The sequence below is a fragment of the Streptomyces sp. NPDC058240 genome (assembly GCF_042882135.1).
GTDB lineage: Bacteria > Actinomycetota > Actinomycetes > Streptomycetales > Streptomycetaceae > Streptomyces.
This window is the reverse complement of record NZ_JBHVWT010000005.1, coordinates 1-55,872: the sequence shown is the minus strand read 5'-3', so window position 1 is coordinate 55,872 and position 55,872 is coordinate 1. Positions and strand designations below refer to the sequence as shown.

Annotated in this window: 55 protein-coding genes and 1 pseudogene (1 of these 56 only partly in view); 30 read left to right on the top strand and 26 right to left on the bottom strand. The window is 70.5% G+C overall.

Features of this window, described 5'->3' with window-relative positions; translation table 11 throughout:
* The 3 genes from ACFVX4_RS12220 to hemL all read right to left on the bottom strand — a co-directional run.
* On the bottom strand, nt 1-1,123 hold the 5' portion of the coding sequence (locus ACFVX4_RS12220; RefSeq protein ID WP_389975015.1) for a hypothetical protein. Its footprint begins 128 nt before the window's first position; 1,123 of the gene's 1,251 nt are visible here — the first part of the coding sequence; it begins with the start codon at nt 1,121-1,123; its stop codon lies beyond the left edge, outside the window.
* Between the two features lie 333 nt (nt 1,124-1,456).
* Nucleotides 1,457-2,173, bottom strand: a complete 717-nt coding sequence (locus tag ACFVX4_RS12215; protein ID WP_389975012.1) for a histidine phosphatase family protein — start codon at nt 2,171-2,173, stop codon at nt 1,457-1,459.
* Nucleotides 2,170-3,486, bottom strand: a complete 1,317-nt coding sequence (gene hemL, locus ACFVX4_RS12210; RefSeq protein ID WP_389975009.1) for a glutamate-1-semialdehyde 2,1-aminomutase — start codon at nt 3,484-3,486, stop codon at nt 2,170-2,172. The genes ACFVX4_RS12215 and hemL overlap by 4 nt, the downstream gene beginning before the upstream one ends.
* Before the next feature lie 118 nt (nt 3,487-3,604).
* Between hemL and ACFVX4_RS12205 the strand changes: the two genes are divergently transcribed.
* Complete coding sequence (locus ACFVX4_RS12205; RefSeq protein ID WP_389975006.1) at nt 3,605-3,778, top strand: hypothetical protein; 174 nt, start codon at nt 3,605-3,607, stop codon at nt 3,776-3,778.
* Nucleotides 3,769-4,206, top strand: a complete 438-nt coding sequence (locus tag ACFVX4_RS12200) for a hypothetical protein (protein WP_385328827.1) — start codon at nt 3,769-3,771, stop codon at nt 4,204-4,206. Before ACFVX4_RS12205 ends, ACFVX4_RS12200 begins: the two co-directional genes overlap by 10 nt.
* Nucleotides 4,207-4,325: 119 nt before the next feature.
* Here the strand turns inward: ACFVX4_RS12200 and ACFVX4_RS12195 are convergent, their stop codons facing one another.
* The gene (locus ACFVX4_RS12195; protein WP_389975003.1) at nt 4,326-4,883 is read right to left on the bottom strand and encodes an NAD(P)H-dependent oxidoreductase; all 558 of its coding nucleotides are present in this window, start codon (nt 4,881-4,883) and stop codon (nt 4,326-4,328) included.
* 122 nt (nt 4,884-5,005) lie between these two features.
* Here ACFVX4_RS12195 and ACFVX4_RS12190 point away from each other — a divergent pair, with 122 nt between their 5' ends.
* The 4 genes from ACFVX4_RS12190 to ACFVX4_RS12175 all read left to right on the top strand — a co-directional run bounded on the left by ACFVX4_RS12190 (nt 5,006) and on the right by ACFVX4_RS12175 (nt 9,058).
* A complete protein-coding gene (locus tag ACFVX4_RS12190; protein WP_389975000.1) occupies nt 5,006-5,659 on the top strand; it encodes a TetR/AcrR family transcriptional regulator in 654 nt (217 codons plus the stop codon).
* Nucleotides 5,660-5,855: 196 nt separating this feature from the next.
* Nucleotides 5,856-6,857, top strand: a complete 1,002-nt coding sequence (locus ACFVX4_RS12185; protein WP_389974997.1) for an Acg family FMN-binding oxidoreductase — start codon at nt 5,856-5,858, stop codon at nt 6,855-6,857.
* A gap of 71 nt (nt 6,858-6,928) precedes the next feature.
* Nucleotides 6,929-7,813 carry a universal stress protein gene (locus ACFVX4_RS12180; protein WP_389974994.1) on the top strand — a complete coding sequence of 295 codons (885 nt, stop codon included), beginning with the start codon at nt 6,929-6,931 and terminating at the stop codon, nt 7,811-7,813.
* 90 nt (nt 7,814-7,903) lie between these two features.
* Nucleotides 7,904-9,058 carry a hypothetical protein gene (locus tag ACFVX4_RS12175; RefSeq protein ID WP_389974991.1) on the top strand — a complete coding sequence of 385 codons (1,155 nt, stop codon included), beginning with the start codon at nt 7,904-7,906 and terminating at the stop codon, nt 9,056-9,058.
* Nucleotides 9,059-9,536: 478 nt separating this feature from the next.
* Here ACFVX4_RS12175 and ACFVX4_RS12170 read toward each other — a convergent pair whose 3' ends face one another.
* The gene (locus ACFVX4_RS12170; RefSeq protein WP_389974988.1) at nt 9,537-10,109 is read right to left on the bottom strand and encodes a TIGR03086 family metal-binding protein; all 573 of its coding nucleotides are present in this window, start codon (nt 10,107-10,109) and stop codon (nt 9,537-9,539) included.
* Nucleotides 10,110-10,198: 89 nt separating this feature from the next.
* Here ACFVX4_RS12170 and ACFVX4_RS12165 point away from each other — a divergent pair, with 89 nt between their 5' ends.
* From ACFVX4_RS12165 to ACFVX4_RS12150, 4 genes are all read left to right on the top strand, one after another.
* Entirely contained in the window at nt 10,199-10,999 is an 801-nt protein-coding gene (locus tag ACFVX4_RS12165; RefSeq protein WP_389974985.1) for a DUF6597 domain-containing transcriptional factor, read from the top strand.
* A 36-nt stretch (nt 11,000-11,035) separates the two neighbouring features.
* A complete protein-coding gene (locus ACFVX4_RS12160) occupies nt 11,036-11,590 on the top strand; it encodes a GNAT family N-acetyltransferase (protein WP_389974982.1) in 555 nt (184 codons plus the stop codon).
* Nucleotides 11,591-11,762: 172 nt separating this feature from the next.
* On the top strand, nt 11,763-12,617 hold the full coding sequence (locus tag ACFVX4_RS12155) for an NAD(P)H-binding protein (protein WP_389974979.1): 855 nt from the start codon (nt 11,763-11,765) through the stop codon (nt 12,615-12,617).
* An 86-nt stretch (nt 12,618-12,703) separates the two neighbouring features.
* On the top strand, nt 12,704-13,447 hold the full coding sequence (locus ACFVX4_RS12150) for a Mut7-C RNAse domain-containing protein (protein WP_389974976.1): 744 nt from the start codon (nt 12,704-12,706) through the stop codon (nt 13,445-13,447).
* 117 nt (nt 13,448-13,564) lie between these two features.
* On the opposite strand, the pseudogene ACFVX4_RS12145 reads toward ACFVX4_RS12150, so the two are convergent.
* A pseudogene (locus ACFVX4_RS12145) lies at nt 13,565-14,038 on the bottom strand (MarR family winged helix-turn-helix transcriptional regulator); the annotation flags it as partial.
* A gap of 56 nt (nt 14,039-14,094) precedes the next feature.
* Complete coding sequence (locus ACFVX4_RS12140; RefSeq protein ID WP_389974973.1) at nt 14,095-14,667, bottom strand: TetR family transcriptional regulator; 573 nt, start codon at nt 14,665-14,667, stop codon at nt 14,095-14,097.
* A gap of 132 nt (nt 14,668-14,799) precedes the next feature.
* Between ACFVX4_RS12140 and ACFVX4_RS12135 the strand changes: the two genes are divergently transcribed.
* A complete protein-coding gene (locus ACFVX4_RS12135) occupies nt 14,800-16,266 on the top strand; it encodes an FAD-dependent monooxygenase (RefSeq protein WP_389974970.1) in 1,467 nt (488 codons plus the stop codon).
* 88 nt (nt 16,267-16,354) lie between these two features.
* Here the strand turns inward: ACFVX4_RS12135 and ACFVX4_RS12130 are convergent, their stop codons facing one another.
* On the bottom strand, nt 16,355-16,738 hold the full coding sequence (locus tag ACFVX4_RS12130; RefSeq protein ID WP_389974967.1) for a hypothetical protein: 384 nt from the start codon (nt 16,736-16,738) through the stop codon (nt 16,355-16,357).
* Between the two features lie 250 nt (nt 16,739-16,988).
* On the opposite strand from ACFVX4_RS12130, the gene ACFVX4_RS12125 reads away from it, so the two are divergent.
* Both ACFVX4_RS12125 and ACFVX4_RS12120 read left to right on the top strand, forming a co-directional pair.
* Entirely contained in the window at nt 16,989-17,324 is a 336-nt protein-coding gene (locus tag ACFVX4_RS12125) for a YnfA family protein (RefSeq protein WP_389974964.1), read from the top strand.
* Between the two features lie 54 nt (nt 17,325-17,378).
* On the top strand, nt 17,379-18,137 hold the full coding sequence (locus tag ACFVX4_RS12120; protein WP_389974961.1) for an SDR family NAD(P)-dependent oxidoreductase: 759 nt from the start codon (nt 17,379-17,381) through the stop codon (nt 18,135-18,137).
* A gap of 103 nt (nt 18,138-18,240) precedes the next feature.
* Here the strand turns inward: ACFVX4_RS12120 and ACFVX4_RS12115 are convergent, their stop codons facing one another.
* On the bottom strand, nt 18,241-19,434 hold the full coding sequence (locus tag ACFVX4_RS12115) for an RtcB family protein (protein ID WP_389974958.1): 1,194 nt from the start codon (nt 19,432-19,434) through the stop codon (nt 18,241-18,243).
* A gap of 170 nt (nt 19,435-19,604) precedes the next feature.
* Between ACFVX4_RS12115 and ACFVX4_RS12110 the strand changes: the two genes are divergently transcribed.
* The 3 genes from ACFVX4_RS12110 to ACFVX4_RS12100 all read left to right on the top strand — a co-directional run bounded on the left by ACFVX4_RS12110 (nt 19,605) and on the right by ACFVX4_RS12100 (nt 23,208).
* Nucleotides 19,605-20,513 carry a DUF3558 domain-containing protein gene (locus tag ACFVX4_RS12110; RefSeq protein WP_389974955.1) on the top strand — a complete coding sequence of 303 codons (909 nt, stop codon included), beginning with the start codon at nt 19,605-19,607 and terminating at the stop codon, nt 20,511-20,513.
* A gap of 200 nt (nt 20,514-20,713) precedes the next feature.
* On the top strand, nt 20,714-21,595 hold the full coding sequence (locus ACFVX4_RS12105; protein WP_389974953.1) for a DUF3558 family protein: 882 nt from the start codon (nt 20,714-20,716) through the stop codon (nt 21,593-21,595).
* 194 nt (nt 21,596-21,789) lie between these two features.
* Nucleotides 21,790-23,208: a DUF2637 domain-containing protein gene (locus tag ACFVX4_RS12100; RefSeq protein WP_389974950.1), complete on the top strand. Its 1,419-nt coding sequence runs from the start codon at nt 21,790-21,792 to the stop codon at nt 23,206-23,208.
* A 108-nt stretch (nt 23,209-23,316) separates the two neighbouring features.
* On the opposite strand, the gene lysS is transcribed toward ACFVX4_RS12100, so the two are convergent.
* A complete protein-coding gene (lysS, locus tag ACFVX4_RS12095) occupies nt 23,317-25,080 on the bottom strand; it encodes a lysine--tRNA ligase (RefSeq protein ID WP_389974948.1) in 1,764 nt (587 codons plus the stop codon).
* A gap of 157 nt (nt 25,081-25,237) precedes the next feature.
* Here lysS and argS point away from each other — a divergent pair, with 157 nt between their 5' ends.
* Entirely contained in the window at nt 25,238-27,010 is a 1,773-nt protein-coding gene (gene argS, locus ACFVX4_RS12090) for an arginine--tRNA ligase (protein WP_389975771.1), read from the top strand.
* A gap of 57 nt (nt 27,011-27,067) precedes the next feature.
* On the opposite strand, the gene ACFVX4_RS12085 is transcribed toward argS, so the two are convergent.
* A complete protein-coding gene (locus ACFVX4_RS12085; protein ID WP_389974945.1) occupies nt 27,068-28,528 on the bottom strand; it encodes a helix-turn-helix domain-containing protein in 1,461 nt (486 codons plus the stop codon).
* Nucleotides 28,529-28,840: 312 nt separating this feature from the next.
* Here ACFVX4_RS12085 and ACFVX4_RS12080 point away from each other — a divergent pair, with 312 nt between their 5' ends.
* From ACFVX4_RS12080 to ACFVX4_RS12035, 10 genes are all read left to right on the top strand, one after another.
* Nucleotides 28,841-29,572, top strand: a complete 732-nt coding sequence (locus ACFVX4_RS12080) for a DUF4232 domain-containing protein (RefSeq protein ID WP_389974942.1) — start codon at nt 28,841-28,843, stop codon at nt 29,570-29,572.
* 241 nt (nt 29,573-29,813) lie between these two features.
* Nucleotides 29,814-30,248 carry a hypothetical protein gene (locus ACFVX4_RS12075; RefSeq protein ID WP_389974939.1) on the top strand — a complete coding sequence of 145 codons (435 nt, stop codon included), beginning with the start codon at nt 29,814-29,816 and terminating at the stop codon, nt 30,246-30,248.
* 16 nt (nt 30,249-30,264) lie between these two features.
* On the top strand, nt 30,265-30,903 hold the full coding sequence (locus ACFVX4_RS12070) for a LysE family translocator (protein ID WP_389974936.1): 639 nt from the start codon (nt 30,265-30,267) through the stop codon (nt 30,901-30,903).
* 47 nt (nt 30,904-30,950) lie between these two features.
* Nucleotides 30,951-31,748, top strand: coding sequence for a HEAT repeat domain-containing protein (locus tag ACFVX4_RS12065; protein WP_389974933.1), 798 nt, complete (start codon nt 30,951-30,953; stop codon nt 31,746-31,748).
* Nucleotides 31,749-31,880: 132 nt separating this feature from the next.
* Nucleotides 31,881-32,666, top strand: coding sequence for a Scr1 family TA system antitoxin-like transcriptional regulator (locus tag ACFVX4_RS12060; protein WP_389974930.1), 786 nt, complete (start codon nt 31,881-31,883; stop codon nt 32,664-32,666).
* Nucleotides 32,663-32,914, top strand: a complete 252-nt coding sequence (locus ACFVX4_RS12055; RefSeq protein WP_389974927.1) for a DUF397 domain-containing protein — start codon at nt 32,663-32,665, stop codon at nt 32,912-32,914. Before ACFVX4_RS12060 ends, ACFVX4_RS12055 begins: the two co-directional genes overlap by 4 nt.
* A gap of 23 nt (nt 32,915-32,937) precedes the next feature.
* Nucleotides 32,938-33,600, top strand: a complete 663-nt coding sequence (locus tag ACFVX4_RS12050; RefSeq protein ID WP_389974924.1) for a 1,4-alpha-glucan branching protein — start codon at nt 32,938-32,940, stop codon at nt 33,598-33,600.
* Between the two features lie 57 nt (nt 33,601-33,657).
* Nucleotides 33,658-34,449: a DUF4253 domain-containing protein gene (locus ACFVX4_RS12045; protein ID WP_389974921.1), complete on the top strand. Its 792-nt coding sequence runs from the start codon at nt 33,658-33,660 to the stop codon at nt 34,447-34,449.
* A gap of 48 nt (nt 34,450-34,497) precedes the next feature.
* Nucleotides 34,498-34,842 (top strand): hypothetical protein, encoded by a 345-nt coding sequence (locus ACFVX4_RS12040; protein ID WP_389974918.1) that lies wholly within the window; start codon nt 34,498-34,500, stop codon nt 34,840-34,842.
* Between the two features lie 55 nt (nt 34,843-34,897).
* Nucleotides 34,898-35,428: a HEAT repeat domain-containing protein gene (locus ACFVX4_RS12035; RefSeq protein WP_389974915.1), complete on the top strand. Its 531-nt coding sequence runs from the start codon at nt 34,898-34,900 to the stop codon at nt 35,426-35,428.
* A gap of 31 nt (nt 35,429-35,459) precedes the next feature.
* Here ACFVX4_RS12035 and ACFVX4_RS12030 read toward each other — a convergent pair whose 3' ends face one another.
* From ACFVX4_RS12030 to ACFVX4_RS12000, 7 genes are all read right to left on the bottom strand, one after another.
* Nucleotides 35,460-38,309, bottom strand: coding sequence for a right-handed parallel beta-helix repeat-containing protein (locus ACFVX4_RS12030; protein ID WP_389974912.1), 2,850 nt, complete (start codon nt 38,307-38,309; stop codon nt 35,460-35,462).
* Between the two features lie 220 nt (nt 38,310-38,529).
* On the bottom strand, nt 38,530-39,525 hold the full coding sequence (gene hemB / locus ACFVX4_RS12025) for a porphobilinogen synthase (protein WP_389974909.1): 996 nt from the start codon (nt 39,523-39,525) through the stop codon (nt 38,530-38,532).
* Nucleotides 39,526-39,661: 136 nt separating this feature from the next.
* Nucleotides 39,662-41,332 (bottom strand): uroporphyrinogen-III synthase, encoded by a 1,671-nt coding sequence (locus ACFVX4_RS12020; protein ID WP_389974906.1) that lies wholly within the window; start codon nt 41,330-41,332, stop codon nt 39,662-39,664.
* On the bottom strand, nt 41,329-42,315 hold the full coding sequence (gene hemC, locus ACFVX4_RS12015) for a hydroxymethylbilane synthase (RefSeq protein ID WP_266417849.1): 987 nt from the start codon (nt 42,313-42,315) through the stop codon (nt 41,329-41,331). The genes ACFVX4_RS12020 and hemC overlap by 4 nt, the downstream gene beginning before the upstream one ends.
* A complete protein-coding gene (locus ACFVX4_RS12010; protein WP_389974903.1) occupies nt 42,312-43,808 on the bottom strand; it encodes a glutamyl-tRNA reductase in 1,497 nt (498 codons plus the stop codon). The genes hemC and ACFVX4_RS12010 overlap by 4 nt, the downstream gene beginning before the upstream one ends.
* Nucleotides 43,805-44,572, bottom strand: coding sequence for a redox-sensing transcriptional repressor Rex (locus ACFVX4_RS12005; RefSeq protein ID WP_266417845.1), 768 nt, complete (start codon nt 44,570-44,572; stop codon nt 43,805-43,807). The genes ACFVX4_RS12010 and ACFVX4_RS12005 overlap by 4 nt, the downstream gene beginning before the upstream one ends.
* 272 nt (nt 44,573-44,844) lie before the next feature.
* Nucleotides 44,845-45,120: a glutaredoxin family protein gene (locus tag ACFVX4_RS12000; protein ID WP_389974900.1), complete on the bottom strand. Its 276-nt coding sequence runs from the start codon at nt 45,118-45,120 to the stop codon at nt 44,845-44,847.
* Between the two features lie 147 nt (nt 45,121-45,267).
* Between ACFVX4_RS12000 and ACFVX4_RS11995 the strand changes: the two genes are divergently transcribed.
* From ACFVX4_RS11995 to ACFVX4_RS11985, 3 genes are all read left to right on the top strand, one after another.
* On the top strand, nt 45,268-46,221 hold the full coding sequence (locus ACFVX4_RS11995; protein ID WP_389974897.1) for an HAD family hydrolase: 954 nt from the start codon (nt 45,268-45,270) through the stop codon (nt 46,219-46,221).
* Between the two features lie 375 nt (nt 46,222-46,596).
* On the top strand, nt 46,597-47,373 hold the full coding sequence (locus ACFVX4_RS11990) for an ECF subfamily RNA polymerase sigma factor, BldN family (RefSeq protein ID WP_389974894.1): 777 nt from the start codon (nt 46,597-46,599) through the stop codon (nt 47,371-47,373).
* 225 nt (nt 47,374-47,598) lie between these two features.
* The gene (locus ACFVX4_RS11985) at nt 47,599-48,789 is read left to right on the top strand and encodes a DUF5667 domain-containing protein (RefSeq protein ID WP_389974891.1); all 1,191 of its coding nucleotides are present in this window, start codon (nt 47,599-47,601) and stop codon (nt 48,787-48,789) included.
* A gap of 65 nt (nt 48,790-48,854) precedes the next feature.
* On the opposite strand, the gene ACFVX4_RS11980 is transcribed toward ACFVX4_RS11985, so the two are convergent.
* The 8 genes from ACFVX4_RS11980 to ACFVX4_RS11945 all read right to left on the bottom strand — a co-directional run bounded on the left by ACFVX4_RS11980 (nt 48,855) and on the right by ACFVX4_RS11945 (nt 55,756).
* Entirely contained in the window at nt 48,855-49,922 is a 1,068-nt protein-coding gene (locus tag ACFVX4_RS11980; RefSeq protein ID WP_389974888.1) for a lysophospholipid acyltransferase family protein, read from the bottom strand.
* 15 nt (nt 49,923-49,937) lie between these two features.
* Nucleotides 49,938-51,029, bottom strand: a complete 1,092-nt coding sequence (locus ACFVX4_RS11975; RefSeq protein ID WP_389974885.1) for an NAD-dependent epimerase/dehydratase family protein — start codon at nt 51,027-51,029, stop codon at nt 49,938-49,940.
* A 202-nt stretch (nt 51,030-51,231) separates the two neighbouring features.
* Nucleotides 51,232-51,330: a 30S ribosomal protein bS22 gene (locus ACFVX4_RS11970; RefSeq protein ID WP_003948845.1), complete on the bottom strand. Its 99-nt coding sequence runs from the start codon at nt 51,328-51,330 to the stop codon at nt 51,232-51,234.
* Between the two features lie 110 nt (nt 51,331-51,440).
* A complete protein-coding gene (locus ACFVX4_RS11965) occupies nt 51,441-51,653 on the bottom strand; it encodes a helix-turn-helix domain-containing protein (RefSeq protein ID WP_014046653.1) in 213 nt (70 codons plus the stop codon).
* 128 nt (nt 51,654-51,781) lie between these two features.
* Nucleotides 51,782-52,597, bottom strand: a complete 816-nt coding sequence (locus tag ACFVX4_RS11960) for a phosphatase (RefSeq protein WP_389974882.1) — start codon at nt 52,595-52,597, stop codon at nt 51,782-51,784.
* A 122-nt stretch (nt 52,598-52,719) separates the two neighbouring features.
* Complete coding sequence (locus ACFVX4_RS11955) at nt 52,720-53,892, bottom strand: acetoin utilization protein AcuC (protein ID WP_389974879.1); 1,173 nt, start codon at nt 53,890-53,892, stop codon at nt 52,720-52,722.
* Complete coding sequence (locus tag ACFVX4_RS11950; RefSeq protein ID WP_389974876.1) at nt 53,861-55,069, bottom strand: MFS transporter; 1,209 nt, start codon at nt 55,067-55,069, stop codon at nt 53,861-53,863. Before ACFVX4_RS11950 ends, ACFVX4_RS11955 begins: the two co-directional genes overlap by 32 nt.
* A 42-nt stretch (nt 55,070-55,111) precedes the next feature.
* Nucleotides 55,112-55,756 (bottom strand): HAD family hydrolase, encoded by a 645-nt coding sequence (locus ACFVX4_RS11945; protein WP_385338271.1) that lies wholly within the window; start codon nt 55,754-55,756, stop codon nt 55,112-55,114.
* Nucleotides 55,757-55,872: the final 116 nt, after the last annotated feature.

Below are 55,872 nucleotides of genomic sequence, written 5' to 3'. Positions count from 1 at the left end.
GGCGCACATCCGGCTTCCCCGCGATTTTCTTGATCACCGCCTCGACGGCGTCCATGTAGATGCCGCCGTTCCACTCCTCGAAGTGGTTTCCGATGTAGAAAGGCGCGCGATTCGTCGAGTACGCGCGGTTGAAACCGGCGAGGTACGACTGGGTGGCCTGCTCACGCCATCCGGGATAACGCGAGGGCATGCCCTTGGTCGAATTCAGCGACTGGTTGGCGAGGATGTTGTAGTCCATCGAGAGGACTTCGAAGCTGTGCCCCGGGAACGGCATGGCCTGGAGGGGCAGGTCCCAGACACCCTCCTGCTTCTTGGGCCAGACCTGGGTACCACCGGGTGAGCTGGCGTCGTAGCGCCAGCCGAGCTTGCTCGCCATGGGCAGCAGATTCTCCTGGCCGAGCAGACAGGGGGCGCGACCGCCGATCAGTTCCTTGCGGTAGTCGAAAGGCAGCGGATCGAGGTCGGTCCAGCCGGTGTTCGTGCGCCATTCGGTGACGAAGGAGACCGCCTGATCGATTTCGCTCCGCCACTGGGCGGACGACCAGTTCGCGACCGATCCGGAACCGCTGCAGAAATGCCCGTTGAAGTGGGTCCCGATCTCATGCCCGTCGAGCCATGCCTGACGGACGTTCTTCAGCGTCTCCTTGATGTGACCGTCGGTGAGATAACCGATGTCGGAAGCGCCGATCGGGTTGTTGGGCGGCCGGTACATGGACTTCTTCGACTCGGGCAGCAGATAGATCCCGGACAGGAAGAAGGTCATCGCCGCGTCATGATCCTTGGCGAGTTCCAAAAAGCGCGGGAAGAGTCCGTTGCCGACCTCGCCCGCCCCGTCCCAGGAGAAGATCACGAACTGCGGCGGCGTCTGCCCGGGTTCGAGCGGGACCGGCTTGGCGGGCTGGTGCGGCTGCTTCCCGGTGTCCGCGGTGGAACCGTCACCGATCTTCCGGACGTCCTTCTTCGCGGACCCGGTCCCGCGAGTGCTTCCGTCGGACCCCTTCTCCCCCGTGGTCCCCGACCGACCCGAATCGGAGGAGCCGAAGGCGCCGCAGCCCGCCACCCCGACGGTGGCGGCGGCTCCAAGCCCGGCTCCGAGCAGACCCCTTCGGCTGATGTCGCGCATGACTACCCCATCTGCGGTCGTTTTACCTTAATTCCATACAAACTGGCGAAGGCTTAGATGATGGAATCAACACCGGGGTTCCGCGATTTAGCACATGATTCTTTGCGCGACCAGACCCCAGCCATGACCGAACGCATGACCTAGCAGGTGGCGCGGGGTGGGAGCAGAGCTTCAACCACCACCGAAGACAGCAATCGCCGGACGGGCGAAAAATCAAGCCCGTCCGGCGATTGAGGACAAAAAACTCAGCTGAGAACAGACCGGCACCCGACGACCGGCAACCCTGGCGAACCGGCCTCGTGGGCACCCCCGCCCCGCCGGCCCCCGGGCCGGCTACGCGCCGAACGCCTTCGACTTCCCCTTCACCGGCTTCGCACCGGCCCGCAGATGCGCCGGAACCAGGTCCCGCGCCGGTTCCGTGTATCCGACCGACACGATCTTGTCGCCCTGGTACGTGAAGCTGGTCAGCGACGCCAGCGTGCACTGCCGCTTGCGCGGGTCGTGCCACAGCCGCCGCCGCTCCACGAAGCTCCGCACGATCCAGATCGGCAGCTGGTGGCTGACGCAGACCGCCTCGTGACCGCGCGCCGCGTCCCGAGCGGCGTCCAGCGCGCCGATCATCCGTACGACCTGTTCGATGTACGGCTCGCCCCACGACGGCCGGAAGGGATTCGTCAGGTGCTTCCAGTTGTCCGGCTTGCGCAGCGCGCCGTCGCCGACGCCGAAGGTCTTGCCCTCGAAGACGTTGGCCGCCTCGATGAGCCGCCCGTCGGTGGCCAGGTCCAGGCCGTGCGTCTTGGCGATCGGCGTGGCCGTCTCCTGGGCGCGCTCCAGCGGGGAGGCGACGACATGGGTGATGTCGCGGCCCACGAGGTGCTCGGCGACCCGGTCGGCCATCTGCCGGCCGAGCTCGGAGAGGTGATAGCCGGGGCGGCGCCCGTAGAGCACGCCCTCCGGGTTGTGCACCTCTCCGTGCCGCATCAGATGGACGACGGTGATGTCCTTGCCCTCGCGGCTTCCGTCGTCCGTGCGGCTTCCGTTCTCGCTCATGCGGTGGCCTCCGAAGCGGCGCGGGCGGCGGCGGGCAGGGCGGCGGCGATGCGCTCGACGGCCTGCGTGTCGTGGGCCGTGGAGACGAACCAGGACTCGAAGGCCGACGGCGGCAGGTAGACGCCCTGCGACAGCAGCGAGTGGAAGAAGGCGGTGAAGCGGAAAGCTTCCTGCTGCTTGGCGTCCTCGTAGTTCCGCACCGGGCGGTCGGTGAAGAAGACGGAGAACATGTTGCTCGCCGCCTGCACCGTGTGCGCCACACCCTCCTTGGCCAGCGCCTCGCCGACCAGGCCGCGGATCTCCGCGGAGACCGCGTCCACCTTGGCGTACGCCGCGTCGTCGAGCAGCCGCAGCTGGGCGAGGCCGGCGGCGGTGGCGATCGGGTTCCCGGAGAGCGTGCCCGCCTGGTAGACGGGGCCGGCCGGGGCGAGGTGCGCCATCACGTCCGCGCGCCCGCCGAAGGCCGCGGCCGGGAAGCCGCCGCCCATGACCTTGCCGAAGGTCATCAGGTCGGGCCGCACCCCGTCGACGCCGAACCAGCCGGCCTTCGAGGTACGGAACCCGGTCATGACCTCGTCGGAGATGTAGAGCGCACCGTTGGCGGCGCAGAGCTCCTTGAGCCCGGCGTTGAAACCGTCCAGCGGCGGTACGACGCCCATGTTGCCCGGCGACGCCTCGGTGATCACACAGGCGATCTCGCCGGGGCGCGCGGCGAACGCCTCGCGGACGGCGTCCAGGTCGTTGTACGGCAGCACGATCGTGTCGCCGGCCTGCGCGCCGGTGACCCCGGGGGTGTCCGGAAGACCGAAGGTCGCGACCCCGGACCCGGCGGCGGCGAGCAGCGCGTCGACGTGGCCGTGGTAGCAGCCGGCGAACTTCACCACCTTGGCCCGGCCGGTGAACCCGCGGGCGAGCCGGATCGCGGACATGGTCGCCTCGGTGCCGGACGACACCAGCCGCACCTGCTCCACGGGCTCGACCCGGGCCACGATCTCCTCGGCGAGCGCGACCTCGCCCTCGCCGGGCGTACCGAACGAGGTGCCGCGGGCGACAGCCTCCTGGACTGCGGCGATGACCTCCGGGTGGGAGTGGCCGAGGATCATCGGCCCCCACGAGCACACGAGGTCGACATACTCACGGCCGTCGGCGTCGGTGAGGTACGGACCGTTGCCGGACACCATGAAGCGGGGCGTACCGCCCACGGCTCGGAAGGCACGGACGGGAGAGTTCACGCCGCCGGGCGTCACGAGGGACGCGCGGTCGAAAAGCGTCTGCGAAACTGGGGCGTCATAGGGAAAGCTCACACAAGCCATGGTGTCAGAGCCACGGACAGTCTTGCGGACAGGTGTTTCACCGCACGCCCGTGGGGGAGGTCACTGACACGATGATCGGGTTGCGCGGCGGGGGCTGTGTCTCCTAAGTAGTAGTCGGGTGGATGAGATATGCATCGCGGTGGCGGAGTGGGCGAAGGGACCGACGACCTGGGGCCCGAGCCTGCCCGGCGGGGTCGGCACCGGCGTGAGGCGGAACGCGAGCAAGGCATACGGGCCGGTGGTCCGCAGGGTGGCGAAGCCGGAAGCAGGAGTGGTGGCCGGGTGGGGGTGACCTACAAGTACTTCGGTGCCCCCGACGGGGCCACCGCGGCACGCGTGCCCATTTCGATGCGCCCCGAGGAGCTCGGCGGCGACGAGCTGGGCATGGGCGGCATGTTCACCAAGATCAAGCCGGAGACGGTGGCGGCGATGGTCCTCACCGGAATACAGGGCATACCCCTGCACGCGGTCCCCCCGCTCGAACTGGTCGTGCTGCACCCCGATTACGCGGTGGTCAAGCTTCCGATGACGGTCGTCGACCCGCTGCGCGGCGTCGGCGAGGAGTCGGTGGGCGCCGCGGCGTTCATCTGGTCCACGGTCCCCGACCGCGGCGGCCCGCGCGACGCGTTCAACGTCTATCAACTCCTGCACGAGTGGCAGGACTTCTCGCACCGGCTGCACGACGCGGGGCACCAGGCGTACTGCCTGGTGTGGCCCTGACCGGGGCCCGTTCGGCACGGTGCTGCGGCGGGGCCTCCCCGGGCGTCCCGGGACGCCCGGTGCATGACGACGGCGGCGGCCGGGCATCCTCGCCCGCGCCGCCGCCGCATACGTAGAGGTCAGGCAGCCACCGAAACGGCCGAGCTCACCTTGGCGATGACCTCGGTGAGCGCGGTGACGACCTCGGCGTCGTCGGCGGGGTGGGTGTCGGCGAAGCGCGTCACGGAGCCGGGGATGGACAGCTTGACGTCCTCCAGGACCACGGCGCCCGCGACCCCGACGGACTTGCGGGCGTCGTCCTGCGCCCAGACGCCGCCGTACTGACCGAAGGCGGTGCCGACCACGGCGACCGGCTTGCCGGAGATGGCGCCCGCACCGTACGGGCGGGACAGCCAGTCGATGGCGTTCTTCAGGACGGCCGGCATGGTGCCGTTGTACTCGGGCGAGAACAGCAGGAAGGCGTCGGCCCCGGCCGCCGCCTCACGGAGCCGGGCGGCGGCCGCCGGGACGCTTCCCTCGACGTCGGTGTCCTCGTTGTAGAAGGGCACGTCGGCCAGGCCCTCGAACAGCTCGATCTCGGCGCCCGCAGGGGCGTGCTTGGCGGCGGCCTCGGCGAGCTGACGGTTGTGCGAGCCGGCGCGAAGGCTGCCGACGAGCGCGAGGATGCGTACAGACATGGGGAACTCCCGGGAGGCGGAGAGGCAGTTGCGTCCAATCAAGCGGACCATGGTCCGTTTAAAGTTGTACCAGCTAAACGGACCACGGTCCACTTATTCTTCCCGGACGCTACGCTGTCACCATGACCGGCCCCGTTACCCCTCCGCCGAGGCTGCCCGAACCAGGAGAAGCGCGGACGAATCTCCCGCTCGCCCCGACCGATGAACCCCCGCAACTGCGGGCGGACGCAGCGCGCAACCGCACGCTCCTGCTGGACGCCGCTTCCCGGCTCCTGGCCGGGTGCGGAGCGGCCGACCTGACCATGGAGTCAGTGGCCGCCGCCGCGGGGGTGGGCAAGGGGACCGTCTTCCGGCGCTTCGGCGACCGGGCCGGGCTCCTGCTCGCACTCCTGGACCACCGGGAGAAGCAGCTCCAGGCCGCCTTCCTCTCCGGTCCGCCGCCGCTGGGCCCCGACGCCTCCGCGGCGGAGCGGCTGCACGCCTTCGGGCCCGCCGTCCTGCGCCACGAACGCGATCACCACCCGCTGATCCTGGCCAGCCGGACCGACCCGCTGCGCAACTACGCCGTCCCGGCGCTCCATCTGCGCATCAACCACATCGCGATGCTGCTGCGGCAGGCGAGCGTACCCGGCGATCCGGAACTGCTCGCACACACCCTGCTCGGCTCCATCGACACCGCCCTCGTCCACCACCTCACCGTCGAGCGCGGTATGCCGCTGGAACGCCTGGAGGAGGCCTGGCACCACCTGGTCTCCCGGCTCGGCGCGACCGCGTAGCCATCCCGCCCCCTCCGGGATCCCCCAGCGGGATCCCTCGGCCGGAGCCCTAGGCGGGAGCCCTCGGCGGGAGCCCTCGGCGGGAGCCCGAAGAATCACGGGAAACATGGGCTTCGGGACCAAAGCCCCATATCGCCGTGGCGGCACTTGATACATGCTGGAGAGACATCGACAGTTCCCGACCCCCGGGGGTCCGATGTCCACCCAGACGCTCACCGACGCGGTGGTGACCGACCTCGTCGCCGATGCCACCGCCGCACCGTCCATGCACAACGCCCAGCCCTGGCTCTTCCGCTACGGGCACCGCAGCCGCACCCTCGCCCTCCTCGCCGACTTCGAGCGCCGGATGCCGGAGGCCGACCCCTCGACCCGCGCCCTTCACGTGGGCTGCGGCGCGGCCCTGCTGAACCTGCGGGTGTCCGCCGCCCACCACGGCCTGGACGCGGCCACCACCTTGCTGCCCGAACCGTCGGATCCGGTCCTCCTGGCCTCCGTACGCCTGGACGACCGCCCCGAGGCCCCCCGCGGGCAGACCGACGAAGCGCTCCGCGCTCTCCATCCCGCTATCGCGGACCGGCACACCAGCCGCTACCCGTTCGACGAGCAGGCGATCCCCGACGACGTCCGCGCACGCCTCGTCCGCGCGGCCCGTGCCGAGGGCGCGGACCTCGTGTTCCTGACCGAGCCCCACCTGGAGACCGTGCTCGATCTGATCCGGGACGCCGAGGGATACGACCGCGGAGACCCGGCGCGGGAGGCCGAGCAGGAGCACTGGACCCGGTACACGAAGACCGAAGCGCCGGTCGACGGAATCCCCGACTACGCCTTCGGCCCCCGCGACGCCACCGAGAGAGCGACCAATCGCGATTTCGCCGGCACCGCCGCCCTCGCCGGCCGGGCCCGCGTCCTGTTCGAGCACCAGCCGCAGCTGGCCCTGCTGAGCACCGAGGGCGACCGCCCGGCGGACTGGCTGCGCGCCGGTCAGGCGCTGGAGCGCGTCCTGCTCACCGCGACGCTGGACGCGGTGTCCACCTCGTTCGCGACCCAGCCCCTCGAATGGCCGGACCTGCGCTGGATCCTGCGCGACCCGGTCCACGGCACGGGGAACCCCCAGATGATCATCCGCCTGGGATACGGGCCCACCGGGCCGCGCACGCCGCGCCGCCCCTTGGACCGGGTGCTGACGATCGAACCGTAGAAACGCCGGGGCGAAGCGCCGGAACCAGACGCGGGTCCGGCCGAATCCGAGCAGAGAAGGCGGTGGGAGCGATGCGGCTCCCCGTAGTCGTCGGAGTGGACGGGTCGGAGGGCAGTCTGCGTGCCCTGGACTGGGCCGCGGCGGAAGCGGCCCGCTCCCGGCTCCCCCTGCGCATCGTGCACGCGTCGCTGTGGGAGCACTACGAGGGTCTGCGGCCGACCGCCGACAGCGGGCAACCTCCCGAACAGATCCTCGCCGAGCATCTCGTCGCCTCGGCCCGGGACCGCGTGCGAGACCTCAGCCCCGGGGTGAGCGTGGTGGCCGATATGCAGCCCGAGGACCCGGTGGCCGCACTCGTCCGGGAGAGCCACGAGGCGGCGCTCGTCGTCCTGGGGTCCCGGGGCCGGGGCCGGATCGCCGGAATGCTCCTGGGGTCCGTCGGCCTCGCGCTCGCCGGCCGGTCCCACTGCCCGGTCGTGGTGATCCCGGCGACGCCGCCGCTCGCCCCGGCGGAACCCGGCCGCGTGGTCGTCGGGATCAGCGACGCCACCAACCCGTCGGCGGCTGCCGTCTTCGCGCTGGCCCAGGCCGCTTCGCGCCACGGCGAACTGGTCGCCGTACGGGCCTGGCGCCGCCCCGCGCACGAGTTCCTGAGCCGTACGCCCCTCCCGGGCTCCCCCGCTCCGGCACACCGCCGACAGGCCGAGGAACACCTCGAAGAGGTCCTGGGCGCGCTGGCCGGACGGGACGATTCCGGAACCGTCGTCCACCGGTCGGTGACGCAGGGACCGGCGCACCAGGTACTGATCGAAGCCGCCGAGGGCGCGGAACTGCTGGTCGTCGGCGCCCGGCGGAGCAGCGGATGGTACGGACTCCAACTGGGCCCGGTCGACCACGCGGTGCTGCATTACGCGCCCTGCCCGGTCGCCGTCGTCCCGGATACGTACCAGGGCTGATACGCGTCGGTCCACGGCCTTACGGTTCTCCTCGTACCGATGTACTCACGTTCGAGTCGATGTACTCACGCACGAGGGGGAGGCCGCCCCATGGCCGATGCCGCCGCACACCTTGTCACCACGCTCGCCGCACCGCTGGACCGTGCACAGGACGCGGCGGACGCCCCGCGCCTCCTGCGGTGGCCCGCGCGGCGGCCGGGCACCCGGCCCGCTCCCGGTGACGGGGGGCCAACAGAGGGCACGCGTCTGCTCGTCCAGCGCGGTGACACCGAGCTGGTCGCCGTCGCCCCCGACTCCCCGGGCGCGGCGGTCCGCTTCCCCGCTCCCTGGCCCCGCCGCTTCGGCACCAGCACGGTGGCGCCGAACGGTGAGCTCGCGGTGTTCGCCGGGGTGCACGCGGTGCGCGCGGTGGACCCGACGGGGGCGGTGCGCTGGGAGGTCGGACACGGCTGCTGGGAGGGCAGTTGCCGCACCCTCCACACCGCGTACGAGGAGTACGCGACCGACCACCGGCATCGGTACGCGGACAGCGGCTCGGCCGTGTTCTCCGCGGACGGGACGCTCGTGTGGGCCCATGTCCGCGGCCCTGTCGCCGCCTCCGGACCCGATCCGGAGGCGCTGGACGAGTGGCTGGTCATCGATGCCGCCGACGGACGGGTGCTCGGCCGGGCGGACGCGGAGACGGCGGCGGTCGGCTCGGATCACGTCCCGCACCCGGACCCCACCCGGATGGGACTGTGTGTCGGTGAGGGGCAGGACGGGGTGCCGATGCTGTGGGGCAGATGGGACGGCGAGAAGCTCTCCGTCGAGCAGTTCTGCGACGACGAGCGGATCCTGGCGGACGTGAGCCCGTCGGGCGACCGCTTCCTGACGGTGACTCATTACGAGGAGACGCTCGGCGTGCACCGGGTCGACGACGGTTCCGTACTGTCCGAACTGGACACCGAACACACTGTCCCCCGCCACCCCGAGGCCGATCCCGACGACCAGGACGCCGACGAGACGCTCTGGGACTACGAGTGCGGCTTCCTCGACGAGGAGACCGTGGTCGCCGGTACGTCGGAGAGGGATGGGGAGTACGGGGAGGAGCGCCACTGGCTGGTGAGCGCGACCGGGGACCGGATGCGGTTGACCGCGCGGATCACATACCCGTTCCCGATATCCGGCGCGCCCACGGCCCTCGGTGACGGCACCTGGTACACGGTGTCGGAGGCGGGCGACGCACTGCATGTGTGGAGCCGATAGACCGGCGGGCACGGGCCGGGGTGGGGGCCGGGGCACGGGCCCCGGGCGGGGCCGGGGCGGGGCACGGGCCCGGGGCGTCGGCCCCGGACCGGCCCCCATCCACCGGTCGCCGGTCGCCAATCACCCGCATCCGGCCCTTCATTCATTGGCCGAAGAGCGATCTCCAGCCGATCCGTCGAACGTGCCGATGCAGAAGACACCTGCCTTTGTCCCGCGTGTGCGTGGAGGCCTGCCGTGGGCGACATCCTGCTGACCCTGTCCATCCCCGTGCTGACCTTCGCCTGCGGCATCTACGCGGCGTGCGAGAGCTGGCGGCGGCGCCCGGCGCCGCCGTCCCCGTGTCCACGCCGGGCGGCCCGGCTGGCCGAGCGCGCGATGCTGGTGGATGCCGAGGACGTCGTGGACGGCGCGTGCACGAGGCTGGACGGCCTCTACGACGTCCCGGGGGCACCGGACGCCCGCCCTCCGGCCACCACTGTCAGGCGCCGGGCGGCCGCCAGCCGGGATCGCGGCCGGTCAGCGCCAGCACCTGCTCGAAGGGGCCGGCCCCGTCCGGCACGGGGTGGGGCTCGCCGAACACCTTCGCCTCCCGGGCCATCGGAGCCATCGCGGCCAGCCCGGGACCGATCTCGTCCAGCACCGACGCGTCCGGGGCGAACTCCTGGCCGGTGGCCCGCGCCAGGTCCCAGGCATGGACGGTCAGATCGCCCAGCACCATGTTTCCGACGGTCCTGGCCGGGAGCCCCATGGCCCCCGCGGTCCCCTCGTCCGCGCCGGGCACGGCCCAGGCCGCCACCAGCCTGGCCGCCTCCTCACCGAAACGGGCCCGCCAGTTCCCGGTGACGACGTCCGGCGCCGCACCGAACTCGACATCCTCCCTGGCCGCCAGGGCCTGGAAGTTGACGATCACTTGGAAGAGATGGTTGATCAGAGCCCGTACGTCGTACTCCGCGCAGGGGGTGGGGGCTTCGAGGCTGTTGTCGTCGATCCCGTCCAGCACGGTCACGGCCGGTCCGACGGCCGTCTCCAGCAACTCACTGATCTTCGTCATCCTTCGACGATGCACGACGGGGCGGTCCGGCGCTTGAAGAAACGCGACATCGTCCGCACCGGCGGACCGCGCACCATAGGATCGCCGCCATGGCCGGTCCTCGACGCGACACCCGGGGCATCGTCGACGCCCCCGAGCTCTTCGCCCAGGTACGCTTCCGCCGCCGTGAACCCGCCGCCGGGCTGCGGCCGTACCTGGAGCACTACTGGCTCATCGACTGGGACCTGTCCGAGCCGTACGCCTCCCACGTGGTGCCGCACCCGTCCGTGAACCTGGTCTTCCAGCGGTACGAGGGCAAGACCGATTTCGCGGAGGTCTCGGGTATCGGGCTGGAGCTCTTCACACAGAAGCTGGAGGCCCGGGGCCGGGTCTGCGGAGTGCAGTTCCGGCCCGGCGGTTTCCGGCCGTTCGCGCCGGACCGGCCCGTCGCGGAGTGGACGGGCCGGCGGCTTCCCGCCGACGAGGTGTTCGCCCCGCCCGCCCCGCCGTCGGACGTCCTCGGCCCGGCGGACGAGGACGCGCGGGTGGCGGCGCTCGACACGTACCTGCTGGCGCTCGGCCCGGAACCGGACCCGCAGGCCGAACGCGCGATGGCCCTGGTCGACCTGGTGCGCACGGACCGCACGGTGCGCCGCGTCGGCGAACTCGCCCGCGCCGAGGGGCTGTCGTCGCGCTCGCTCCAGCGGCTCTTCGCGACGTACGTCGGCGTCGGCCCCAAGTGGGTCATCCTCCGCTACCGCATCCACGAGGCGCTGGAGCGGGCCGAGTCGGACCGGCAGGTGGACTGGGCGGGGCTCGCGGTGGAGCTCGGCTACAGCGACCAGGCCCATCTGATCAGGGACTTCACGGCCACGGTCGGCGTGCCCCCCACGGCCTTCGCGCCGCACTGACCGCCGGCTGTCAGTGCCGCGTCCTACAGTTCCGGTATGGAACGCACCGCTTCATCGCCCGTACGGATCGAGGCCTGGTCGGACGCCGACCTGGAGCTGCTCCGCCGCGCCAACGCACCGGAGTTGATGGACCACCTGGGCGGACCCGAGTCGGAGGAGCAGCTCATAGCGCGTCACGGGCGCTACGTGGAGCTGAGCGCGGACCGCACGGGCCGGGGCAGGATGTTCCGCATCGCCCTGACGGACGGGGACGACGCCGTGGGCACGATCGGTTTCTGGGAGCGGACCTGGCAGGGCCAGGAGGTGTACGAGACGGGGTGGGCCGTCCTCCCCGGATACCAGGGCCTGGGCATCGCGACGGCCGCGACGACGGCCGTCGCCGAGCAGGCTCGGGCCGAGCGCAAGCACCGCTTCCTGCACGCCTATCCGTCCGTCGGGAACGGCGCGTCGAACGCGGTGTGCCGCAAGGCGGGCTTCACCCTGATCGGCGAGTGCGACTTCGAGTACCCGCCCGGCCAGGCGCTGCTGACGAACGACTGGCGGCTGGACCTGGATCCGGACGCGGTCGGGGCCGGGGCCGGAGCGCGCTGACCTCGGCCGGCCGCCGCGTCGTGCCGTAGCCGACCCTCACGCCCAGGATTGTCCCGGGCCTGCCCGGGACGTTCGAAAACGTTTGACGGCCGGGGCTCCCTCCTGGATATTCATCTGTGTCACGCAGTTTATGCATGCCGCAGACATACCGCCCAGAGGGGATTCCTCCACCATGCACACTCTCGTCACCGGATGCCGCGGCCGTATCGGCGCCACGCTCGCCCAGCTGCTGCACCGCGACGGCCACACCGTCCGCGCAGCCTCGCGCACCCCCGGAGACCTCGCCGCCACGGCCACCGCGCTGCCCGCCGACGTACCGGTCGTGACCTGCGATCTCGGAGACCCGGCCACCTTCGGGGCCGCCCTCGACGGCGTCGACTCCGTCTTTCTCTACGCCGACCCGTCCGGCGTCGACGCCTTCCTCGCCGCGGCCGAGTCCGCCGGGGTCGGCCACATCGTGCTGCTCTCCTCCAGTTCGGTCCTCGACCCGGACGCCCGGGACAACCCGATCGCCGCCTCCCACCACGCGGTGGAGCAGGCACTGACGGCCTCGCCCCTCACCACGACGCTGCTCCGTCCGGGCGCCTTCGCGAGCAATGCGTACCAGTGGGCGCAGTCGGTACGGGCCCACGGCTCCGTCGACCTCCCCTACCCCAACAGCCACTCCAGCCCCATCGACAGCACGGACATCGCCGAGGCCGCCCTCGCCGTTCTCACCGACCCTCGCCTGCGGGGCGCGGCGTACCACCTGACGGGCCCCGAATCGCTCACCGCCGCCGAGCAGGTCGGCCTGCTGGCTGCGGCCTCCGGGCGTCCCATCACGGTCAACGCCGTGACCGGGGCGGCCTGGAAGGAGTCCATGGCCGCCTTTCTGCCCGAGCCGGTCGCCGACGCGCTGCTCGGGTACGCGGCCGCTTCGGACGGCTCCCCGGTCGAGGTGACCGGCGAGGTCGAGAAGCTGACCGGCCACCCGGCCCGCACCTTCACCGCCTGGGCCGAGGAACACGCCGCCGCCTTCCGCCCCTGAGCCCGCCCGCACACCCGGCGTACCCGGCACACGCCGACCACCGAAACCCCTGGCTGACACACCCCGGCCGATGACATCCTGACGAGGTGAACGGACCGGAGATCCACCTCGAAGTCGCCCCCGAGCTGCGGCTCTTCGTCGCGCATGAACGCCGCCGGGGACGCACGGCCGTGACCACCGACGGCTCCTCCACCCTCGGCCATGTCGTGGAGTCGCTCGGTATCCCGCTCACCGAGGCCGGACAGATCCTGGTGGACGGCCGGCCCGTGCCCGTCTCGCACATCCCGGGGGCCGGCGAGCTGGTCGAGGTGCGGGCCGTGGAGCGCCCCCAGCACATCCCGGGCGCGCCCCTGCGGTTCCTGCTCGACGTCCACCTCGGCACGCTGGCCCGGCGGCTGCGACTGCTGGGCGTCGACGCGGCGTACGAGAGCGAGGACATCGGCGATCCCGCGCTGGCCACCCGGTCGGCGGACGAGCGGCGCGTACTGCTCTCGCGGGACCGCGGGCTGCTGCACCGGCGGGAGATCTGGGCCGGGGCGTACGTCTACAGCGACCGCCCGGAGGACCAACTCCGCGACGTGCTGGGACGGTTCACCCCGCAGCTCGCCCCCTGGACCAGGTGCACCGCCTGCAACGGCCCGCTGAAGGCCGCCGACAAGGACACGGTCAGCGACCATCTGGAACACGGCACCCGGCGCTCGTACGACGTCTTCGCGCAGTGCACGGAGTGCGACCGCGTCTACTGGCGGGGCGCCCACCACTCCCATCTGGAAGCGATCGTCACGAAGGCGCTCCACGAATTCGCACCCACGCCCGCGGACGGCGCGTAGATCCGGGGAACGGCGTCAGCCCCGTCCGGAGCCGGGGGCCGAAGGGCCGTCCACGCCGGGGCCAGCCGTCGCCCCGCCACCCTCGGGCGCCGCGCCACCCGCAGCCGTCGCACCGACGCCCTCCCGCAAGGCCTCGACCTGGAGCGCGCTCAGTTCGACCGTTCGCCGCATGTGGGTGATGAGCAGGGCCACCTCGTTGTCGTCGTACGCCTCGAACATCGCCGACCACGCCCCGTTCAGCCACTCCCACACCGCGCCGATCTCCGCCATCCGCTCCGGCACGGTCGTGACGAGCACCCGTCGCCGGTCGACGGTGTCACGCTCGCGCGTCACGTACCCGCCCCGTTCCAGCCGGTCCACCAGCCGGGTCGCCGAGCCCGTGGTCAGTCCGGTCAGCTCCGCGATGCGGCCCGTGGTGACCGGCGCCGCCTCCAGACCGAGCAGGTTGAGGCACTGCAGATCGGTCGGGTGGAGCCGCAGGTGGTCCGCGACGGCCTGGTTGAACAGCGCGTACGCGGCCATGTAGCGGCGTGACTCGACGATCAGCTCGGCCATCAGCGCACTGCGGCGGGGCTGGGACTTCTGCGACATGCAGAGAGTGTACGAAGCAGACAACCCCCGGGACCCGGACCGGCCGGCCGACCGGCCTACGGAGCCTCGGCGGTCAGATAGCGCTGGACGGTGGGCGCGAGCCAGGCGATCACCTCGTCCCGCGACATCTCGACGGCAGGCCCGAACCGCAGCACGTAGCGCGTGAGCGCCATCCCCAGTATCTGCGAGGCGGCGAGCACCGCGCGGTGGGACGCTTCGGCCGGAACGGGGCAGACACCGGCCGTGACCGCGCCGATCTGCTCGGCGAAGACGGCCCTCATCCGCTCCGCACCGGCTTCGTTGGTGACACAGACCCTGAGCATGGCCGTGAGCACGTCGTCGTTCTCCCAGCGGTCCAGGAAATGCGCGACGAGGACCGCACCGACGTGCTTGCCCGGCATCGCCCCCAGCTGGGGCATCCGCAGGTCGATCGCGGAGGCGGCGACGAACAGCCCCTCCTTGTTGCCGTAGTAGCGCATGACCATCGACGGGTCGATGTTCGCGTCACGGGCGATGGCCCGGATGGTGGCGCGCTCGTACCCGTCGGCGGCGAACCGCTCGCGCGCGGCGTCGAGAATCGCGGCCTTGGTGGCATCCGAGCGGCGGGGCGCGGTGGCGGGCTTCGTCATGCCAACAAATGTAGGCCAACAAGCGTTGACATGCCAGCCGCGCCAGGTCTACCGTTGCCAACAAGCGTTGACCAACACTTGTTGGCACGAAGGTGACAGCCGACAGCCGATGAACGGGCCCAGGAGGCAGCCATGACCACCACCCCGAGCACCGCACCCGACACCGTCGATGTCCTCGTCGTGGGCGCGGGCCCCACCGGCCTGCTGCTCGCGGGGGATCTCGCCACCCAGGGCGTCTCCGTCACGCTCGTGGAGCGCCGCCCGCACCGGACGAGCAACATGACGCGCGCCTTCGCCGTACACGCCCGCACGCTCGAACTGCTCGACAGCCGCGGCCTGGCGGACGAGCTGATCAAGACGGGCACCTCCCTCGCCTCCCTGCGCTTCTTCGGCAAGCTCTCGCTCGACCTCTCCCGGCTGCGCACCCGCTTCCCCTTCGTGCTGATCACCCCGCAGTACGAGGTGGAGCGCCTGTTGGAGCGCCGAGCCCGCACCGCCGGCGTCCGCTTCCGGTACGACACGGAGCTGACCGGGCTCCAGCAGAGCGCCGCATCGGAATCCGTCACCGCCGAACTGCGCGAGCCGGACGGCAGCCGGACCACTCTCGCCGCCCGCTATCTCGTGGGCGCCGACGGAATGCGCAGCCCCGTGCGCCAGGCGCTCGGGCTCCCCTTCCCCGGCAGATCCGTGATCCGGTCGATCGCCCTCGCCGACGTCCGGCTCACCGAGGAGCCGGACGACATCCTCACGGTCAGCGGCAGCGGGGACGCCTTCGCCTTCGTCGCCCCCTTCGGCGACGGCTGGTACCGCGTGATGGGGTGGAGCAGCGCGCGCCAGTCCGCCGGCAGCGACCCCACCGACCCCGTCGACCTCGACGAGCTGCGCGAGATCACCCGCCTCGCCCTCGGCACCGACTACGGCATGCACGACGCGCGCTGGATCTCCCGCTTCCACAGCGACGAGCGCCAGGTGCCGTCCTACCGCACCGGCCGGGTCTTCCTCGCCGGGGACGCCGCCCACGTCCACTCGCCCGCGGGCGGCCAGGGCATGAACACCGGCCTCCAGGACGCCGCCAATCTCTCCTGGAAGCTCGCCGCCGTACTGCGGGGGCAGTCGGCCGACCCGGAAGCGCTCCTCGACAGCTACCACGCCGAACGGCACCCGGTCGGCATGAAGGTACTCCGCTCCAGCGGCGCGCTCGTCCGCCTCGCCATGGCCCGCACCCCGCTCCAGCGGACGGTCAGGACCATCGCCACCACGGTGCTGTCCATGGTCCGGCCCGCCTCCGACAAGGTCATCGGCATGGTCTCCGGCATCTCGATCGCCTACCCGGCCCCGCGCGGCGCGCATCCCCTGACCGCGAAGCGCGCCCCCGACCTGAGCCTGCGGGAGGGCCGGCTGCACCAGCTGTTGCGCGACGGAGCATTCGTCCTCGTCACTCCCGACGGCGCCGCCGCTCCGGCATCACCGGCCCCACTGGTGCACGCCCACTGGCGAGGTGACCGCACCACCACCCTGCTCATCCGCCCCGACGGCTACATCGCCTGGGCGAGCGAGCACGCCGACCCGACGGCCCTGCGCGCCGCACTCGCCCGATGAGCACAGGACCCACATCACCGGGGCGCGGGTCGAGGGGGTCGGCATCGGAGGGACCCGCATCGAAGGGACCCGCACCACCGGCCGGGGCTCAGAACACGTACTCGTCCCCGGTGGCCGGAGCCAGCACCTCGTGGTCGTTGTTACGGGGGTTCCGGTCGGTCGCGCCGCCGTTCCACAGCGTGTCGACGCGCACGACGACCTCGTCCGGCCGCTCCGCAAGCCGCAGTTCGAGGGCGAGCCGTCGCTCCTCCGCCCCATCGGCGTGCAGCGCACCCGTCCGGCACAGCACGGTCCACCGGTCGGCCTGCAGACAGCTCTGCGGAAGTTCCTGCCGTCCCGCGAGCGCCACCGACGTCCGCACGCGCACGGTCACGCCCGCCAGGCTCGACGGACCGTGGTTCTCGGTCCGCACCCGGACCCCGAGCGCCGCGCCCCACAGCAGGACATGCCCGTGGTGCACCACATCGGCCACGGAAGGCACAGGCGCCGAAGGGGCCGAAGGAGTGGCTGCCGCGGCACCCGCCCCCAGCACCACGGTCGCAACCAACACCGCCGTCGAAGCCGGCACCACCCTCGAAGCTGTCTCGGAGACGGCTCGTGCGCTTCCATGCGTCACTACCATGACCCGAAGATACAGATCACCCCGAATTATCCTTATTTACCGACCGGTTCGGCGCGCCCTCCCCCTCATTCAGCCCCTCACCCCGTGAAACGCTGGCTCCATGTCCATCACCCGCTCCGTCGCTCTGTTCGTCGTCGCCGCGCTCTTCGAGATCGGGGGCGCGTGGCTGGTCTGGCAGGGCGTGCGCGAGCACCGGGGCTGGATCTGGATCGGGACGGGCGTCATCGCGCTGGGTGCCTACGGCTTCGTCGCCACGCTCCAGCCGGACGGCGAGTTCGGCCGCATCCTCGCCGCGTACGGCGGTGTCTTCGTCGCCGGCTCGATCATCTGGGGCATGGTCGCCGACGGCTACCGCCCCGACCGCTGGGACGTGATCGGCGCGCTGATCTGCCTGGCCGGCATGGCCGTGATCATGTACGCCCCCCGCAACCACTGACCCCGCGCCTGCCTATCCTGGCCCCGTACCGATCAGCTGTCCGAGGAGTCCGCCATGGCCGCCACCCCGATCGCCGTCATCACCGGAGCGAGCAGCGGCATCGGCGCCGCGACCGCCCGGCAGCTGGCCGCAGCCGGCTACCGCGTCGTACTGACCGCCCGCCGCAAGGACCGCATCGAGGCGCTCGCCGCCGAGATCAACGAGGCGGGCCACCAGGCAGCGGCCTACGCGCTGGACGTCACCGACCGCGATGCGGTGGACGAGTTCGCCACGGCGTTCCGTACCCTCGCCGTCCTCGTCAACAACGCGGGAGGCGCACTCGGGGCCGACCCCGTCGCCACCGGCGACCCCGCCGACTGGCGCCAGATGTACGAGACGAACGTCATCGGCACGCTCAACGTCACCCAGGCCCTGCTCCCCGCCCTCACCGAGAGCGGCGACGGCACGGTCGTGATCCTCTCCTCCACCGCGGGCCTCTCCACGTACGAGGGCGGCGGCGGCTATGTGGCCGCCAAGCACGGCGAGCACGTCCTGGCCGAGACCCTCCGCCTGGAGATCGTCGGCACCCCGGTCCGCGTCATCGAGGTCGCCCCCGGCATGGTCAGGACGGAGGAGTTCGCCACCACCCGCTTCCGCGGCGACACCGAGAAGGCGGCCAAGGTGTACGCGGGCGTCGACGCCCCCCTCACCGCCGACGACGTGGCGGACACCATCACCTGGGCCGTCACCCGGCCCAGCCACGTCAACATCGACCTCCTGGTGGTCCGTCCCCGCGCCCAGGCCTCCAACTCCAAGGTCCACCGCACCACCTGAGCGCAGCGAGAAGACAGGAAGGGCCCCGGACACACCACCCGCGCCCGAGGCCCTTCCGTTCAGCCGTGCGCAAAGACCTTCAGCCGGGCCCCGGCCAAGGCCCTCAGCCCTTCACGCACACGATCTGCTTGAGCTTGGCGACGACCTCCACCAGGTCCCGCTGCTGCTCGATGACCTTCTCGATCGGCTTGTACGCGGCCGGAATCTCGTCCACGACGCCGGAGTCCTTACGGCACTCCACGCCCCGCGTCTGATCCTCCAGGTCGCGCGTCGAGAAGCGCCGCTTCGCGGCGTTCCGGCTCATCTTCCGGCCGGCACCGTGCGAGGCCGAGTTGAACGACTTCTCGTTCCCGAGGCCCTTCACGATGTACGAACCGGTGCCCATCGAACCCGGGATGATCCCGAAGTCCCCGGACCCCGCACGGATCGCGCCCTTCCGCGTGACCAGCAGGTCCATGCCCTCGTACCGCTCCTCCGCCACATAGTTGTGGTGGCAGGAGATGACCGGCTCGAAGGTCACCTTGGCCTTCTTGAACTCCTTGCGGACCACGTTCTGGAAGAGCGCCATCATGACGGCCCGGTTGTGCTTCGCGTACTCCTGCGCCCAGAACAGGTCGTTCCGGTACGCCGCCATCTGCGGGGTGTCGGCGATGAACACCGCCAGGTCGCGGTCGATCAGATCCTGGTTGTGCGGCAGCTTCTGCGCCTGCCCGATGTGGAAGTCGGCCAGTTCCTTGCCGATGTTCCGCGATCCGGAGTGCAGCATCAGCCAGACCGAACCCGACTCGTCGAGGCAGAACTCGATGAAGTGGTTACCTGATCCGAGCGTTCCCATCTGCTTCGTGGCACGCTCCTGACGGAACTTGACCGCATCGGCCACCCCGTCGAACCGTCCCCAGAAGTCGTCCCAGCCCGGCGCCCGGAAGCCGTACAGCCGGTCCGGCTCCACGACCTCGTCATGCATGCCGCGGCCCACCGGAATGGCCTGCTCGATCTTCGACCGGAGCCGGGACAGGTCGCCCGGCAGGTCATTGGCCGTCAGGGAGGTCTTCACCGCGGACATTCCGCAGCCGATGTCCACACCGACCGCCGCCGGACAGACCGCACCGTGCATCGCGATCACCGAACCGACCGTCGCGCCCTTGCCGAAATGAACGTCCGGCATGACGGCGAGACCCTTGATCCAGGGCAGCGTGGCCACGTTGCGCAGCTGCTGCATCGCGATGTCCTCGACCGAGGCCGGGTCGGCCCACATACGGATGGGAACCTTCGCGCCCGGCACCTCTACATAAGACATAGTTCCTCGATTCCCCCGAAAAGTCTGAAAGCGCAAAACCGGTGCCAAGGTCGGCAAATGAGTCGGTCGACCGGCATTCACAGCGGCGCGTGCGATACACATTGTGTCCACCGGTCGCCATCGAGCGGCAACCGTTTTTCGCACGAAGGGAGCCCAGGACCGTGCGACGAATGGCCTACGTAACCGGCACCGCGCTACTGGCAGCGCTCGTCGTCGGCTGCAGCACCGACACCGGAACCGGTGGTTCCGCAGCCGACAGCAAGCCCGGCGAGACACCTGTCGCCGTCGCGGCACCCGGCAAGTACCGCACTCTTCCCGAGCCTTGCGGCGCCATCGCGACGTCCACGCTGAAGGACCTGCTCCCGGGCGCCGCCGAACTCTCCGAGGAGCAGCAGAAGAAGGTGTACGAGGGCACCGCCGCCGTCACCTACAACACCGACCGCCGGGTCGGCTGCCGCTGGAAGTCCGAAGCCCCCTCCTCCTCGCACACCCTGTCCATCGACTTCGAGCGCGTCGTGTCCTACGACCCCGTCGTGAGCGACGACGACCGCGCCCGCGAGGTGTACACGAAGAAGGAGACTTCCGCCGGTCTGACCTCGCCCTCCGCGACCCCCGACAGCGCGGACAGCAGCACGGACAGCAGCACGAAGGACGGCGCAAAGGACAGCACGAAGGACAGCACGAAGGACACGAAGAAGTCGACGACCCCCGCCGCTTCCGATCCCACCTCGGGCTCCGGCTCGGACTCCGCCTCACACGCCCTGGCCGGTCCCACCCCCGAAGGCGGGGACGCCGACGACGGGAACACCGACGACGGCTCCGGCGGCCCGGACGAGAGCCTTCAGCCACGCGTCCTCGACGACCTCGGCGACAACGCATTTCTGAACGATCTGCTCACCCGGCCAGGTTCCACCGCACAGCACCGCACGGTGAGCGTGGTATTTCGCACATCGAACGTCATCGTGAGCGTCGAGTACACCGAGCAGCCGACCGTCTCCAGCGTGGTCCCCGACAGCAAGGAACTGCAGAAGAAGGCCCAGGCAGTGGCCCGGAACCTGGTCGACAAGTTCAGCGAATGACCCCGTCCCGGGCGCCCCTGGCGCGCGTCGTCCCCGGCCGCCGGGCCCCCGGCCGGGGCGGCATCCGGTCGCAGTCCGTCGTACCGTGGCCCTCCGGAAACCCCTCCGAAACAGCTTCCGGGACACCCTCCGGAACACCGGTCGACCACCCGCCCGACCACCTGGCAGCCCGCCCGCCGCGCCACCCGAGTGAAGGAACCATGCACCGTTCAGCCCCGCGACTCTCCCGCATACTCGCCTGCGCCGCCGTTCCGGTGATGCTCGTCGTCGCCGGCTGCTCGTCGGACTCCGGCGACAAGAAGGAATCGGGCTCGTCCGCGTCGTCCACATCGCCGAGCGCGAGCAAGAAGGCGGAGCCGACCGTCGAGCCCGCGAAGTTCGCCGCACTGCCCGACCCGTGCAAGTCGATCACCAAGAAGACGGCCACCTCCCTGGTTCCCGCGGCGAAGTCCAAGAACGGCACGGCCACCACCTCCAGCGACACCTCGTACCGCGCCGGCTGCTCCTGGAACGGCCTCGACGACAACGGTGTGAAGGGTTCCCAGTACCGCTGGCTCGACGTCGGCTTCACCCGCTTCGACTCGGACCAGGCCCTGGGCAGTGGCGCCAAGCGCGCGCAGCAGGACTTCGAGAAGCAGGTCGCCAAGGCCAAGGCGGCCGAGGGCGCCAAAAAGATCGCCGAAGCGCCCGTCAGCGGCATCGGCGAGCAGGCCACCAAGATCACCTACGACCTCGCCAAGACGAGTGAGGACTTCAAGTACGCGACGGTCGTGGCCCGGACGGAGAACGTCGTCATCACCCTCACCTACAACGGCGCGGGTTACGCGGGCGCGAAGACCCCCTCCTCCGACGACATCCTGAAGGGTGCCGAGAAGGCGGCCAAGGAGGCGGTGGCCTCCGTCGCCGCCGGCGCGAAGTCGGACAAGCCGGCCGGCTCGGACAAGCCGAGCGAGAAGGCCACGGACAAGGCCGACGACCCCAAGACGTCCGGCAACGACTCCTCGAACGGCAAGTCGACGGGCAGCAAGACGACGGACAAGAAGACCTCCGCCCACAAGACGTCCGTCAAGAAGACGAGCTAGCAACACCCCTGACCAGAAGCAGCTTTACGAAGCCCGGCACTCCCTCGAGTACCGGGCTTCGCCCCTCCCCGCGCAACACGCCGCGTTCCCATGTGCCAGGCTGTGCCCGCCAGAAGTCGCAGCAGGACGCCGAGAAAGACGTCACAGCACGACGTCGGATACGGGAAACGGGGAGGGGAACGCGGGTGGCCGCGATGCAGCTGACACGCACCCACCGGATACTCATCGGTCTCGTGGTGGCCGGTGCGGTGCTCATCGCCGCGATCGGGTTCGCAGGCTCGTACGCGGCGGTGCGCGAGCTCGCCCTCCAGAAGGGCTTCGGGGACTTCTCGCTGGTCTTCCCGATCGGCATCGACGCGGGCATCTGCGTCCTGCTCGCCCTGGACCTGCTGCTGACCTGGCTGCGCATCCCGTTCCCGCTGCTGCGCCAGACGGCCTGGCTGCTGACCGCCGCGACGATCGCCTTCAACGGCGCCGCGGCCTGGCCCGACCCGCTCGGCGTCGGCATGCACGCGGTCATCCCGGTGCTGTTCGTGGTCTCCGTCGAGGCCGCCCGCCACGCAGTGGGCCGGATCGCCGACATCACGGCCGACAAGCACATGGAGGGCGTCCGCCTCACCCGCTGGCTGCTCTCCCCCGTCCCCACGTTCCGGCTCTGGCGCCGGATGAAGCTCTGGGAGCTCCGCTCCTACGAGCAGGTCATCAAGCTCGAACAGGACCGGCTGATCTACCAGGCCCGCCTCCAGGCCCGCTTCGGCCGCAACTGGCGCCGCAAGGCCCCCGTCGAGTCCCTGATGCCGCTGCGCCTGGCGAAGTACGGGGTCCCGCTGGCCGAGACCGGCCCGACCGGCCTCGCCGCCGCGGGCATCGAACCGGCCCTGCTGCCCCCGGCCCAGGCCCAGGCCCAGGCCCAGGTCGAATCGGGCGAGTCCCAGCCCGAGTTGCCGTACGCCCCCGAGCAGCAGTACGCCCAGCAGGACGAGCACCACCAGCCGCAACACCAGCACCAGCTGCACGGGCCGCACCAGCAGCACGGCCACCCCTCCGACCCGGCCGCCGCCGAGGAATGGCCCCAGGAGGGCCCCGGCTCGCACGAGAGCCCGTGGTTCGCGGCGCCCCAGGTACCGGACGACGCGTACGAGAGCGCCTACAACCCGACGTACGTCGAGGGTCTGGAGCCGACCCCGGTGATGGTCCCGTCGGGCCCCGGCGGCCGCACCCGCCCCCTGGGCAACGTGGGCACGATCGGCGCCGTCCCGGGCCCCCGCACCGCGGAGCACCAGCAGCAGGAACAGGCCCGGCAGGCCCATGAACAGCCTCAGCTCCACGAACAGCCGCAGCTCCCGGAACAGGCCAAGGAACAGGCCGTGGAGCCCGAGCCGGACCCGGCCGAGTGGGCGCAGGAGGACGCGGAGTTCGCCGAGATCGCGTACGAGGTGTTCGCCGCGTTCGTGAACCAGCACAACGACTACCCGAGCGTCGACGCCCTGGACATACACGTTACGGACGGCCACAACGTCAGGCACCCGCGCAGCGCGGCGCTGATCCGCCGACTGATGCCGGAGTTCAAGAACCGCTACCACGCCGAACTCGAAGCGGACCACATCGCCTGAGCCCCTGAGGGCTGTCCCGCAGCCCGCATCCGATCGGCGGCAACGACGGAGGGCCGTCACCCGAATCACCGGGTGACGGCCCTCCGTACGTACGAAACAGCCGGACCGCTATGCGCCCAGGAGCCTGCGCACCCGCTCCGCCCCCACGGCCAGCAGCAGCGTGGGCAGCCGCGGCCCCGTGTCCCGGCTGACCAGCAGCCGGTACAGCAGCGCGAAGAACGACCGCTGCGCGACCTTCAGCTCGGGCGTCGGCTTGGCGTCCGGCTCCAGGCCCGCCAGGATCTTCGGCACGCCGTAGACGAGCGTGGTGAGCCCGTCCAGCGACCAGTGCGAGTCCAGCCCCTCCAGGAGCAGCCGCAGCGACTCCCGGCCCTCGTCGTCCAGCGAGCCGAGGAGCTCCTTGTCCGGCTCGTCGCGGACGATGGTGCGGGCCTCGGCCGGGACCTGGCTGGTGATCCAGTTCTCGGCGCGGTCGAGACGGGGCCGGGCCTCGTCCAGCGAGGTCAGCGGGTTCTCCGGGTCCAGCTCGCTCAGGATGCGCAGCGTCTGCTCGTCGTGCCCGGCCGTGATGTCGGCGACCGACGCGAGCGTGCGGTACGGCAGCGGGCGCGGCGTACGCGGCAGCTCACCGGCGGCCGTGCCGATGGCCCGCGCGTACGCGGCGGCGTCGGCCGGCAGCACCGAGCCGTCGGCGACCTTGCGCGCCAGCGAGTCCCACTCGTCGTAGAGCCGCTGGATCTCCTGGTCGAAGGCAATCTTGAAGGACTGGTTGGGCCTGCGGCGCGCGTACAGCCAGCGCAGCAGCGGCGCCTCCATGATCTTCAGCGCGTCGGCCGGGGTCGGCACGCCGCCCTTGCTGGAGGACATCTTCGCCATGCCGGAGATCCCGACGAAGGCGTACATCGGGCCGATCGGCTGCACGCCGTCGAAGATCTCGCGGACGATCTGGCCGCCGACGACGAACGAGGAGCCCGGCGAGGAGTGGTCCACGCCGCTCGGCTCGAAGATCACGCCCTCGAACGCCCAGCGCATCGGCCAGTCGACCTTCCAGACCAGCTTGCCGCGGTTGAACTCGCTCAGCCGCACCGTCTCGGCGAAGCCGCAGGCCGTGCAGGTGTAGTTCAGCTCGGTGCTGTCGTCGTCGTACGACGTGACGGTCGTGAGGTCCTTCTCGCAGTTGCCGCAGTAGGGCTTGTACGGGAAGTAACCGGCCGAACCGCCGCTGCCGTCGTCCTCGTTCGCCGCGCCGGAGCCCGCCTCGGCCTCCAGCTCGGCCTCGTCGACCTTCTTCTGCTGCGGCTTCTTGCCGCCCTTGGCGCCCGCCGCGGCCGGGTCCTTCTTCGTCCGGTACCGGTCGAGGACGGCGTCGATGTCGGCGCGGTGCCTCATCGCGTGCAGGATCTGCTCGCGGTAGGCGCCCGCCGTGTACTGCTCGGTCTGGCTGATGCTGTCGTACTCGACGCCCAGCTCGTCCAGCGCGTCCGTCATGGCGGCCTTGAAGTGCTCGGCCCAGTTCGGATACGCGGACCCGGCCGGGGCGGGCACCGAGGTCAGCGGCTTGCCGATGTGCTCGGCCCAGGACTCGTCGATCCCCGGGACACCGCCCGGCACCTTGCGGTACCGGTCGTAGTCGTCCCACGAGATCAGGTGCCGGACGGTGTACCCCCGGCGGCGGATCTCGTCGGCGACCAGGTGCGGGGTCATGACCTCGCGGAGGTTGCCCAGGTGGATCGGGCCGGACGGGGAGAGGCCGGACGCGACGACGACCGGTTTGCCAGGCGCACGACGCTCCGATTCGGCGATGACATCGTCCGCGAAGCGGGAGACCCAGTCGGCCTCGGTGCTGCTCTGACTCTGAGCCACGGTCTGCACGTCCTTCTCTCTTGTAGGACTCGTAGGAACACCCTTGTGGGACTCGTAGGGGCTCCGCCCATTCTCCCAGGTCCTACCGGCAGCGCGAAAACGGCTTTACCGCCCGTGGAATACTGGGTGTGATCCCTTGTACTCCTACGGAAACGGCAGCCAGCCCATGGCCTCGGTCAATTCCCTCGCTTCCACGCTCCAGCAGCAGCTGGCGGACGCCCTGACGGCAGCTCTGCCGGATGCCGGCACCGCGGACCCGCTGCTGCGACGAAGCGACCGGGCCGACTTCCAGGCCAACGGCATCCTGGCCCTCGCCAAGAAGCTCAAGGGCAACCCGCGCGAGCTCGCCTCCCAGGTCACCGCCGCGCTCCCGGCGGGCGGCCTGATCAAGGAGATCGAGGTCTCCGGCCCCGGCTTCCTGAACGTCACGCTCGCCGACAGGGCGATCATCGAGACCCTCGCCGCACGCGCCGCGGACGACGAGGGCCGGCTCGGTGTGCCGTACAACAGCGCCGCGGGCACCACGGTCATCGACTACGCGCAGCCGAACGTGGCCAAGGAGATGCACGTCGGCCACCTCCGTTCCGCGGTGATCGGTGCCGCGATGGCGCAGATCCTGGAGTTCACGGGCGAGTCCGTGGTCCGCAGGCACCACATCGGCGACTGGGGCACCCAGTTCGGCATGCTGATCCAGTACCTGATCGAGCACCCGGACGAGCTGAGCCACGAGGGCGACGGCGGCGCGGCGGACGGCGAAGCCGCCATGTCCTCGCTGAACCGGCTCTACAAGGCCTCGCGCGCGCTCTTCGACTCCGACGAGGAGTTCAAGGCCCGCTCCCGGGACCGGGTCGTCGCGCTCCAGGCCGGTGACGAGGAAACCCTCGCCCTGTGGCAGCGCTTCGTCGACGAGTCGAAGATCTACTTCTACTCGGTCTTCAACAAGCTCGACATGGAGATCCGCGACCCCGACATCGTCGGCGAGTCCGGCTACAACGACATGCTGGAGGAGACCTGCCGCATCCTGGAGGAGTCGGGCGTCGCCGTCCGCTCCGAGGGTGCGCTCTGCGTCTTCTTCGACGACGTGAAGGGTCCGGACGGCAACCCGGCGCCACTGATCGTCAAGAAGTCGAACGGCGGCTACGGCTACGCGGCGACCGACCTCTCCGCGATCCGCGACCGGGTGCAGAACCTCAAGGCGAACACCCTGCTGTACGTCGTGGACGCCCGGCAGGCCCTGCACTTCAAGATGGTCTTCGAGACCGCCCGCCGGGCCGGCTGGCTGAACGAGGACGTCAAGGCCGTGCACCTCCCGTTCGGCACGGTGCTCGGCAAGGACGGCAAGCCGTTCAAGACCCGTGAGGGCGAGACGGTCCGGCTGGCCGACCTCCTGGACGAGGCGATCGACCGGGCGTCCGCCGTCGTGCGCGAAAAGGCCAAGGACCTCACCGAGGACGAGATCACCGAGCGTGCCACGCAGGTCGGCATCGGCGCGGTGAAGTACGCGGACCTGTCCACGTCGGCGGCCCGCGACTACAAGTTCGACCTGGACCAGATGGTGTCGCTGACCGGCGACACCAGCGTGTACATCCAGTACGCACACGCCCGGTCCCGCTCGATCAAGCGCAAGGCGGGCGAGCTGAAGTCCCAGCCCCACCCGGAGCTGGAGCTGGCCCCGGCCGAGCGCGCGCTGGCCCTGCACCTGGACCAGTTCGCCGAGGTCGTGGCCGAGGTCGCCGCCGCGTACGAGCCGCACAAGCTGGCCTCGTACCTCTACCAGCTGTCGTCGCTCTTCACGACGTTCTACGACCAGTGCCCGGTGCTGAAGCCCGAGGTGCCGGGCGATGTGGCCGAGAACCGCCTCTTCCTCTCGGACCTCACCGCCCGCACCCTGCACCAGGGCATGGAGCTGCTCGGCATCCGGACCCCCGAGCGCCTCTGACCCCCGAGCGCCCCTGCCCGGGGCGCCCGCCCGTACGCACCGGCCCGGTGGCGAGACCTAGTTCGGCTCCATGGTCTCCCACTGGGCCGTGTCGTACCGGTACCTGTACTCCGGCCGGGCCTTGATGCTGCTGGTACGGAACGGCTTCCCGCCGTCGTCGATGCGCAGCGTCCCCTCCCGGCCGCCACTGCTCCACTCCAGCTCCAGGTACCAGCTGACGTCGTGCCCTTCGACATGGGCGTTGAGGTCGAACACCTCCACATCGGTGGAGGACACCCGGAACGGGAAGTCCTTCGGCGGCACCCGTACGTCCCCCTGCTGACCCGCCACCGGGGTGAGGGTCGGCCGGCCGTCGTCGAGGTCGATGTCGAAGGACTGCGGGGTGATGCCGCTCCCGCAGCCCTCCCCCATCGAATACGCCGACCAAGCCAGCGGCGCCTTCCGGGACAGCGTCCGCACATGCAGTCCGTTCAGCACGACGGCCTGCCCCGACTTCCCCTGCACGGTGACTTCGAGCAGCATGTTGCCGCCGTCCACCCCGCCGAGCGCCCTGGCCCAGCCGCGGGTGTCCTGCGGCGGGGGCGGCGGAGGCACGTCGTTCGGCTTCTGGTCCAGCACGTAGTACTTACCGCAGGGCTCTTCCCAGTTGTACGAGCTGATGGTGGCGCTCAGCGGTACGCCCCCGCTCGGCTGCCCACCCGACCCGGCTCCCGTGCCGTGCCTCCCGGACGTGGCGGAGGCGCCGCCGGACGGCGGGGACGAGACGGTCGCCGAGCCGGACGGTACGGGCTTGCCCGACTTCTTCGCCCCGCCGGGCGAGGCGGTGGGGCTCCTGTCGCGGCCGAGCAGGGCGGGCGCGGACCCGTCCGTGTCCTGGCCGTCCACGGCGGGGGCGTTGCTGAGATCGTCGGTGTCCTTGCCCGACAGATTGCTGACGACGATCGAGGTGGGCACGCTCAGCGCGACGACGGCGACGGCCGCGAGCAGTACGCGCGCCCGCCGGGAGGACAGGAACCGCCTGGGCCGGCTCGCCCCGCCTGCCACGATTGTGGGCTCGGCTTCGAACGTGGGCTCGGGCGTGGGCAGCGACACGAACGTGCCGCCGCCGTCCCCGCCCTCTTCCCCGTCCCGCCCTCCGGACGAATCCCCGGCCCCGGCCCGAGAGCCACGCCCCGCACCCGGAGACGTGTCCGCAGACACATCCGGAGACGCGTCCGGAACCTTGTCCGAAACCGCGTCCCGGACCGGCTCCGCAACGGCGGCAGGGCGCCGCCGGGCCGCATCCGCCACGATCCACCGCCGGTGCAGCTCCACCAGCTCGTCCGGCCCGGCCCCGCACAACCGTGCCAGCCGTTCCACCGGGGCGTACTCGTTCGGCACCGCATCACCGTTGCAGTACCGGTGGAGCGTCGACGTGCTGACGTGCAGTTTCCCGGCGAGAACCCCGTAGCTGCGCCCCGAACGGTCCTTCAGTTCCTTCAGCAGAGCCGCGAATTCCCCGGCCTCCGGCGTCGCCACTTCGGCGTTCCCCCTCCTGGTCCGTCCCAGAACACCGTTCCAGGGACGTGGAATCTGCCCAGGTCACAGTACGCGCAGGCATTCCAGCTTCCCCAATGGGCTGTTCGGCGTTGCGGTCGGATTCCGCCGCCCCGCAAGCTGTGAACACACCGCAGCGACCACCGGGACGACGCAGTGCGAATCCACTTCCGCATCGAGCTCATCGATGCCGTGGCCATCGGCGTGTTGATCGTGTCCACCGCGATCGTCATGGTCCTGATCTGCCACAACTGACCGAACAACATCACCAGCCCACACACGGGGAGTACCACCATGCGCAGCAACCGCATCCGCACCACCGCCCTCGCCGCGACCGCCCTCCTGGCCGCTCTCTCGCTCACCGCCTGTGGCGGCAACGACAACGGGAACAATGGCAAGGCAGGCGCGGCGGCTCCGGCAGCGAACACCACCGCCACCACCCCCGACACGGGCAAGGACGCAACGGACGCCAAGGGCGCCAAGGAGACCGACAGCGGCACGGCCAATGCCCCCGCCGAGAACGTCTCCACCACGTCCAAGGGCTCCACCGGCGGCAGCAAGAGCGGGAAGAGCAGCGCCGGCACCACCGCAAGCGGCAGCACGTCCCCCGTCACCTGCACCGGCTCGAACACCAAGGTCACCGTCAGCAAGGTGAGCCGCCCCATCAACCACCTGCTGCTCACCGCGACCAACACGGGCTCCCGCCCCTGCTACGCGTACCACGCGCCGGCACTCGGCTTCGACGACGCACAGGCCGCCTTCCCGGTCCTCCGCGACAGCATCCCGCAGGCCGTGGTCACCCTTGCGCCGGGCCAGTCCGCCTACGCCTCCATCGGGCTGTCCGGTGAGCCCGACGGGCAGGAGCTGCACAAGGGCACCCACCTCACGGTGCACTTCACCGGCAAGGGCAACCAGGGCTCCACGGGCGCCCCTGCCGAACTGACGCTCCCGGCCGGCACCCAGTGGGGCGACAACGGCTTCGTCACCTACTGGCAGAGCGAAATGGCCGACGCCCTCATGTACTGATCCGTCAGCGCCTCGCCGGGGTCGTCCGCTCTCGCGGACGGCCCCTTGCCCGTCCCCCGACCGGACGGTTCGCGAGGGTCCCACATGCAGAGTCGAACGGTCTCCGGTAGCTGCACAGTGAGTCCCGCTCTCCGCGTAGGGCGGGTGGTACGGGCTGCCGCAGAGCGTAACGTCCCGCCCACGCCCGACGACCGGACATCTGCACTACGTTGACCGGTAGTCGACCCACGGGGGACACCGCATGCACCGGACCCGTCTGAAGTCACTGGCCTCTCTGGTGTCCGCGCTCGCGCTCGCGGCCCTCCTGCCGGTCCTCGTCGCGCTGTGGGTCGGCGACGGCGTGCAGAAGCTGCTCACCGGCGACTCCGCCACCGTCCACAGCGTCACGCAGTGCGTGGAGGGCGGCCGGCAGTTGCCTGCCGCCCACTGCTACGGGACGTGGGCGTTCGCGGACGGCCGCACGGCCTCCGGCGAGATCACCGGCGCCGAGGTGGCCGCCGGTGACACGATCTTCGCGGGCGACGGCTGGGCGTACGACTCCACGTCCCCGCTCCACTGGCGGATCTGGACCCCGGTCACGATCTTCGGCGCCGGAGCCGCCGCCCTGACGGCCTCCTGGCTGAGCTACCGCAGATCCCGCGACGCCCTGGCCCCGGCCCCGGCCCCGGCCGACTGACGTAAGCTGGCCTTCCATGGTTATAAGCACCGCTCTGTGGTCCTTCGCCCTGGTTGTAGGACTGCTCACCCTGACCCCCGGACTCGACACCGCTCTGATCCTGCGGACCTCGGCCCTCGGCCGCCGCAGAAGAGCCTGGGGCGTCGTCCTCGGAATCCAGACCGGAACCCTCCTGTGGGGTGCGCTCACCTCCCTCGGCGTGACCGCGCTCCTCACCGCCTCCCACCTGGCCTACACGACGCTGCGCTGGGCCGGCGCCGCCTACCTGGTCTGGCTGGGCGCCCGCATGCTCCGGGACACCTTCCGGGGACGCCCCGTCCCGGACACGAGCGACTCCGCACTGCTCGCCGGTACGGACTCGGTACGCGGCGGCTGGCGGCAGGGAACGCTCACCAACCTCCTCAACCCGAAGATGGGCGCCTTCTACGTCGCCGTCCTGCCCCAGTTCATCCCCGCCGGCGCAAGCCACTTCGCCATGGGACTCCTGCTCACCACCGTGCACATCCTCATCGGCCTGATCTGGTCGGCCGTCCTCATCGGCTTCGCCCGCGTCCTGCACGGCTGGCTCCGCAAGCCCCGGGCCCGCCTCCTGCTCGACCGGATCACCGGGACCGTCATCGCCGCCTTCGGCATCCGGCTGGCCCTCAGCGACTGAACACCCGGCCCGGCCGGGCCCCCGGGAAAGGCCCTAGCATCGACCGCATGGCGATGTTCGTGCACCTGACACCCTCGGCGAACGCGGCGCGTGTACGCCGTTCTGGAATACGGGCCGTCAGCCACGGCCGCGACGCATCACGGTCACGGGGCCTCTACTGCTTTCCCGTCCTCCCCTCGTACACCCTCACCCACCAGTGGCTGCGCGAACTCTCCCGGCGCAGCGGCCCGCGCAATCTCGTCGCCGTACACCTCCGCCTGCCGGACGACGAACCCGTCACCCTGGGCCGCTACAACGCCGCCCCCGCACCCACCACGGCCGCCGAAGCCGTCCGCCGCGTCGCCGCGCTGAACGACCCGCGCGGCTGGGAAGTGTTCGTCCCCCGGCCCGTCACCCGGCGCGAGGTGCACCGCATCCGCGCGGTCAGCCAGGTCACCGGCTGGCGGTACTTCCCCGACTCGAACGGCAAGGCGCCCTGCACCTGCTTCGGCTGCCGGGTACGCGGCGAATACGGATCGCAGCGCCTGCGGCAGCGCCGGCCGCACCCCCTCGACGGCCCCGCCCCCGCGAGCTCGGTCCTCCTCCGCCGGATCGCCGCGGCGGGCAGCCCCGGCGACCCCGAACAGCTCATCCAGACCCTCCACTGGTTCGGGATGCGCCGACGCGGACCGGTCGACCAACTGGCCCACCTCGCGGACCACCCGGACCCGAAGGTCCGCAGGGCCCTCGTATGGGCCGTCGAGAACTGGTCGAGCCCGAACGCCACGGACCTCCTCCACCGCCTCGCCCAGGACCCGGACGCGACGGTCCGGGAGGCCGTCGAGTCCAGCGCACCCGAGACCTGAGGCCCCTCGCCCCGACCGGGCTCGACCCCGTACAGATTTCTTGTACGGGTCGTACGCGCGTGACGCGGGCGCGCAGGTGGAAGTTGGCTCGGTATGCACCCCGGGAAGCGGAAGCGCAAGAACGCGTCGGCAATGAAACTTGTGGGCAAGCTGGTCGCCGTCTTCCGCAGGGCGGCCGGCCTGACCCAGACCCAACTCGCCGACCTGGTGGGCCACCAGGTGGAGACGATCACCTCCATCGAACAGGGCAGACGCGCTCTACTGCCCGACCTGGCCGCCAAGTTGGACGAACTGCTGGACACCAAAGGCGCGTTGAAGGAGGCAGTGGCGCACATGCCGGAGATCGATCTGATCCCGGCGTGGGCGGAGGAGTACTTGGACCTGGAGCGGGAGGCCCTGGCACTGTGCTTCTTCGCAAACCAGGTCCTGCCCGGTCTGCTCCAGACCGAGAACTACGCACGTGCCGTGTTCAACAGTCGAGTTCCCACGTTCAGCAAGGAGGAGACCGACGCACACGTGGGCACGCGGCTGGAGCGCCAGGAAATCTTGCGCCGTGAAGTGCCACCGACCACCAGCTTCGTCATCTCCGAGGCCATTGTCCGAGACCGCCTCGGGGGCAATGAGACGTACCGGGAAACCCTGCGTCGCCTCCGGGACTGCGCCGACCTGCCGGGCATCTCTCTCCAGATCATGCCGCTGGGCCGGACAACTCACGCGGCGCTCGACGGGCCGTTCATCCTGCTGGAGACGCCGGACTACCAACGCATCGCCTACACCGAAACTCAGCGCGGCAGCCAACTCATCTCCGACCCGGACGAGATCAGCATCCTCGCCCAGAGATATGCGATGCTGCGGACACAGGCTCTCAACACCGAGCACACGAGGGGCCTGTTGGACCGGCTGCTAGGAGAGTTATGAGCACCGCACGAGAGTGGTTCAAGTCCAGCTACAGCGGCAGTGACGGCGGCGAGTGCCTCGAAGTCGCCTACGACTGGCAGAAATCAAGCTACAGCGGCAGCGAAGGCGGCGAATGCGTCGAGATCGCCGCCCACCCCGCCGCCATCCACATCCGCGACTCCAAGAACCCCCACGGCCCCATCCTCACCGTCGCCCCCACCACCTGGGCGGCCTTCGCCGGCTTCGCCGCCGACCGGCGACTCGTCTGACCCCACCGGAGGGATACCACCGCATGGCTGTCATCCACCGCACCACCCTGACGCCCACCAAGCTGGAACTCCTCACCTCCTGGCTGCCCGCACAGCCCTGGTACCGCGGCAAGGGGCGGCAGCCCGAGCTGGCCAGGACCGGCGGGTTCCGGCTGGACGACCCGAAGGGCCAGGTGGGGATCGAGTTCATGGCGGTCACCGACACCTCGGGAGACCAACCGGTCACGTACCAGGTGCCGTTCAGCTACCGCGGCGCACCGCTCGCGGGCGCCGACGAAGCACTCATCGGCACCACCGAGCACGGGGTGCTGGGGCAGCGGTGGGTGTACGACGGGACGCGTGACCCGGTCCTCGTCGCCCAGCTGTTCGCGCTCGTCGTCGGCAAGGCCGAGCCGCAGATGCAGAGCACGAGCGACACCCCCGACCCGTCCGTCATCGCCTGGTTCGCCGAATCGGACACCCTGGCGGAGATCGCCGCCACGACCGCCACCGACGACCCGAACGGCACGGATCTCCTGGTCGCGACGGCACCCGCAGGCCGCCTGCTGACCCTCCACGTCAACCGCGTTCTCCACCCCGGGCAGAACGCGGACGGACGGGCACTCGGCCACGTCACCGCGGACGCGACGCTGCCCGACGGCACCACGGCGCGCACCGCGTACGTCGTCGTTCACGCACGCCCGTAGCCCGGACCGCCCTGCCCCGCCCGGCCGTTGTCAGTGGTCGCGCCTAGAGTTCGGTTCATGGCGACGCTCCCGAACCCGCTCCCGTCCCTGGCCACCTCAGGGCTTCGACTCCCGCCCGGCTCACTGGTGGACGCCACGATCGACGGCACCTGGCACGAGCCGCTGCTCTGGTGTGCCGACGAGCCCGCGTCCCACGGGACGTGGCGCGCGCTGCGCGCGGCCGGGCGGACGGTCGGCCTGCTCCCCGTGCTGATCGACGGCGGGCGACGCGACCAGTGGCCCGACACCTGGGACCTGATCCCGGACAGCACGTCGTACCCCGGCGATCACGACGCCGAGGAGGTGCTCAGCGAGTACTGGGAGGACTGCGCGCCCGAGGAGCTCGACGCCGCCGAGGGCGACTGGCCGGGCCTGGCCCCCGTCCCGGCCGCCGAGGGGCAGGACACCCCCGACGACCTGGCGGCCGCTATCGCCGAGGAGTGCGTCGGCCCGGACGGCTGGTACCCCGGCTCGCGGATGGCGCTCGTCCCGGCCCGGCGCAGCGCGGACATACCGGCGGCGATCGGCTGGTCGGGCCCGGTCAACTTCGAGGACGACACGGCCCGGCTCTGCGCCGTGCTCCGCTCCTGGGAGGACCGCTTCGGCATACGGGTCGTGGTGCTGGGCTTCGACACGCTGACCGTCTCGGTCGGGCGACCGCCCACCACCCTCCCGGAGGCCCGCGCGGTCGCCGCCGAGCACTTCGCGTTCTGCCCGGACAACATCAACCAGAACCCGCCGTACGACCTCGACGTCTACGCCGCGAAGATGGTGCTGGACCAGGAGACCTGGTCGTTCTGGTGGGACTGAGTACGACAACTCATGTGGCGCCCCCGGGCGTCGAGTTGACTCGTACACATGCCCGAAGATGCCATGCCCGCCCGTCCGCCGCGCGTCTGGATCGCCTCGCTGATCTCCACGGTCGTGACGCTCCCGCTCGCGTTCCTCGCCCTGGTTTTCGGCGGGCTCTCCCCGATGGCCTGCGACTCCTGCTCGGAGGCCGATGCCCACCGGTTCGACGCGGGCTTCGGCACCGCCTGGACCGTTCTGTGCTGCGGCCTCGTGCTGGCGCTGGCCGTGCTGGTCGCGAGCTGGGTGTCCAGCTTCCGCAGGCCACCGGCCGGCGTCTTCCTCGCCGTACTCGCACCCGGAACGGTGTTCGTCGCGTGGGTGATGTTCATGGCCCTGATCGACTGGCCCTGACCCGCCGGACCTGTCCGGCCGCTCCGGCAGAGCACACCCGACAGAAAGCACCGGCATGAAGCGCACGACCGAAGCACTCGCCCGCCTGATCGAGGAGTTCCGCGCCCTGCCCGCAGACAGCGACCGCAGGCGAGAGATCGTCGCGGAGCTGGACGACGACTGCGGCGACGCCGACGTGGCGGCCTTCCTCGTCTCGGTCGTCGCCGACCCGCGGGAGTACGACCTCGCCCGCACCGAGGCCGCCACGCTCCTGCGCCTGTGGCCCCCGGCCGACCCGGCCGGCCGCCACGCGGCCGGGCGGGCGCTGCTGGCCGCCCTGGACGACCCGGAGGAGGACCTCGTCCGCCAGTACGCGGCCCAGGCCCTCGGCCCCTACGCCGACGACCCGGCGGTCCACGAGGCCCTGGCCGCCATCGTGCACGCGGACGACGACCCCCTCGTACGCGACAGCGCCCTCGGCGCCATCAAGGACGCGGGCCCGAGCGATGCCCGTACCGACGTACTGCGCAAGCTGACCCAGGACGCCGACCTCGGCCGGGCGGCGTGCCGCATCCTCGCGGCGTGGGGCCGGAGCCCCGACGCGTAGGACGCGGCGACGGCCGCCCGCCCCCGGGGCCCTACTGGACCCTGAAACTGTCGACGATCAGGTACTCGCCCGTCTTCATGACGCCCTTGAGGGTATGCACGCCAGGGGCCAGCCCGGTCTTGGTGAAGACGGTCTTCTGGTGCACCCGGGTGTCGTTGTGGTTGTCGATCGTGCCCACGGACCGACCGTCGATGAACAGCTCGACCTCGCCCTCGTCGGAGTTGACCTGGGTGATGAGATCGATCGCGGTCCCGTTGAAGGCGAACTCGAAGGAGTCCCCCACGGCCTGGGTGGCGTGCACGTCGTCGGCCCAGCCACCCGCGCCGCCCCGGAACCTGTTCTTCCAGTCCCAGCCGGTGCCGGTGTAGACGACACCGGATGTGTTGTTGATCTGCTCGCCGCCGGCCGGCCTGCGCAGGGTCACCTCGACGGGCGCCTGATTGCGCCAGACCTTCAGCGGGACATCGGCGCCGGGAGCTACCCGGTTGTACACGAGCCAGAAGCTGTCGCGGTCGGTGACCGGCCGGCCGTCGATCTCCCGGATGACGTCATTGGCTCGCAGTCCCTGCCGGTACGCCTCCGAGGTGTTCGGCACGGAAGCCAGGTGCAGGCCGTCGGTGTCGGTCAGCCCGGTGGCCGACTTGATCGCGTCGGAGTAGATCCGTGTCACCGGCACGCCCAGCAGGGGTTCCGGAAGGGCGTCCAGGGTGTCGGTGTCAGGGACCTCCGTGGGCCAGGTGAGCGGCGGCGGGGTGGGCGAGCCCGCCTTCCCGAACCCGTCCATCGCGATGTTGCGGAAGCCGAGCGCCAGGGCGGGCGAGTCGGGCTGGACGGTGTAGTCGAGCTTCGCCGGGTCGGTGAAGGGGGACGCGCCGGTGAACTCCGGGTCGGCGATCACCGAGCGGGTGTCCAGCCCGTTCGCCCGCCAGGCAGCGTCGATGCCCTTCACCGCACCGCCGTTGTTCCAGAACAGGTTGTCATTGATGACGGGCCTGCTCCTGGCCATGTCGACCTGGATCAGGCTGTAGGGGGTATCGGTGACGAAGACGTTCTTCTCGACGACGTCACCGCTGTCCGCGAACCAGACATGGAAGTGCGCGCCGCCGTTGACGAAGACGTTGTTGCGTACGGTCCGGTGGAAGCCCTCGCGCAGCTTGACTCCGCCGTTGAGCAGCAGATTGTCCTCGATGAGGTAGTTCGAGCTGCCGTCGTCGAGATCGATGTCCCAGTGCGAGGAGTGCCGAAACCGGTTGTGGCGGATGACGGTGGTCTCCATCGCGTCCAGCTTCGCGTACGACTTCTTCGTAGCGTCGTCGGCGTTCAGCGGCCAGAAGCGGTCCCGGCCCCAGGAGTTGAAGGGCCCGTGGTCGGAGGTCTCCTTCACGCAGTTGAAGATGTCGTTGTTCTCGATGAGGTGGCCGCCCCAGGTGCCGTCGTTGATGTCGACACAGGCGCGGGGACCGTCATGCAGGGTGTTGCCGTCGACCGTGACACGGCGGCTCATCGATATCTGCACACCGGAGGACTGCTTCTCGAACTGTCCGTTGTCGTGCATGTGGTTGTCGCGGATGCTGATGTCGCGCGGGTAGTTCTCGGTCTTCGGTCCGGGCCGGGTGTCGCTGATGGTCCTGCGCATGTTGTCCCAGGTGGACGGCTCACGGACCGCGTCCGGACTACCGATGACCGCGACGTCGGACGCCCCCGAGTGGCTGAACTCGTTGCCCGAGACGATGTCCTGGCTGTTGTACCCGTCGATCAGGAGCGCGTTGCCGCCGAGCTGGTCGAAGCGCGAGGCGCGTACGGAGACGTTCTCGGTGTTCTTCAGATGGACGGCCGCCGCTCGCGCCAGAGCCCAGTCGCCGAGCTGGAGCTTCTCGTAGGGCGTGTCGAAGAGCGTGCGGTGGGTCCCGGTGAAGGTGAAGCCGGCGAAGGTCAGATGGCGCACGGCGTCGCGCGGCCCGCTGCCCTCCACCCTGATCAGCTCGTTCCGCTCGGCCGTCTCGATGCGGGCCCGGCCGGGATCGACTCCGGCGGGGGGATAGAAGTAAAGCTTTCCGGCGGGCTTGTCGTAGAACCACTCGCCGGGGGCGTCGAGTTCCTCGAAGACGTTCTCGACCATGCGGTACGTGTCGTGCAGGCCGCTGCCCCGGTTGTTGTCGCCGGCCCAGGCCAGCTCGGGTGTGCCGTCCGCCTTCACGCCGGTGACCTCGAAGGAGTTGCCGCCCCACATGCCGTCGTGCAGACCGCGTACCAGTGCCGTCGTCGGATTCTTCCAACGGGCCACGCGCTCGGGGGAGATGGCGTCGGCCGCGTACCCGCCGAGGATCGCCGTGCCCGGATCGTAGTCGGGGTAGCGGGCGAGCGTCTGCCGCCTCCCGTCGAGGAAGAGCCCGTCGAAGTCGAGGCCGGCTCCGATGTCGGCGACCTCGATCTTGCCGGAGTAGGACCGCCAGCGAGGTGCGATCCCCCGACCGCCACTGATGACGACACGCTCACCGGGCGCCGCGAGGTACCGGACGGGGGCCATGGCCGTACCGGAGTCGGCGGTGGTGAAGTTCAGCGTGGACCGCAGCCGGTACGTACCACCGTGCACCACGACATCGACCGGCCGCCTCTCCCGCGCGCCCCTGCCCAGCGACGCGCGGACGGCCTTCTGCGCCCGTTCCAGCGTCCGAAACGGCCTGGTCGCCGAGCCCTTGGCCTTGTCACTGCCGTCGGGCCCGACATGGAAGGTGATGGCCCCGTCGGCCCCGGCGCTCGCGGCGGCCGGCACGGCGGGCACCACCGCCATCCCGATGCCCAGCGCGGCTGTGGCCAGGACCGCGGTCAGCGCTGGGACCGGGGCGTGTGGGCGGGGACTCGAATCCGGGACGGTGCGCACGGGCACTCCTCATCGACAGTCGCGTCGGGTTGGCTCACATCAAAGCCAGGCATCCAATGTCTGCGCCCAACTTCTTCGAGTTTTATGGCGGTTGTCGCGCCGAAAGCTATAAATACATCGGATGACCGTCAAGAGGTTGAACGAAAAAGAGCCCCCGCCCGTCCCGATGTCGGGACGAGCGGGGGCTCACCAGGCCTCAGGCCTCAGGCCTCGTCATGGATCAACGCCGCAGCCGCTGCGCGACCTCCGTCGCCCAGTACGTCAGGATCATCTGCGCACCCGCGCGCCGGATCCCGGTCAGGCTCTCCAGAATGGCCGCGTCCCGGTCGATCCAGCCACGCTCCGCAGCCGCCTCGATCATCGCGTACTCACCGCTGATCTGGTACGCGGCGACCGGCACGTCCACCGAGTCGGCGACCTTCGCGAGGATGTCGAGGTACGGCCCGGCCGGCTTGACCATGACCATGTCGGCGCCCTCCGCCAGGTCGAGCGCCAGCTCGCGCAGCGACTCACGAGCGTTCGCCGGGTCCTGCTGGTACGTCTTGCGGTCGCCCTTGAGCGAGGAACCCACGGCCTCACGGAACGGCCCGTAGAACGCCGAGGAGTACTTCGCGGTGTACGCGAGGATCGAGACGTCCTCGTGCCCGGTCTGGTCCAGCGCGTCCCGGACGACACCGACCTGGCCGTCCATCATGCCGCTCGGGCCCACCACATGGGCGCCCGCGTCGGCCTGGACCTGGGCCATCTCGGCGTACCGCTCCAGCGTCGCGTCGTTGTCGACCCGGCCGTCCTCCGTCAGCACACCGCAGTGGCCGTGGTCGGTGTACTCGTCCAGGCACAGGTCCGACATGACGACGAGATCGTCACCGACCTCCGCGCGCACCGCCCGCAGCGCGACCTGGAGGATGCCGTCCGGGTCGGTGCCCGCCGTGCCCCGGGCGTCCTTCTTCTCGCCCGCCGGCACGCCGTAGAGCATGATCCCGGAGACCCCGGCCGACACCGCGTCGACGGCGGCCTTCCGCAGGGTGTCCAGGGTGTGCTGCTGCACGCCGGGCATGGCCGAGATGGCGACCGGGGCGTCGATGCCCTCGCGCACGAACGCGGGCAGGATCAGATCCGCCGGGTCGAGCCGTGTCTCGGCGACCATCCGCCGCATCGTCGGGGTCGTCCGCAGCCGCCGGGGGCGGGAGCCGGGGAAGTTTCCGTACACAGTCATCCTTCGAGATTAGACCCGCACACATCACCGTCTTACCGACACCTGTGCCGGAAAAAGACCGCGAAACGGGCAGGGGCCCGGCTGCCGAAGCAACCGGGCCCCTCACACTCTTCGACCTCTTCTTCGACCGAGCAGGTCAGGTCGTCGTACGACGCCGCCGCGCACCGGGACGGCGCTCGCTCGGCCGCGTCACCGGATCGCCGGCCTCCTTCGCCGCCTCCCGGCGCCGGGCGCCGAACTCGGCGAGCGCCTGGGCCAGCTTGTGCACCGACGGCTCCGGGGAGAGGACGTCGACGCGCAGTCCGTGCTCCTCGGCGGTCTTCGCCGTCGCCGGGCCGATACACGCGATGACGGTCACGTTGTGCGGCTTGCCCGCGATGCCGACCAGGTTCCGCACGGTCGACGACGAGGTGAAGAGCACCGCGTCGAAGCCGCCGCCCTTGATCGCCTCACGCGTGTCGGCGGGCGGCGGAGAGGCGCGGACCGTGCGGTACGCGGTGACGTCGTCGACCTCCCAGCCCAGCTCGATGAGCCCGGCCACCAGCGTCTCGGTGGCGATGTCGGCACGCGGCAGGAAGACCCGGTCGATCGGGTCGAAGACCGGGTCGTACGGCGGCCAGTCCTCCAGCAGACCGGCGGCGGACTGCTCGCCGGAAGGCACCAGGTCCGGCTTCACACCGAAGTCGACCAGCGCGGCGGCGGTCTGCTCGCCGACGGCCGCGACCTTGATCCCTGCGAAGGCACGGGCGTCGAGCCCGTACTCCTCGAACTTCTCCCGGACGGCCTTCACGGCATTGACGCTGGTGAAGGCGATCCACTCGTAGCGGCCCGTGACCAGGCCCTTGACCGCGCGCTCCATCTGCTGGGGCGTACGGGGCGGCTCGACGGCGATCGTCGGGACCTCGTGCGGCACGGCGCCGTAGGAACGAAGCTGGTCGGAGAGCGACGCGGACTGCTCCTTCGTACGCGGCACGAGAACCTTCCAGCCGAACAGCGGCTTGGACTCGAACCACGCGAGCTGGTCGCGCTGGGCGGCGGAGCTGCGCTCACCGACCACGGCTATGACGGGCCGGTGCCCCTCCGGCGACGGCAGGACCTTCGCCTGCTTCAGGACCTGGGCGATCGTCCCGAGGGTCGCCGTCCAGGTGCGCTGGCGGGTCGTCGTACCGGCGACCGTCACGGTCAGCGGGGTGTCGGGCTTGCGGCCCGCCGAGACCAGCTCACCGGCGGCCGCGGCCACCGAGTCGAGCGTCGTCGAGATGACGGCCGTGGCATCGCTCGCGCCGACCTCGGTCCAGCAACGGTCGGAGGCGGTACGGGCGTCGACGAACCTGACGTCCGCGCCCTGCGCGTCACGCAGCGGCACACCGGCGTACGCGGGCACGCCCACGACATTGGCGACACCCGGCACGACCTCGAAGGGAATGCCGGCGGCGGCGCAGGCGAGCATCTCGGCACCGGCGTTCCCGTCCAGTCCCGGGTCGCCGGAGACGGCACGCACGACCCGCCTGCCGCCCCTCACCGCCTCCATGACAAGATTGGCCGCGTCCCTGAGAACGGGAACACCGGCGGCTGCTGACTGCGCGTCAACAACCGCCAGCTCAGGCGTGCTTACGCTTGCCCGCGCATGGCAGCGAACGACGCCGAGGACGTCCGGCTCGGCGACAAGGACGTCCGCGCTCGCGAGCGCCTCGACAGCGCGCAGAGTCAGCAGTCCCGGGTCGCCGGGACCGGCGCCGAGGAAGGTGACGTGCCCTTGTGCGGACAGGGCCGGAAAGTCGGTTGCGGCGTGGCCGGTGGGGCTCAAAGTGCTCGCTCCCCCATAAGACCGGCCGCACCCTTGGCAAGCATCTCGGCCGCGAGCTCGCGACCGAGAGCCGCCGCGTCGTCCTGCGACGTGGGGACGGGACCGGTGGTGGACAGCTGCACCAGCGAGGAACCGTCGGTGGAACCGACGACACCGCGCAGGCGCAGTTCGTTGACAGCCTGTCCGTCGACCAGGAGGTCGGCCAACGCACCCACAGGTGCGGAGCAACCGGCCTCCAGGGCGGCGAGCAGGGCACGCTCGGCGGTCACGGCGGCCCGGGTGTACGGGTCGTCGAGCTCGGCGAGCGCGGCGGCGAGGTCGGCGCTGCTCGCAGCGCACTCGATCGCCAGTGCTCCCTGGCCGGGAGCGGGCAGGACGGTGTCGACCGACAGGAAGTCGGTCACCTCACCGGTCCGGCCGAGGCGGCTGAGCCCGGCCGCGGCGAGTACCACCGCGTCCAGCTCACCGCTCCGGACAAATCCGATACGCGTATCGACGTTCCCGCGGATCGCCACGGTCTCGATGTCGAGACCGTGGTTACGGGCGTACGCGTTGAGCTGCGCCATGCGGCGCGGCGAGCCGGTACCGATGCGGGCGCCGGACGGCAGCTGCTCGAAGGTCAGCCCGTCCCGCGCCACCAGTACGTCGCGCGGGTCCTCGCGCACCGGCACCGCGGCCAGCACGAGGCCCTCGGGCTGGGCGGTCGGCAGGTCCTTGAGCGAGTGGACGGCGAAGTCCACCTCGCCGCGCAGCAGCGCGTCGCGCAGCGCCGCGACGAACACACCGGTGCCGCCGATCTGCGCGAGGTGCTCCCGCGAGGTGTCGCCGTACGTGGTGATCTCGACGAGCTCGACGGCGCGCCCGGTCACCTCGCTGACCGCGTCGGCGACGAGGCCTGACTGCGCCATGGCGAGCTTGCTGCGCCGGGTGCCCAGCCTCAGCGGCTTGTCGGCCCCCGCGCCCAGGGGTGAGTTGTCGGTCATGACCGCCCTCGATTCGGGTCGTTCAGGTCTGCCCGGGAGACGGCGGCGACCGTCTGCGGGTCGAGGTCGAAGAGTTCCCGCAGCGCATCGGCGTACCCGGCGCCGCCGGGCTCGCTGGCGAGCTGCTTGACCCGCACGGTGGGCGCGTGCAGGAGCTTGTCGACGACGCGGCGCACGGTCTGCGAGATCTCGGCGCGCTGCTTCTCGTCCAGGTCGGGGAGGCGTCCGTCGAGCCGCGCGATCTCGCCCGCGACCACTCCGGCGGCCATCGTGCGCAGGGCGACGACGGTCGGGGTGATGTGGGCGGCGCGCTGGGCGGCGCCGAAGGCGGCGACCTCGTCGGAGACGATGGTGCGCACCTGGTCCACATCGGCGGCCATCGGGGCGTCCGCAGACGCCTCCGCGAGCGACTCGATGTCGACGAGGCGCACACCGTCGAGCCGGGCCGCCCCGCCGTCGATGTCGCGCGGCATGGCGAGGTCGAGCAGGGCCAGGCGCACGGGGCCGGTGCCCTGCGCGGGCACGGTGGCCCGGCGGACGGCCTGGCGCACCGCACCGGCGCTGCCGTTCTCCACCCAGGCGGCGTGCCGGTCGACATCGGTGGGGGCGGGCACCGCGGGCGCGGCGGCGGGCGTCTCGACGGCGTCGGCGACGTCCAGGCCGAGCGCCTCGGCGACGGCCTCGGCGGTCAGCACGAGACCGGTCGCGCCGGTGCACGAGACGACGACGTCGGCACGTGTCAGTTCGTCGCAGACCGCGGCCATCTCCACGGCGCGGGCGGCCACGCCCGTACCCCCGGGTTGGGCCAGGATCTCGACGAGCCGGTCGGCACGGGCCCGGGTCCGGTTGGCGACGACGATCTCGGCGACACCGGTGCGGGCCAAGGTGGCGGCGGCGAGCGAGGACATCGAGCCCGCGCCGATCACCAGGGCGCGCTTGCCCCGGGCCCAGTCGGCGACGTCCGCGCCGGCCGCGAGCTGTTCCAGACCGAAGGTGACGAGCGACTGCCCGGCCCGGTCGATCCCGGTCTCGCTGTGGGCCCGCTTGCCGACCCGCAGGGCCTGCTGGAACAGGTCGTTCAGCAGCCGGCCCGCGGTATGGAGCTCCTGCCCCAGCGCCAGCGCGTCCTTGATCTGGCCGAGGATCTGGCCCTCGCCGACGACCATCGAGTCCAGCCCGCACGCCACCGAGAAGAGGTGGTGGACGGCCCGGTCCTCATAGTGCACATAGAGATACGGAGTGAGCTCGTCCAGACCGACGCCGCTGTGCTGGGCGAGGAGCGTGGACAGCTCGGCGACGCCCGCGTGGAACTTGTCCACGTCGGCGTACAGCTCGATGCGGTTGCAGGTGGCCAGCACGGCGGCCTCGACCGCGGGCTCCGCGGCAAGGGTGTCCTGGAGCAGCTTGGCCTGCGTCTCAGCAGCCAGCGAGGCCCGCTCCAGTACGGAGACGGGGGCGCTGCGGTGGCTCAGCCCTACGACAAGAAGACTCATGCCGGCATCACGGCGGGCATGTCCCCGTCGGGTCCCTTCCGGCTGCCGGAGGCCGAGCGCACCGGGGGTGCGGCCGGGTCCGAGCTGCTCTCGGCGGTGTCCTCGCCGGCCTTGCGCTGCTCGTGGAAGGCGAGGATCTGGAGTTCGATGGAGAGGTCGACCTTGCGCACGTCCACTCCGTCGGGCACGGACAGCACGGTCGGCGCGAAGTTCAGGATGGAGGTGACGCCCGCGGCGACGAGGCGGTCGCAGACCTGCTGAGCGGCACCGGCCGGGGTCGAGATGACACCGATCGACACGCCGTTGTCGCCGACGATCTTCTCCAGTTCGTCGGCGTGCTGGACGGGAATCCCGGCGACCGGTGTTCCGGCCATCGCGGGGTCGGCGTCGATCAGCGCGGCGACCCGGAAACCACGGGAGGCGAAACCGCCGTAGTTGGCGAGCGCGGCGCCGAGGTTACCGATACCGACGATCACGACCGGCCAGTCCTGGGTGAGCCCGAGTTCGCGGGAGATCTGGTAGACGAGATACTCGACGTCGTACCCGACACCGCGCGTCCCGTACGAGCCGAGGTAGCTGAAGTCCTTGCGCAGCTTGGCGGAATTGACCCCCGCCGCCGCGGCGAGCTCCTCGGACGAGACCGTGGGTACCGAGCGCTCGGAGAGCGCGGTCAGTGCGCGCAGATACAGCGGAAGTCGGGCGACGGTGGCCTCGGGAATTCCTCGGCTACGGGTCGCCGGTCGGTGAGTTCGGCCAGTTGCCACGGTGCTCCTGCGGGATGAGCGGGGCTGCAGGCGGCCGTATTTCCCAAGACCGCCCCGTCGAATGCAGGCTATGTCTTTGTGAACGCGTGCACAAAGATAGTGTCCGTTTTGTCCGGTCAAAGTGACCGGGGTCACGCACATTCGTCGTGCGATCCCGGAACCAAGGATCGCATCAGCCCGTTGCAGGCCCGAAGGGGGCAAAGCGGCACACACTCCTCACAGCCACTCCCCCGAGAGCACTCAAAACGCCCACGATGGTAACCGGCTTTCGCTCACGAACGCAGTGCCCGGCGCAGCCTCACCGGGTCCACCCGCCAGAACGTGTGCTGTTCGTCATCGATCAGCACCACCGGAATCTGCTCCCAGTACTCCCGGTACAGCTCCTCGTCCCGGGAGATGTCCTTCTCCTCCCAGGATGCGCCGGTCTCCTCGCACACCTCCCGCACCACCTGCCTCGCGTCGTCACAGAGATGACATCCGGGCTTCCCGACCAGGGTCACCACGCGTTCCGTGGGCTTCTTCTTCGTACGTCGCAACAAGGCGCTCATGCCTTCATTCTGCGCCGGGAGAGGAACTGCTCCCTCCTTGATCCGGTACGCCCGGAATCACCCGTTCAACAGATCGGCGGTCAAGAGTTCACGCCGCGGCATCCCGGCAGGTCGGGAAGGGCCGAACCGACTGGCTATGCTCACGACATGGCCGCTCTTGGATGGCTCACACCACGTAGGCGCCCCGCGACAGCACGGAGTGTGCTGGCCGGCGAGGCAGCAGCTGAGGCAGCGCGGAAATCCACCTTCCCCGACGATCGGCCCTCCGGCGCCGAACAGGGCGCCTCCGCGAAGGCGGAGGCCGAGGAAGCGCCCTTCCCCGTCGTCGGCGACGAGCGGGCCGCCGCCTTCTTCGACCTGGACAACACCGTCATGCAGGGCGCGGCGATCTTCCACTTCGGCCGCGGCCTGTACAAGCGGAAGTTCTTCCAGCGCCGCGAGCTGACCCGGTTCGCCTGGCAGCAGGCCTGGTTCAGACTGGCGGGCGTCGAGGACCCGGAGCACATGCAGGACGCCCGCGACAGTGCCCTGTCCATCGTCAAGGGCCACCGCGTCTCGGAGCTGATGTCCATCGGCGAGGAGATCTACGACGAGTACATGGCCGACCGCATCTGGCCCGGCACCCGTGCCCTCGCCCAAGCCCACCTCGACGCCGGACAGCGCGTCTGGCTGGTCACCGCCGCCCCGGTGGAGACCGCCACGATCATCGCCCGCCGGCTCGGCCTGACCGGCGCGCTCGGCACGGTCGCCGAATCCGTCGGCGGCGTCTACACCGGCCGCCTGGTCGGCGAGCCGCTGCACGGCCCCGCGAAGGCCGAGGCGGTCCGCGCCCTGGCCGCCGCCGAGGGCCTGGACCTCGACCGCTGCGCGGCGTACAGCGATTCGCACAACGACATCCCGATGCTGTCCCTGGTCGGACACCCGTACGCGATCAATCCGGACGCCAAGCTCCGCAAGCACGCCCGCGCGCTCGACTGGCGGCTGCGGGACTACCGGACGGGCCGCAAGGCGGCCAAGGTCGGCATCCCGGCCGCGGCCGGCGTGGGCGCCATCGCGGGCGGCACCGCCGCCGCCGTCGCCCTGCACCGCCGCCGCCGCTGACGCGCCCCCGTCCCGCCCGGCCCCGCCGCGGGCCGGGCGAAGGGCTGTCCCGTAGCCACGCCCGGACCCCCGCGGCCGATCGTTACCCCTTACCCACCGACCGCTCCGGCCAGTCGTCCTGCTCTCGCACGACCACAACCCGTCGCGCCGATAGACAGATCACGAAGTAACTCGATCAACAAACGGTCACGATGTGCTACTTGATGCGTCGTTTAGTCGCTACAGAAACGACGTAATCGGTGATTTGAGCAACTGGGTGTAGCACTGCCTGTACGAAGCGTTATTCTCCTCAGACGCATTCCGGAACCCACCACTCGCTACGACGAGTGACGGTTTCGCACTGAACGTGATGGAAGCTCTGCCTCTGGGAGTCCCGTGTACCCACACGTCGGGGTTGACACCTCGGGCCTGGCTACGCTGCGCGCAACGGTCGCCGACCGCTTGCGCGGCTTCGTCCCCACCGCGTACGCCGTACCCGCATTTGCCACCCCTGCACCTGTCGGCCCTTGCTATGCCATGGCCGAACGCGGTGCGGCGGTCGGAAGACGCAGCAACCGCGGCGCAACGACCACGTCCACCGTTCGTCGGCCGACCGCCGACAGTGACAGCGCGCGCATGATGGATCTCGTCGAGCGCGCACAGGCCGGCGAGGCCGACGCCTTCGGCCGCCTCTACGACCAGTACAGCGACACCGTCTACCGCTACATCTACTACCGCGTGGGCGGCAAGGCGACGGCGGAGGATCTCACGAGCGAGACCTTCCTGCGCGCCCTGCGCCGCATCTCCACCTTCACCTGGCAGGGTCGCGACTTCGGCGCCTGGCTGGTCACCATCGCCCGCAACCTGGTCGCCGACCACTTCAAGTCCAGCCGCTTCCGGCTGGAAGTGACCACCGGCGAAATGCTCGACGCCAACGAGGTCGAACGCAGTCCCGAGGACTCCGTCCTGGAGTCCCTCTCCAACGCCGCGCTCCTGCAGGCCGTGCGCCGGCTCAACCCCCAGCAGCAGGAGTGCGTGACCCTGCGCTTCCTCCAGGGCCTCTCGGTCGCCGAGACCGCCCGGGTCATGGGCAAGAACGAGGGCGCGATCAAGACCCTGCAGTACCGCGCCGTCCGCACGCTGGCCCGGCTCCTCCCGGACGATGCCCGCTGACCCCACCCCCGGCCGAATCACGCTCGGCAACACGTTCGTCACACACTGGTCCGATCATCCTTAGTGCGTAACCCAAGTGCCGCGCTCCTCGTTGTGCCGGTTGCAGGCCCCCTGTCGTCACCCCGTGTCCGCCGACACTCACTCATTCGTGTGGAAGCGCTCAAGGTGTGCAACCTTCCGGACCCCCAGGGGAGTCGACCGTCATGACGAGAGGAGGTGCCGCCAGTGATCGCAAACGTTTCGGCACACCGGCGGGCGAACGCCTTCGCCCAGGCCCTGGAGGAGCAGTCGCTCCGCGGTGCGGCGGCCGCACAGCCCGAGGAATCGGCCGAACCGGCCGACCACGGACCGCTGCTGGCCCTGGCGAACGGCCTCGGCGAGGTACCGCGGCCGGAGTTGGACCCCGAGGTCAAAGTGGTGCAGCGAGCCCAGCTCGTCGCCGCCATGGAGGCCATGCTCACCGAGGGCGGTGCGTCCGCGGGCCCTACGGTGCCCGAACAGCGCGCCAAGGGAGCCCACCGGGCCTCACCGCTCCGGAAACTGCGACCGCGTTCACGCTGGACGAAGGGCCTCGCGGCCGGCGGACTCACCGTCGGTGTGGCAGCGGGAGCCTTCGGCGGAGTGGCCGCTGCCAGTTCCGACGCCCTGCCGGGTGATTCGCTGTACGGGCTCAAGCGCGGCATGGAGGACATCCACCTCGGCATGGCCAGCGGCGACGCCGACCGCGGCGAGGTCTACCTCGACCAGGCGTCGACCAGGCTCAACGAGGCCCGCCGGCTGATGGAGCGCGCCCGCTCCGGCGCCCTGGACCACGAACAGCTCGGCGAGGTCAGGCGCACGCTCAACGGCATGACGCACGACGCCAGCGAGGGCCACCGCCTGCTCCACTCCGCCTACCAGCAGAACGGCGCCATCGGCCCCATCCAGACCCTGGACTCCTTCTCCCGCTCGCACCGCGAGAGCTGGAGCAGCCTCCGCGACCGGCTGCCCGTACAGCTGACGGACGTCGGCGACCAGGTCAGCTCGGTCTTCGACGCCATAGACGAAGAGGTCCAGCCGCTGCAGTCGCTGCTCCCCCGCACCCCGGACAGCAGCGGCGGCGCCCAGCAGTCGTACACGGGGGAACAGGGCACGCACCCCTCGCGCACGGCCCCCTCGGCGCCCACGTCACCGGAGGCCTCACACGGCCGTCCGGGCAACAACACCTCGCCCCACCCGTCGGGATCGGGCAGCGCCCCGGCCGAGGGCCTGATCGCCGGCGGCACGGACGGCCTCCTCGGCACCCCGCCCCCGGGCACGATCCCGTCCACCGACGGCCGGGTCAGCGCCCCGCCCACCCCGGACGTCACCCTCCCGCCGCTCCTCCCCGGCCTGCTCCCGGGCCTGGGGATCAACGGCGAGGACCTGAACGACTAGCGCCACCTCGAACGGATGGGGGCGGGCTCACCGAGCCCGCCCCCATCCGCGTATCGGCGCACCCCTCAGAAGAACACCGACCTCCGCTGCACCAGCAGCTTGTACAGCGTGTGCTGGATCTGCTCCCGCACCTGATCCGTCAGATTGAACATCAGCATCGGATCCTCCGCCGCCTCCATCGGATACCCGCTCGTGGAGATCGGCTCCCCGAACTGGATCGTCCACTTCGTCGGCAGCGGCACCGCCCCGAGCGGCCCGAGCCAGGGAAACGTCGGCGTGATCGGGAAGTACGGAAACCCCAGCAACCGCGCCAGCGTCTTCGAGTTGCCGATCATCGGGTAGATCTCCTCCGCCCCCACGATCGAGCACGGAATGATCGGCACCCCGGCCCGCAGCGCCGTGGACACGAACCCGCCCCGCCCGAAGCGCTGCAGCTTGTACCGCTCCCCGAACGGCTTCCCGATGCCCTTGAACCCCTCCGGCATCACCCCGACGACCTCGCCCCGCCGCAGCAGCCGCTCGGCGTCCTCCGCACAGGCCAGCGTGTGCCCGGCCTTGCGGGCCAGCTCGTTCACCACCGGCAGCATGAAGACGAGATCGGCGGCCAGTAGCCGCAGATGACGGCCCGCCGGATGGTTGTCGTGCACGGCGACCTGGAGCATCAGCCCATCGAGCGGCAGTGTCCCCGAGTGGTTGGACACGATCAGCGCCCCGCCCTCGGAGGGGATGTTCTCGATGCCCTTCACCTCGACCCGGAAGTACTTCTCGTACACCGGCCGGAGCATCGACATCAGGACCTGATCGGTCAGCTCCTCGTCGTACCCGAACTCGTCGACGTCGTAGTCGCCCGTGACCCGCCGCCGCAGGAACGCGAGCCCGCCGGCGATCCGCCGGTCCCAGCCGCCGCGCTCGTCCCGTCCCAGGGGCTGCCCGGCCCTCTCCGGCTCCTCCTGCGGCTTCGAGGCATCCTGCTGCCCCGGAAGGGCGCTCACGGCCGCGGTCCCCAGCACAGAGGCCGCCGCGGGCCCCTGGCCCCGGCCGCCGCCCCCTGCGGACCGGCGCCGTGCGGGCCGCCCTGAACCGCCCGTCCGCGAACGGTCGTCGTCGAACGGAATGACCTTGGCATCCGCCATCGTCGATGCGCTCCTCTACCTGGCGCTGTGGGTCGGCTCGGTGTCGCCGGCCCCGGTGGTCCCCGGATCGCCGCCCGCCCCGGCGAACGGCACGGCGGCCAGTCTGTCGACCGCCCTGCCCACCGCCTCGGGCGGTAGCAGTCCGGGCCCCTGACTGCGCGCGAACTCCGCGAACGTCTCCGCGGTACTGAACCGGGGGTGGAAGCCGAGGGTCTCGCGCATCTGGACCGTGGAGACCACCCGGCCATGGGTGAGCAGCCGGATCTGCTCCGGCGAGAAGTCCGTCATGCCGACCGTACGCAACGCCTGGCCGACCCAGGTGACCGCGGGCAGCAGCAACGGCACCGTCGGCCGCCCCAACCGCCGCGAGCACTGCGAGAGCAGCAGCACCCCCTCCCCGGCGATATTGAACGTGCCGCTGTTCAGCGTCCCGCGCCGCGGCTCGCCCGACGCGACGCCCAGTACGTCGACGACATCGTCCTCGTGCACGAACTGAAGCCTCGGGTCGTATCCGAACACCGTCGGCAGAACCGACAGCGACAGATAGTCGGCGAGCGGCGAATCGGCCCGGGGGCCCAGGATGTTCGCGAACCTGAGCACGCACACGGCCACATCCGGCCGACGGCGCGCGAAGCCCCGCACGTACCCCTCGACCTCCACCACGTCCTTGGCGAAGCCCCCGCTGGGCAGGGACTTGGGCGGGGTGGTCTCGGTGAAGACCGCCGGATCGCGCGGCGCCGAGCCGTACACATTCGTACTGGACTTGACCACCAGCCGCCGCACGCTCGGCGCCTTCTGGCAGGCGCCGAGCAGCTGCATGGTGCCGATGACGTTGGTCTCCTTGACCGTCGTCCGGCCACCCGTGCCGACCGCCTTGGCCGAGACGTCCAGATGCACCACCGTGTCGACGGAGTGCTCGGCGAGGACTCGGGCGATCGCGGGCTGGCGGATGTCCGCCGTCACGAAATCGGCGTCGCCCAACTCGTGTGCGGGCGTGACCGCGTCGACGGCGATCACCCGGTCCACGCCCGGATCACGCTGGATGCGCCGCACGAAGCGGCCTCCCAGCTGCCGGGCCGCTCCCGTGACCAGCACGACCTTCCCCAAGATCAGCGCCTTCCGTCGAAAGGTTTCCCCTGGCCGTCACCGTAGCGGGTGGATGTTGCCCTGTGATGACCGCGCGGCGGCCTTCCCCGAAGTCTTTGGCCCGAATGCCCTTCGGCCCGAATGCGGGTCGCTGCCCCCACAACGCGCCGCAGCCCTCCCGCCGGATCGGCGGGAGGGCTGCGGATTCACGAACTGCGTTCGCCTACTTCTTGTTGCGACGCTGAACGCGCGTGCGCTTGAGCAGCTTGCGGTGCTTCTTCTTGGCCATCCGCTTGCGCCGCTTCTTGATAACAGAGCCCACGACTACCCTCGCTCACTTCTTCTTCACTGGTGCGGGGCGTCTGGGCCCACACGACCTACGTCGGCCTAGCCTACCCGCCAGCGCGTGAGGGGCGTAATCCGAGGTGAACCTCAGGCGGACTCCACCCCCACAAAGGACTCGCGGAGATACTCGTGAACCGCTTGCTCCGGAACCCGGAAGGACCTGCCCACCCGGATCGCCGGCAGATGACCGCTGTGCACCAAGCGGTACACGGTCATCTTCGACACTCTCATGACCGAGGCGACTTCCGCCACGGTCAGAAACTTGACCTCGTTGAGAGGCCTCTCGCTGCCAGCAGCCATGACCCACCTGTACCTTCCGCACGAGACGCGCACCGGCTTCCCCTCCGGTGACTCTTCGTCGTTGTGCGCTCACTCCCCAGGTTAGGGGCGGGTGATGCGAGTGGGGAAGAGGGGAGGCGATCGGCCGCCTACCGTGACAGAAACGCCCGATTGAGTACATAGCGCGTGAGCGGCCGGTAGTACGCGGACGGCACGGCGTCATCGAGCGGAACGGCCACCGCCACCCGCCCCTCGGCCTCCCCGACGAACAGCGCGGGATCGTCCGTATCGGCCAGGCCGATCGCCTCAATGCCCAGCTGACCTGCCCCGCAGACCCACCCGTGGTCCCCGACGACCAGTTCCGGCAGCCGCCCGCGACCCTCTGCGGCCGCCTCCAGAACGACCCTGACCGGCAGCGGGGAATGGGTATGTGCGCCGGTGTCACCACCGGCGGACCGCACGCCGGGTTCGCGCACCATCGCGACTCCTCGTACGTAATCGAGGCTGCACGTGCGTACGCCGAACCGGGTCGTTATGTCGATACATCGCCCCTGCGCGGGAGTGAGTACGCGGCACCCGGCCGCCGACATGGCGTCTGCCAGCGCTGCGTAGAAACCGAGCAGCCGGTGCGGATGACCGGTCCCGAACAGCACCGGCGCCCGCCGGACCGCGGCATGCGACAACCGCTCGGCGAATGCGTCCAGACCTGCCAGGGTCCGCTCCGGATCGATCACATCAGGCCCCGAGACATGAGCGGGATCGTCCGAAACCCCGCACCTGTCGGCCATCAGACGAAGCAGATCGAGCTCCTTCCAGCCCCGCCCGGGGACGAGGCCGAGCGTCACCCGCGGGTCCCTGGCCGCGAAGAGCCGATAGCTCCGCAGACTCGCTTCCCGCGAGGTGGCCACGGGCCCGGCCAGCCGGGCCGCAAGCAGATGCGCACGCAGCGCTCCGGTGCTCAACACCCCACCGATGCTCCCCCAATCACCCGGACGGAGGGCCGGAAGCCGGGTTACGCCCCACAGTTGGCGTAACCATTACGCGCCACCGCACGGAAACGTCCGCGCCACGACCACCCCCGCCCGGATCAGGCCAGCAGACCCCGCAACGGAAACGCCGCCCGCCGCGTCGCCAGCACCGCCTGGTCCAGCCGGTCGGCGGGGTCGTACCCCTCCTCCCACGACTTCCAGGAAGGAGTACGCCCGTCCGTCATCCGGGCCGGCCCCAACTGCCGGGTCCGGGCATAGACCTCGTCCCGCCACGACGACGGAATCACCGACTCCGGGTCCACCGGAGCATGCGCGGCGATCCCCACCAGATGCGTCCAGGACCGCGGCACCACATCGACCACCGCGTAACCGCCCCCGCCGAGGGCCACCCAGCGCCCGCCCTCCACGTACTCATGGGCGAGATCGTGACAGGCCGACATCACCGCGCGCTGCGCGTCCAGCGACACCGCGAAATGGGCGAGCGGATCCTCGAAATGCGTATCGGCCCCGTGCTGGCTCACCAGCACCTGCGGCCGGAAGTCCGCCAGCAGCTCCGGCACCACCGCGTGGAACGCCCGCAGCCACCCCGCGTCCCCCGTACCGGCCGGCAGCGCCACATTCACCGCACTGCCCTCACCCGCCCCGGAGCCGGTCTCCTCCGGCCAACCGGTCTGCGGGAAGAGCGTCCGCGGGTGCTCGTGCAGCGAGACGGTCAGGACCCGCGGGTCCTCCCAGAACGCCGCCTGCACCCCGTCACCGTGGTGCACGTCCACATCGATGTACGCGACCCGCTCGGCACCCAGCTCCAGCATCCGCGCGATCGCGAGCGCCGGGTCGTTGTAGATGCAGAACCCCGCCGCACCGCCCGGCATGGCATGGTGCAGCCCGCCCGTGAAGTTCACGGCATGCGAGGTGTCCCCGCGCCACACCGCCTCGGCCGCCGCCACCGACTGCCCGGCGATCAGCGCCGACACCTCGTGCATCCCCGAGAACGCCGGATCGTCCACCGTCCCGAGCCCGTAGCGCTGATCGGCCCGCTTCGGATCCGCCGACGCGGCACGCACCGCGGCCACGTAGTCCTCGCGGTGCACCAGCCGCAGCGTGGACTCCCCGGCGGGCTTGGCGGCCACCACATCCACCGCGCCGTCGAGCCCGAACGCCCGGACCAGCCCCATCGTCAGGGCGAGTCTGACGGGGTCCATCGGATGACTTTCCCCGAAGTCGTATCCCGTTACTGCGTCATCCCACATCAACTGTGCGCGGCCGCTCATGCCCGCCACCGTATCGGGCGGACTCCGCGCCGAACGACTTGGCGTACACCAGCGTCGCGAGCACCAGCACCATCGGTACGAGCATCGCCCCCCGATAGCTCCAGGCGTCCCCGAGCGCCCCCACCAGCGGTGATCCCACCAGGAATCCCACGTAGTTGAAGACATTCAGCCGCGCGACGGCCGTATCGCTCGCCCCGGGGAACATCCGCCCGGCAGCGGCGAACGTCTGCGGCACGATCACGCAGAGCCCGAGCCCGAGCATGGTGAACCCGAGCATCCCGGTCCACGCCCCACCGGCCAGCGCCACCACCCCGAACCCGGCAGCGGCCAGCACGCTCCCGGACCGCACCACGGCCACCGCCCCGAACCGCCGCACCCCGAAGTCCCCGACGGCCCGCCCCAGCAGCGTCGTCACCATGTAGACGTTGTACGGAACGGTCGACAGCTGCTCCGAGCTCCCCAGCACGTCCTGCAGATACTTGGCGCTCCAGTTGGAGACCGTCGAGTCCCCGATGTACGCGAAGCTCATCACCAGACAGAGCGGCATCAGCAGCTTGAAGGAGACCGAGGCCGCCGCCCCCTTGCCCTGCGACTCCCCCGGGTCCGCCTCCGCCGACGCGCCCTCGGCATACCACCGGCTCCCGATGAACGCGACGGGCAGCAGCACGACGACCGCCGGCAGGTAGGAGACCAGCAGCGAAAGGTCCCAGTGCGCCCCGGCCCACGCCATGGACGCCCCGGCGATCCCGCCCAGGCTGTACGCGGCGTGGAACCCGAGCATGATGGAACGCCCGTACGCCCGCTGGAGGCTGACCCCCATCATGTTCATGGAGGCGTCGAGCGCCCCGACGGACAGCCCGAACACGCCCAGCGCCAGGGCCGCCTCCCACAGCGCGTTCCCGGCCCCGGCACCGAGCAGCGCGAGCATCACGACGGGCTGGGCCCATCGCAGCACGACCCTGGGCCGCACCCGCGCGACCACCTTCTCGGTGACCACGCTGCCCGCTCCGGCCAGGATGGGCACCGCGGCCAGGAAGACGGGCAACAGCCCGTCGGATATCCCGTACCGGTCCTGAATGGCGGGAATCCGCGTCACCAGCAGCGCGAAGGTGACTCCCTGCACGAAGAAACTCAGCGCGAGGGAGGCCCTGCCGTGCCGCAAACGAGCATCTGTCATGGCCGCGAGCGTAAGGCCAGTCTCTACCCGTGGGTAGATGGATCAGGCGAGCAATTCCCGGAGTTGGCCCATGTCGGAGAAGTGCCCGTTCACCCCGGGGAGCCGGTCCGCCGGCATCATCGACGTAAACCCGTACACATCCATCCCCGCGGCCCTGGCCGCCTCCACTCCGAGCGGGCTGTCCTCGATGACGACGCACCGCTCGGGAGGGACCCCCATCCGCTCGGCGGCGAGCAGGAACAGATCCGGCGCCGGCTTTCCCTGCCCCACGTCCTCCGCGCTGAAGATCCACTCCTCCTCGAACCACTGGTCGAGCCCGGTCTTGCGATGCCCGACCCGGATCCGCTCATGGCTGCCGGAGGACGCGACACAGTACGGAACCCCGTCGGCGACAAGCTTCCCCAGCACGTCCTCGACCCCCGCCACCGGTTCCAGCTCCTGCTCGAACGCGGCGAAGATCCGCGAGTGCAGCGTCGCGTCGAAGTCCGAGGGCAGCTTCTCCCCGGTCCTTTCCTCGACGAGATCGTGCACCCGGTGCACGGCGGCCCCCATGTAGTCCCGAAGACTCTCCTGGTACGAGGTGGGGTGACCGAGCTCCGTGAGGTACTCGGCCAGGATGGTGTTGGAGATCGGCTCGCTGTCCACGAGCACACCGTCGTTGTCGAAGATGACCAGTTCGTAGCGCATGGTTCGAGCCTAGACGCTCGGAACGCAGAAAAGCCCCGTGCCACAAGGGCACGGGGCTTTCCCGTAAAAGGAGTTCGGCGGCGTCCTACTCTCCCACAGGGTCCCCCCTGCAGTAC

Coding starts and splice junctions, on each gene's coding strand:
- ACFVX4_RS12215 (WP_389975012.1), bottom strand. CDS start 2,173: ATGAGCGAGAACGGAAGCCGCACGGACGACGGAAGCCGCGAGGGCAAG.
- hemL (WP_389975009.1), bottom strand. CDS start 3,486: ATGGCTTGTGTGAGCTTTCCCTATGACGCCCCAGTTTCGCAGACGCTT.
- ACFVX4_RS12195 (WP_389975003.1), bottom strand. CDS start 4,883: ATGTCTGTACGCATCCTCGCGCTCGTCGGCAGCCTTCGCGCCGGCTCG.
- ACFVX4_RS12190 (WP_389975000.1), top strand. CDS start 5,006: ATGACCGGCCCCGTTACCCCTCCGCCGAGGCTGCCCGAACCAGGAGAA.
- ACFVX4_RS12185 (WP_389974997.1), top strand. CDS start 5,856: ATGTCCACCCAGACGCTCACCGACGCGGTGGTGACCGACCTCGTCGCC.
- ACFVX4_RS12180 (WP_389974994.1), top strand. CDS start 6,929: ATGCGGCTCCCCGTAGTCGTCGGAGTGGACGGGTCGGAGGGCAGTCTG.
- ACFVX4_RS12175 (WP_389974991.1), top strand. CDS start 7,904: ATGGCCGATGCCGCCGCACACCTTGTCACCACGCTCGCCGCACCGCTG.
- ACFVX4_RS12170 (WP_389974988.1), bottom strand. CDS start 10,109: ATGACGAAGATCAGTGAGTTGCTGGAGACGGCCGTCGGACCGGCCGTG.
- ACFVX4_RS12165 (WP_389974985.1), top strand. CDS start 10,199: ATGGCCGGTCCTCGACGCGACACCCGGGGCATCGTCGACGCCCCCGAG.
- ACFVX4_RS12160 (WP_389974982.1), top strand. CDS start 11,036: ATGGAACGCACCGCTTCATCGCCCGTACGGATCGAGGCCTGGTCGGAC.
- ACFVX4_RS12155 (WP_389974979.1), top strand. CDS start 11,763: ATGCACACTCTCGTCACCGGATGCCGCGGCCGTATCGGCGCCACGCTC.
- ACFVX4_RS12140 (WP_389974973.1), bottom strand. CDS start 14,667: ATGACGAAGCCCGCCACCGCGCCCCGCCGCTCGGATGCCACCAAGGCC.
- ACFVX4_RS12135 (WP_389974970.1), top strand. CDS start 14,800: ATGACCACCACCCCGAGCACCGCACCCGACACCGTCGATGTCCTCGTC.
- ACFVX4_RS12125 (WP_389974964.1), top strand. CDS start 16,989: ATGTCCATCACCCGCTCCGTCGCTCTGTTCGTCGTCGCCGCGCTCTTC.
- ACFVX4_RS12120 (WP_389974961.1), top strand. CDS start 17,379: ATGGCCGCCACCCCGATCGCCGTCATCACCGGAGCGAGCAGCGGCATC.
- ACFVX4_RS12115 (WP_389974958.1), bottom strand. CDS start 19,434: ATGTCTTATGTAGAGGTGCCGGGCGCGAAGGTTCCCATCCGTATGTGG.
- ACFVX4_RS12110 (WP_389974955.1), top strand. CDS start 19,605: ATGGCCTACGTAACCGGCACCGCGCTACTGGCAGCGCTCGTCGTCGGC.
- ACFVX4_RS12105 (WP_389974953.1), top strand. CDS start 20,714: ATGCACCGTTCAGCCCCGCGACTCTCCCGCATACTCGCCTGCGCCGCC.
- ACFVX4_RS12100 (WP_389974950.1), top strand. CDS start 21,790: ATGCAGCTGACACGCACCCACCGGATACTCATCGGTCTCGTGGTGGCC.
- argS (WP_389975771.1), top strand. CDS start 25,238: ATGGCCTCGGTCAATTCCCTCGCTTCCACGCTCCAGCAGCAGCTGGCG.
- ACFVX4_RS12080 (WP_389974942.1), top strand. CDS start 28,841: ATGCGCAGCAACCGCATCCGCACCACCGCCCTCGCCGCGACCGCCCTC.
- ACFVX4_RS12075 (WP_389974939.1), top strand. CDS start 29,814: ATGCACCGGACCCGTCTGAAGTCACTGGCCTCTCTGGTGTCCGCGCTC.
- ACFVX4_RS12070 (WP_389974936.1), top strand. CDS start 30,265: ATGGTTATAAGCACCGCTCTGTGGTCCTTCGCCCTGGTTGTAGGACTG.
- ACFVX4_RS12065 (WP_389974933.1), top strand. CDS start 30,951: ATGGCGATGTTCGTGCACCTGACACCCTCGGCGAACGCGGCGCGTGTA.
- ACFVX4_RS12060 (WP_389974930.1), top strand. CDS start 31,881: ATGAAACTTGTGGGCAAGCTGGTCGCCGTCTTCCGCAGGGCGGCCGGC.
- ACFVX4_RS12055 (WP_389974927.1), top strand. CDS start 32,663: ATGAGCACCGCACGAGAGTGGTTCAAGTCCAGCTACAGCGGCAGTGAC.
- ACFVX4_RS12050 (WP_389974924.1), top strand. CDS start 32,938: ATGGCTGTCATCCACCGCACCACCCTGACGCCCACCAAGCTGGAACTC.
- ACFVX4_RS12045 (WP_389974921.1), top strand. CDS start 33,658: ATGGCGACGCTCCCGAACCCGCTCCCGTCCCTGGCCACCTCAGGGCTT.
- ACFVX4_RS12040 (WP_389974918.1), top strand. CDS start 34,498: ATGCCCGAAGATGCCATGCCCGCCCGTCCGCCGCGCGTCTGGATCGCC.
- ACFVX4_RS12035 (WP_389974915.1), top strand. CDS start 34,898: ATGAAGCGCACGACCGAAGCACTCGCCCGCCTGATCGAGGAGTTCCGC.
- hemB (WP_389974909.1), bottom strand. CDS start 39,525: ATGACTGTGTACGGAAACTTCCCCGGCTCCCGCCCCCGGCGGCTGCGG.
- hemC (WP_266417849.1), bottom strand. CDS start 42,315: ATGACCGACAACTCACCCCTGGGCGCGGGGGCCGACAAGCCGCTGAGG.
- ACFVX4_RS12010 (WP_389974903.1), bottom strand. CDS start 43,808: ATGAGTCTTCTTGTCGTAGGGCTGAGCCACCGCAGCGCCCCCGTCTCC.
- ACFVX4_RS12000 (WP_389974900.1), bottom strand. CDS start 45,120: ATGAGCGCCTTGTTGCGACGTACGAAGAAGAAGCCCACGGAACGCGTG.
- ACFVX4_RS11995 (WP_389974897.1), top strand. CDS start 45,268: ATGGCCGCTCTTGGATGGCTCACACCACGTAGGCGCCCCGCGACAGCA.
- ACFVX4_RS11980 (WP_389974888.1), bottom strand. CDS start 49,922: ATGGCGGATGCCAAGGTCATTCCGTTCGACGACGACCGTTCGCGGACG.
- ACFVX4_RS11965 (WP_014046653.1), bottom strand. CDS start 51,653: ATGGCTGCTGGCAGCGAGAGGCCTCTCAACGAGGTCAAGTTTCTGACC.
- ACFVX4_RS11955 (WP_389974879.1), bottom strand. CDS start 53,892: ATGAGCGGCCGCGCACAGTTGATGTGGGATGACGCAGTAACGGGATAC.
- ACFVX4_RS11950 (WP_389974876.1), bottom strand. CDS start 55,069: ATGACAGATGCTCGTTTGCGGCACGGCAGGGCCTCCCTCGCGCTGAGT.
- ACFVX4_RS11945 (WP_385338271.1), bottom strand. CDS start 55,756: ATGCGCTACGAACTGGTCATCTTCGACAACGACGGTGTGCTCGTGGAC.